54 protein-coding genes, 1 riboswitch and 1 other annotated feature (1 of these 56 running past the window's edge) are annotated in these 57,671 nt (G+C 36.5%); of the genes, 22 read left to right on the top strand and 32 right to left on the bottom strand.

Annotation, left to right across the window (positions count from 1 at the left end):
• Positions 1-1,385: the 5' portion of a putative polysaccharide biosynthesis protein gene (locus WAK64_RS17320; RefSeq protein ID WP_336588255.1), read on the bottom strand. The gene continues 238 nt to the left of window position 1, outside the view; only the first 1,385 of its 1,623 coding nucleotides appear in the window; the start codon lies at positions 1,383-1,385; its stop codon lies beyond the left edge, outside the window.
• 146 nt (positions 1,386-1,531) lie between these two features.
• Between WAK64_RS17320 and WAK64_RS17315 the strand changes: the two genes are divergently transcribed.
• Positions 1,532-2,788, top strand: coding sequence for a BaiN/RdsA family NAD(P)/FAD-dependent oxidoreductase (locus WAK64_RS17315; protein ID WP_336588254.1), 1,257 nt, complete (start codon positions 1,532-1,534; stop codon positions 2,786-2,788).
• A 26-nt stretch (positions 2,789-2,814) separates the two neighbouring features.
• Here the strand turns inward: WAK64_RS17315 and WAK64_RS17310 are convergent, their stop codons facing one another.
• Entirely contained in the window at positions 2,815-2,997 is a 183-nt protein-coding gene (locus tag WAK64_RS17310; protein WP_336588253.1) for a sporulation protein Cse60, read from the bottom strand.
• A gap of 137 nt (positions 2,998-3,134) precedes the next feature.
• Between WAK64_RS17310 and WAK64_RS17305 the strand changes: the two genes are divergently transcribed.
• Positions 3,135-3,314 carry an H-type small acid-soluble spore protein gene (locus tag WAK64_RS17305; protein ID WP_336588252.1) on the top strand — a complete coding sequence of 60 codons (180 nt, stop codon included), beginning with the start codon at positions 3,135-3,137 and terminating at the stop codon, positions 3,312-3,314.
• A 402-nt stretch (positions 3,315-3,716) separates the two neighbouring features.
• Here the strand turns inward: WAK64_RS17305 and WAK64_RS17300 are convergent, their stop codons facing one another.
• From WAK64_RS17300 to WAK64_RS17275, 6 genes are all read right to left on the bottom strand, one after another.
• Entirely contained in the window at positions 3,717-4,031 is a 315-nt protein-coding gene (locus tag WAK64_RS17300) for a rhodanese-like domain-containing protein (protein WP_336588251.1), read from the bottom strand.
• An 80-nt stretch (positions 4,032-4,111) separates the two neighbouring features.
• The gene (locus WAK64_RS17295) at positions 4,112-4,897 is read right to left on the bottom strand and encodes a GNAT family N-acetyltransferase (RefSeq protein ID WP_336588250.1); all 786 of its coding nucleotides are present in this window, start codon (positions 4,895-4,897) and stop codon (positions 4,112-4,114) included.
• A gap of 71 nt (positions 4,898-4,968) precedes the next feature.
• Positions 4,969-7,377: a leucine--tRNA ligase gene (leuS, locus tag WAK64_RS17290; protein ID WP_336588249.1), complete on the bottom strand. Its 2,409-nt coding sequence runs from the start codon at positions 7,375-7,377 to the stop codon at positions 4,969-4,971.
• A gap of 138 nt (positions 7,378-7,515) precedes the next feature.
• Positions 7,516-7,735: a binding site (T-box leader), on the bottom strand.
• Positions 7,736-7,838: 103 nt separating this feature from the next.
• Entirely contained in the window at positions 7,839-9,029 is a 1,191-nt protein-coding gene (locus WAK64_RS17285) for an MDR family MFS transporter (RefSeq protein ID WP_336588248.1), read from the bottom strand.
• Positions 9,030-9,352: 323 nt separating this feature from the next.
• Positions 9,353-9,526, bottom strand: coding sequence for a glycogen biosynthesis protein GlgD (locus tag WAK64_RS17280; protein WP_336588247.1), 174 nt, complete (start codon positions 9,524-9,526; stop codon positions 9,353-9,355).
• Between the two features lie 18 nt (positions 9,527-9,544).
• Positions 9,545-9,814: a YtzC family protein gene (locus tag WAK64_RS17275; protein WP_336588246.1), complete on the bottom strand. Its 270-nt coding sequence runs from the start codon at positions 9,812-9,814 to the stop codon at positions 9,545-9,547.
• Between the two features lie 196 nt (positions 9,815-10,010).
• On the opposite strand from WAK64_RS17275, the gene mnmL reads away from it, so the two are divergent.
• From mnmL to WAK64_RS17255, 4 genes are all read left to right on the top strand, one after another.
• Complete coding sequence (gene mnmL / locus WAK64_RS17270; RefSeq protein WP_336588245.1) at positions 10,011-10,976, top strand: tRNA modification radical SAM protein MnmL/YtqA; 966 nt, start codon at positions 10,011-10,013, stop codon at positions 10,974-10,976.
• Entirely contained in the window at positions 10,973-11,545 is a 573-nt protein-coding gene (mnmM, locus tag WAK64_RS17265; protein WP_336588244.1) for a tRNA 5-(aminomethyl)-2-thiouridylate-methyltransferase MnmM, read from the top strand. Before mnmL ends, mnmM begins: the two co-directional genes overlap by 4 nt.
• A 255-nt stretch (positions 11,546-11,800) precedes the next feature.
• Positions 11,801-12,103, top strand: coding sequence for an ArsR/SmtB family transcription factor (locus WAK64_RS17260; protein ID WP_336588243.1), 303 nt, complete (start codon positions 11,801-11,803; stop codon positions 12,101-12,103).
• A 56-nt stretch (positions 12,104-12,159) separates the two neighbouring features.
• Positions 12,160-12,930 carry an SDR family NAD(P)-dependent oxidoreductase gene (locus WAK64_RS17255; RefSeq protein WP_336588242.1) on the top strand — a complete coding sequence of 257 codons (771 nt, stop codon included), beginning with the start codon at positions 12,160-12,162 and terminating at the stop codon, positions 12,928-12,930.
• Between the two features lie 311 nt (positions 12,931-13,241).
• Here the strand turns inward: WAK64_RS17255 and WAK64_RS17250 are convergent, their stop codons facing one another.
• The 4 genes from WAK64_RS17250 to WAK64_RS17235 all read right to left on the bottom strand — a co-directional run bounded on the left by WAK64_RS17250 (position 13,242) and on the right by WAK64_RS17235 (position 21,097).
• Positions 13,242-14,246 carry an LLM class flavin-dependent oxidoreductase gene (locus WAK64_RS17250; RefSeq protein WP_336588241.1) on the bottom strand — a complete coding sequence of 335 codons (1,005 nt, stop codon included), beginning with the start codon at positions 14,244-14,246 and terminating at the stop codon, positions 13,242-13,244.
• A gap of 122 nt (positions 14,247-14,368) precedes the next feature.
• A complete protein-coding gene (locus WAK64_RS17245) occupies positions 14,369-16,777 on the bottom strand; it encodes an immune inhibitor A domain-containing protein (RefSeq protein WP_336588240.1) in 2,409 nt (802 codons plus the stop codon).
• A 413-nt stretch (positions 16,778-17,190) separates the two neighbouring features.
• Positions 17,191-18,255 carry a tetraprenyl-beta-curcumene synthase family protein gene (locus tag WAK64_RS17240; protein WP_336588239.1) on the bottom strand — a complete coding sequence of 355 codons (1,065 nt, stop codon included), beginning with the start codon at positions 18,253-18,255 and terminating at the stop codon, positions 17,191-17,193.
• Between the two features lie 451 nt (positions 18,256-18,706).
• Positions 18,707-21,097: an immune inhibitor A domain-containing protein gene (locus WAK64_RS17235; protein ID WP_336588238.1), complete on the bottom strand. Its 2,391-nt coding sequence runs from the start codon at positions 21,095-21,097 to the stop codon at positions 18,707-18,709.
• A 419-nt stretch (positions 21,098-21,516) separates the two neighbouring features.
• Here WAK64_RS17235 and WAK64_RS17230 point away from each other — a divergent pair, with 419 nt between their 5' ends.
• On the top strand, positions 21,517-22,029 hold the full coding sequence (locus WAK64_RS17230; RefSeq protein ID WP_336588237.1) for a gamma carbonic anhydrase: 513 nt from the start codon (positions 21,517-21,519) through the stop codon (positions 22,027-22,029).
• 86 nt (positions 22,030-22,115) lie between these two features.
• Here the strand turns inward: WAK64_RS17230 and metK are convergent, their stop codons facing one another.
• Entirely contained in the window at positions 22,116-23,315 is a 1,200-nt protein-coding gene (gene metK, locus WAK64_RS17225) for a methionine adenosyltransferase (RefSeq protein ID WP_336588236.1), read from the bottom strand.
• Positions 23,316-23,571: 256 nt separating this feature from the next.
• Positions 23,572-23,694: riboswitch (SAM riboswitch) on the bottom strand.
• Between the two features lie 411 nt (positions 23,695-24,105).
• Between metK and pckA the strand changes: the two genes are divergently transcribed.
• Together pckA and WAK64_RS17215 are read left to right on the top strand one after the other, a co-directional pair.
• Positions 24,106-25,692 (top strand): phosphoenolpyruvate carboxykinase (ATP), encoded by a 1,587-nt coding sequence (gene pckA, locus WAK64_RS17220; RefSeq protein WP_336588235.1) that lies wholly within the window; start codon positions 24,106-24,108, stop codon positions 25,690-25,692.
• 199 nt (positions 25,693-25,891) lie between these two features.
• Positions 25,892-26,425 carry a GNAT family N-acetyltransferase gene (locus tag WAK64_RS17215; protein ID WP_336588234.1) on the top strand — a complete coding sequence of 178 codons (534 nt, stop codon included), beginning with the start codon at positions 25,892-25,894 and terminating at the stop codon, positions 26,423-26,425.
• 113 nt (positions 26,426-26,538) lie between these two features.
• On the opposite strand, the gene WAK64_RS17210 is transcribed toward WAK64_RS17215, so the two are convergent.
• Together WAK64_RS17210 and WAK64_RS17205 are read right to left on the bottom strand one after the other, a co-directional pair.
• Positions 26,539-26,781, bottom strand: a complete 243-nt coding sequence (locus WAK64_RS17210) for a DUF2584 domain-containing protein (RefSeq protein WP_336588233.1) — start codon at positions 26,779-26,781, stop codon at positions 26,539-26,541.
• Positions 26,782-26,820: 39 nt separating this feature from the next.
• Positions 26,821-27,609: an alpha/beta hydrolase family protein gene (locus WAK64_RS17205; protein ID WP_336588232.1), complete on the bottom strand. Its 789-nt coding sequence runs from the start codon at positions 27,607-27,609 to the stop codon at positions 26,821-26,823.
• Between the two features lie 107 nt (positions 27,610-27,716).
• Between WAK64_RS17205 and WAK64_RS17200 the strand changes: the two genes are divergently transcribed.
• From WAK64_RS17200 to WAK64_RS17190, 3 genes are all read left to right on the top strand, one after another.
• A complete protein-coding gene (locus WAK64_RS17200) occupies positions 27,717-28,718 on the top strand; it encodes an ABC transporter substrate-binding protein (protein WP_419465965.1) in 1,002 nt (333 codons plus the stop codon).
• A gap of 68 nt (positions 28,719-28,786) precedes the next feature.
• Complete coding sequence (locus WAK64_RS17195) at positions 28,787-29,548, top strand: ABC transporter ATP-binding protein (RefSeq protein ID WP_336588231.1); 762 nt, start codon at positions 28,787-28,789, stop codon at positions 29,546-29,548.
• Entirely contained in the window at positions 29,535-30,341 is an 807-nt protein-coding gene (locus WAK64_RS17190) for an ABC transporter permease (protein WP_336588230.1), read from the top strand. The genes WAK64_RS17195 and WAK64_RS17190 overlap by 14 nt, the downstream gene beginning before the upstream one ends.
• Here the strand turns inward: WAK64_RS17190 and ytkD are convergent.
• A complete protein-coding gene (gene ytkD, locus WAK64_RS17185; protein WP_336588229.1) occupies positions 30,336-30,821 on the bottom strand; it encodes an RNA deprotection pyrophosphohydrolase in 486 nt (161 codons plus the stop codon). The two genes, WAK64_RS17190 and ytkD, sit on opposite strands and share 6 nt — an antisense overlap.
• 152 nt (positions 30,822-30,973) lie before the next feature.
• Between ytkD and WAK64_RS17180 the strand changes: the two genes are divergently transcribed.
• On the top strand, positions 30,974-31,831 hold the full coding sequence (locus WAK64_RS17180) for a DUF6612 family protein (RefSeq protein WP_336588228.1): 858 nt from the start codon (positions 30,974-30,976) through the stop codon (positions 31,829-31,831).
• A gap of 78 nt (positions 31,832-31,909) precedes the next feature.
• Here WAK64_RS17180 and WAK64_RS17175 read toward each other — a convergent pair whose 3' ends face one another.
• Both WAK64_RS17175 and WAK64_RS17170 read right to left on the bottom strand, forming a co-directional pair.
• A complete protein-coding gene (locus tag WAK64_RS17175; RefSeq protein ID WP_336588295.1) occupies positions 31,910-32,227 on the bottom strand; it encodes a hydrolase in 318 nt (105 codons plus the stop codon).
• Between the two features lie 45 nt (positions 32,228-32,272).
• The gene (locus WAK64_RS17170; protein ID WP_336588227.1) at positions 32,273-32,659 is read right to left on the bottom strand and encodes a phage holin family protein; all 387 of its coding nucleotides are present in this window, start codon (positions 32,657-32,659) and stop codon (positions 32,273-32,275) included.
• Positions 32,660-32,849: 190 nt separating this feature from the next.
• On the opposite strand from WAK64_RS17170, the gene WAK64_RS17165 reads away from it, so the two are divergent.
• Positions 32,850-33,101 carry a DUF6154 family protein gene (locus tag WAK64_RS17165; RefSeq protein WP_336588226.1) on the top strand — a complete coding sequence of 84 codons (252 nt, stop codon included), beginning with the start codon at positions 32,850-32,852 and terminating at the stop codon, positions 33,099-33,101.
• A 355-nt stretch (positions 33,102-33,456) separates the two neighbouring features.
• Complete coding sequence (gene ytzI / locus WAK64_RS17160) at positions 33,457-33,624, top strand: YtzI protein (protein ID WP_336588225.1); 168 nt, start codon at positions 33,457-33,459, stop codon at positions 33,622-33,624.
• A 146-nt stretch (positions 33,625-33,770) separates the two neighbouring features.
• Here ytzI and WAK64_RS17155 read toward each other — a convergent pair whose 3' ends face one another.
• On the bottom strand, positions 33,771-34,244 hold the full coding sequence (locus WAK64_RS17155) for an S-ribosylhomocysteine lyase (RefSeq protein WP_336588224.1): 474 nt from the start codon (positions 34,242-34,244) through the stop codon (positions 33,771-33,773).
• Positions 34,245-34,406: 162 nt separating this feature from the next.
• Between WAK64_RS17155 and yidD the strand changes: the two genes are divergently transcribed.
• The 3 genes from yidD (at position 34,407) to WAK64_RS17140 (ending at position 37,224) form a co-directional block, all read left to right on the top strand.
• Positions 34,407-34,646 carry a membrane protein insertion efficiency factor YidD gene (yidD, locus tag WAK64_RS17150; RefSeq protein WP_336588223.1) on the top strand — a complete coding sequence of 80 codons (240 nt, stop codon included), beginning with the start codon at positions 34,407-34,409 and terminating at the stop codon, positions 34,644-34,646.
• Between the two features lie 174 nt (positions 34,647-34,820).
• Entirely contained in the window at positions 34,821-36,173 is a 1,353-nt protein-coding gene (locus WAK64_RS17145) for a cytochrome ubiquinol oxidase subunit I (protein ID WP_336588222.1), read from the top strand.
• Positions 36,174-36,186: 13 nt separating this feature from the next.
• The gene (locus WAK64_RS17140) at positions 36,187-37,224 is read left to right on the top strand and encodes a cytochrome d ubiquinol oxidase subunit II (protein WP_336588221.1); all 1,038 of its coding nucleotides are present in this window, start codon (positions 36,187-36,189) and stop codon (positions 37,222-37,224) included.
• Between the two features lie 157 nt (positions 37,225-37,381).
• On the opposite strand, the gene menC is transcribed toward WAK64_RS17140, so the two are convergent.
• From menC to WAK64_RS17110, 6 genes are all read right to left on the bottom strand, one after another.
• Positions 37,382-38,494, bottom strand: a complete 1,113-nt coding sequence (gene menC / locus WAK64_RS17135) for an o-succinylbenzoate synthase (RefSeq protein ID WP_336588220.1) — start codon at positions 38,492-38,494, stop codon at positions 37,382-37,384.
• Between the two features lie 2 nt (positions 38,495-38,496).
• The gene (locus WAK64_RS17130) at positions 38,497-39,945 is read right to left on the bottom strand and encodes an o-succinylbenzoate--CoA ligase (RefSeq protein ID WP_336588219.1); all 1,449 of its coding nucleotides are present in this window, start codon (positions 39,943-39,945) and stop codon (positions 38,497-38,499) included.
• 68 nt (positions 39,946-40,013) lie between these two features.
• Positions 40,014-40,832, bottom strand: coding sequence for a 1,4-dihydroxy-2-naphthoyl-CoA synthase (gene menB / locus WAK64_RS17125; protein WP_336588218.1), 819 nt, complete (start codon positions 40,830-40,832; stop codon positions 40,014-40,016).
• Positions 40,833-41,672, bottom strand: a complete 840-nt coding sequence (gene menH / locus WAK64_RS17120) for a 2-succinyl-6-hydroxy-2,4-cyclohexadiene-1-carboxylate synthase (protein WP_336588217.1) — start codon at positions 41,670-41,672, stop codon at positions 40,833-40,835.
• Entirely contained in the window at positions 41,648-43,396 is a 1,749-nt protein-coding gene (gene menD / locus WAK64_RS17115) for a 2-succinyl-5-enolpyruvyl-6-hydroxy-3-cyclohexene-1-carboxylic-acid synthase (protein ID WP_336588216.1), read from the bottom strand. The genes menH and menD overlap by 25 nt, the downstream gene beginning before the upstream one ends.
• On the bottom strand, positions 43,393-44,793 hold the full coding sequence (locus WAK64_RS17110; RefSeq protein WP_336588215.1) for an isochorismate synthase: 1,401 nt from the start codon (positions 44,791-44,793) through the stop codon (positions 43,393-43,395). The genes menD and WAK64_RS17110 overlap by 4 nt, the downstream gene beginning before the upstream one ends.
• A 300-nt stretch (positions 44,794-45,093) precedes the next feature.
• On the opposite strand from WAK64_RS17110, the gene WAK64_RS17105 reads away from it, so the two are divergent.
• On the top strand, positions 45,094-46,011 hold the full coding sequence (locus WAK64_RS17105) for a 1,4-dihydroxy-2-naphthoate polyprenyltransferase (RefSeq protein ID WP_336588214.1): 918 nt from the start codon (positions 45,094-45,096) through the stop codon (positions 46,009-46,011).
• Positions 46,012-46,164: 153 nt separating this feature from the next.
• On the top strand, positions 46,165-46,917 hold the full coding sequence (locus tag WAK64_RS17100; RefSeq protein ID WP_336588213.1) for a TraR/DksA C4-type zinc finger protein: 753 nt from the start codon (positions 46,165-46,167) through the stop codon (positions 46,915-46,917).
• A gap of 495 nt (positions 46,918-47,412) precedes the next feature.
• Here WAK64_RS17100 and WAK64_RS17095 read toward each other — a convergent pair whose 3' ends face one another.
• Positions 47,413-47,799 (bottom strand): cupredoxin domain-containing protein, encoded by a 387-nt coding sequence (locus tag WAK64_RS17095; protein ID WP_336588212.1) that lies wholly within the window; start codon positions 47,797-47,799, stop codon positions 47,413-47,415.
• 432 nt (positions 47,800-48,231) lie between these two features.
• On the opposite strand from WAK64_RS17095, the gene WAK64_RS17090 reads away from it, so the two are divergent.
• On the top strand, positions 48,232-49,218 hold the full coding sequence (locus tag WAK64_RS17090) for a Gfo/Idh/MocA family protein (protein WP_336588211.1): 987 nt from the start codon (positions 48,232-48,234) through the stop codon (positions 49,216-49,218).
• 868 nt (positions 49,219-50,086) lie between these two features.
• On the opposite strand, the gene WAK64_RS17085 is transcribed toward WAK64_RS17090, so the two are convergent.
• From WAK64_RS17085 to WAK64_RS17070, 4 genes are all read right to left on the bottom strand, one after another.
• Entirely contained in the window at positions 50,087-50,884 is a 798-nt protein-coding gene (locus tag WAK64_RS17085; RefSeq protein ID WP_336588210.1) for an aminoglycoside phosphotransferase family protein, read from the bottom strand.
• A gap of 617 nt (positions 50,885-51,501) precedes the next feature.
• On the bottom strand, positions 51,502-52,512 hold the full coding sequence (locus WAK64_RS17080; RefSeq protein WP_336588209.1) for a DUF3231 family protein: 1,011 nt from the start codon (positions 52,510-52,512) through the stop codon (positions 51,502-51,504).
• A 167-nt stretch (positions 52,513-52,679) separates the two neighbouring features.
• Entirely contained in the window at positions 52,680-53,942 is a 1,263-nt protein-coding gene (locus WAK64_RS17075; RefSeq protein ID WP_336588208.1) for an MFS transporter, read from the bottom strand.
• A gap of 71 nt (positions 53,943-54,013) precedes the next feature.
• Positions 54,014-54,616 (bottom strand): TetR/AcrR family transcriptional regulator, encoded by a 603-nt coding sequence (locus WAK64_RS17070; RefSeq protein ID WP_336588207.1) that lies wholly within the window; start codon positions 54,614-54,616, stop codon positions 54,014-54,016.
• Positions 54,617-54,843: 227 nt separating this feature from the next.
• Here WAK64_RS17070 and hcp point away from each other — a divergent pair, with 227 nt between their 5' ends.
• On the top strand, positions 54,844-56,130 hold the full coding sequence (gene hcp / locus WAK64_RS17065) for a hydroxylamine reductase (protein WP_336588294.1): 1,287 nt from the start codon (positions 54,844-54,846) through the stop codon (positions 56,128-56,130).
• 154 nt (positions 56,131-56,284) lie between these two features.
• Here the strand turns inward: hcp and WAK64_RS17060 are convergent, their stop codons facing one another.
• Both WAK64_RS17060 and WAK64_RS17055 read right to left on the bottom strand, forming a co-directional pair.
• Positions 56,285-56,647 (bottom strand): cupin, encoded by a 363-nt coding sequence (locus WAK64_RS17060; RefSeq protein ID WP_336588206.1) that lies wholly within the window; start codon positions 56,645-56,647, stop codon positions 56,285-56,287.
• A gap of 90 nt (positions 56,648-56,737) precedes the next feature.
• Positions 56,738-57,262: a GrpB family protein gene (locus WAK64_RS17055; protein ID WP_336588205.1), complete on the bottom strand. Its 525-nt coding sequence runs from the start codon at positions 57,260-57,262 to the stop codon at positions 56,738-56,740.
• Positions 57,263-57,671 lie beyond the last annotated feature (409 nt).

Raw genomic sequence — 57,671 nt, 5'->3', positions numbered from 1 at the left:
CTTCTACTTACCATTTTAAAATTATATTTTGCATAATGCTTGATGACGAACAAATTAATGATAATGGCAATTAAATAGCCTAATGTTGTAGCGATAATTGCTCCATATATTTGAAACTTTTCAATGAGAGGGATATTAAGGACTAACTTCACTAGTAATCCAATTAATAGACTTAATATCGTATACTTCTGTTCATTAATTCCTTGTAAAATCGCTGCTGTCACAGCAAAAAGAGCAAATAGGATGGCTACAGGTGCATATGCCCTAAGAACCATTGTCCCATCGATGCTATGGTCGTAAAAAATTGTATAGGCTGGCTCTGCCAATATCGATATTCCAATAGCCGCTGGGATTGTTAAATACATCAACACTTGGAATGTTTGGTCAATCTGATGTTTTAATTCGGTTCGGCTTCCTTTTACAAACGATTCTGTCACTAATGGAATTAACGTCATGGAAAAGGCGGTAGCTAATGATACTGGGATAATAACAAGCTTATGGGAACTAAAGTTTAATATTCCAAAGAACCTGTCGGCATCTGCTGCCAATCCAATCGCTCCCATTGCTTTATTAACTGTGAATTGATCGATTACTTGAAAAAGGGGATTTGCTAAGCCAACGAATACAAATGGAACGGAATAAACCAATATCTCCTTGTACATGTCTCGATAGGAAATGGTGAGCGTACCAGGACTTTTACTTGGCAATGCATCTAGCTTCGGCTTTCGTTTTATCCAATACCACATTAAAACGGCTAAGGAAGCAACTCCTCCTACAAATGCAGCGAACGTTGCGAGCGCTATTGCCGTTGTTAAAGAGCCATTCATTACTTTTAAAACGAAGAATACCCCAGCTAGTAAAAAGACGATGCGAACGATTTGCTCGACAACTTGTGAGACAGCTGAAGGCCCCATTGATTGATGTCCTTGGAAAAACCCTCGAATTAAACTCATAAACGGAATAATAAGTAACGCAAAGCTAACGGCTCGAATCACGGTCGTGACATCTTCGACCTTCACCTTCTGTTCATCATTATAAGCTATCGTTATGTCTGCGAAATAAGGAGCAAAAGCATACATAACGATAAAGGAAGCGATACCTGTTAAAACCATAACAAGAAGTCCTGACTTAAAAAGCTTTCGTCCTACCTCATATTCGCCTAACGTATTATATTTTGAAATGAATTTCGATACAGCTAATGGTACACCCGCTGTCGCAATTGATAAAAATATCGTATATGGTGTGTAACCATATGAAAATAGGGCAGCATTATCCTCGCCACCAATAAGTGCATAAAATGGAATAACATAAAACAAGCCCAAAAATTTGGATATATATGTCCCTAACGATAAAATGAGAGTACCTCGAAATAATTTTGATGACATGTATTCTCCCTACAATCTTTGACAAAATGTTTATCTTTTTGTAGTTTACACCTCTATAGAGAGAATGACAATTTTTTTCGTAACATTTGCTTGACTTTACAAACCATTATAAAATAAGAAAAGCTTAAAAAAGTTGGTGAATACATATGTATGATGTTGTAGTAATTGGTGGGGGCCCTTCTGGTTTAATGGCTGCCATCGCAGCTGGAGAACAAGGTAAAAAAGTCCTCCTTATCGATAAAGGGAATAAATTAGGAAGAAAACTTGCCATATCTGGCGGTGGAAGATGTAACGTGACAAATCGCCTCCCAATAGAAGAGATCATTCGTCATATACCAGGAAATGGCCGATTCCTGTATAGTGCTTTTTCCGTATTTAATAATGAGGATATTATCACGTTTTTTGAAAATCTTGGCGTGAAATTAAAGGAGGAAGATCATGGTCGAATGTTCCCAGTTTCGGATAAAGCTCAATCGGTTGTGGATGCACTTTTAAATCGCTTAAAAGAGCTAAACGTAGTAGTGAAAACAAATACTCCTGTTAAGGATATCCTCTATAAAGAAGGTCGTACAGAAGGAATTTTACTTCAAGATAAAGAGAAAATCCCTTGTAAAGCAGTAGTCATAGCCGTTGGCGGAAAATCCGTGCCACATACTGGCTCTACTGGTGATGGCTATCCATGGGCAGAAAAAGCCGGACATACTATCACAGAATTATTCCCTACAGAAGTACCACTCACATCAAAGGAAGAATTTATAAAGGATAAAACACTGCAAGGACTTGCCCTTAGAGATGTCGGGGTAAGTGTCCTTAATAAGCGCGGAAAACCTGTCGTCACACATAGAATGGACATGCTTTTTACCCATTTTGGTCTATCTGGACCGGCTATTTTACGTTGTTCACAATACGTTGTAAAGGAATTGAAAAAAAGTAAAAATGATTTCGTCTACATGTCAATTGACGCACTACCCGACCAAAATGAACACAAAATAGCCGAAAAAATCCATCGCTTACTTGGTGACGAACCGAAAAAAGCGATAAAAAATAGTTTAAAAGGACTACTTCCTGAACGATATTTATTATTTTTACTTGAGCAATGTGAAATCAACCCATCAGAGCAGGGAGGGCATATTTCACTAGAAACTAAAAGAAGGATTGCCTCATTAAGTAAACAATTTAAAATTAAGATTCACGGAACGCTCCCACTCGATAAAGCCTTTGTAACCGGCGGAGGAATTTCAGTAAAGGAAATTGAACCGAAGACAATGGCTTCCAAAAAAGTGAATGGATTATATTTATGTGGAGAAGTTCTAGATATTCATGGCTATACGGGAGGATATAACATTACCTCAGCTCTAGTGACAGGGCGATTGGCTGGATTGAATGCTGCATTTTATTGCTAATAGCAGAATTACTTATTAGCTTGCTCTTATTTTGCTTGGTAGATTACCATAGCTGAAAAACAATAAATTTGTTCCTTATCCGTCGTGGCAGCGGAAACATTATATTTAATATCAATAATATCTCGAGAAGAAAAACCTGCTAAAAAAGCATTTAATTCTTTTTGTAAATCCTGTTCGTGCTCATAATCAAATAGTCTAACCTGTAGCACTCTTACACCTCCTTGTCCTGTTTTATACCATTCTATTTTACGAGTGAGTCATTATTCTTGTTTACTAAAAAAGAATAAGAAAGAAAAAAACACACATACTAGAATGGAAATTTTTATCTGAACAAGGAGGGATTTAAATGGATTTACATAGAGCCAAACAAATCTTCTCATCATCAGCTGAAATTGAAGTGAAATTCAATGGCGCTTCCGTATGGATTGATGAACTTCACGAAGATGGAAAAATGGCAACTGTTCACCTTAGAGGCCCATTAGAAGAACGTACACAAGTTTCCATCGCTGACTTAGAAGAAGCGTAAAAGCTGACACTTAAAAAGAACCCCCCTGAATAGCCATTTCAGAGGGTTTCTTTTATGTAATTTAATCTCAAAGAATAAGATCAAATGATTTTGAAACAATTCGAAACCATCGTATTTGAAAGAAAAAATAAACACCCCACTACAACGAGTCGGGTGTTTCAAAGGAGTAGTACTAAGCTTTTTGACACGGAGAAGCTTGTACACTAACTATCATATTAAGCTAGTATCAATTTGTGAGGGCTTCTTCCCCATTTTACATAAAATTCATAAAAAATAGGAAAATAACCCTTACACAAAACGTCTACTAAGAAAGATAGAAATTAAGTGCTCCATTTATAGAATTTTGCTAATTAATAACTTTTAAACAAGCTGAGGTTATTCTTTTCAGCAATAATTATGTAATTATGCTTTGCGTTGAGTTTCCCCAGCCCATTCTAGCATTCCGCCTTCCATATTCGCCACTTTGAAGCCTTGATCCTGCATAAAATAGCAAACATTTTCACTTCGACGACCTGAACGACAAATAAAAATATATTCCTTTTCTTTCTCGAATTGGTCTAATGACTCAGGAATTGTCCCCATCGGAATGTGCTTTGCTTCCTTCACCATTCCTTCTGCCACTTCTTCATCTTCTCTAACATCTACAAGATAAAGCTCTTCACCATTTTGAATTTTTCTTTGTAGCTCTTCAGGCGTAATTGTTTTAATTTGATCCACCACTCATCACCCTTTCTTGTTCACATGCCCTTATTATAGCAAAGCCGTTAGAAGGATTAAAACTCTAGGCTTTTAAGTGCTTAATAACGATAAATCACCCATTCATCTATCTCTTCAAAACCTAATCTTTTATATATTTTACCTGCATCAGGATTATCATAAAATAAGCAAAGTTCTTTCCCTTCTGCTAGCACATCAGCTGTCAACTTACTTATACATCTCGTTGCATAACCCTGTTTCTGATAGGCTGGCAGTGTACACACTCCTACGACCATAGCAGATAGTGTATTTTCTGCCGCAGTTGAAGCAGCCGCAATCATTTTACCGTCGCGCTCGATAAAATAAGTCCTGGATACCCCTTCAACCATATTACGCCTTTTCCTTTCTACACCTTCAGTACTTTCAAATTCGGGTATTTGATCATATAAGTCTACAATCTCCTCAATATGATCCACATTAGCTTTTTTCACGCTTTCCATGTCTTGAAGAATAAGCTTATCAGCTGTATAACACTTCGCATAAAATAATTCTCTTTTCTTTATAAGCTTCCTGTTAAGAAAAGGTTGAAACATACTTGTGATTCTTTTAAGCCCTGATAGCATCGTCCAGTATTGATCTTTGTTTATAATATTTGAAAATCCCTTGACATCAAACATTTCACTTGCATAAGGAATATAGTTCTCTTCATATTTTAGCAATACGCCTCTAAGATTCTCCTCAGAATCAAAATCCCCCCACAGCATCTGAAAATCTTGTTCGTAGCCATATGCTTCAATATCCCCAATAATAAATAGGTTTTCAGCTGACTTAGGCTGAAGCAAATTCATTACTTGACGGTGATCATCCCCATTTAGCCTTCTGATCATACTCCCCCTCCTAACAAAATTATTATCTATTGATAAACAATAATGAAGCAGGATACCCTGCTTCATTATGATTAATTCGCAACAATATTAACGAGTTTTCCAGGAACAGCAATCACTTTTCGAACCGTTTTTCCTTCAATTGTTTCTTGTACTTCTGCCAATGCTTGTTTCTCAAGCTCCTCACGAGTTGCTTCACGAGAAACCAATAGTTTTGCACGAACCTTACCATTAATTTGTACAACAATCTCAACTTCATTATCTACAAGTTTTCCCTCATCGAAAGTAGGCCAAGCTTCATAAGAAATCGTCCCTTCATTTCCTAGCTTGCTCCAAAGCTCTTCTGCAATATGAGGGGTAATTGGTGCGAGAAGCTTCACGAATCCTTCCATATATTCTTTTGGAAGTACATCGGTTTTATAAGCATCATTAATAAATACCATCAATTGAGATATCCCTGTATTAAAGCGAAGACCTTCATAATCCTCTGTAACTTTCTTAACGGTTTGATGGTACACTTTATCAAGCTTACCATTGCTCGTATCCTTGATTTTACTACTTAAGCTTCCGTTTTCTTCAACCATTAGACGCCAAACGCGGTCAATAAAACGACGAGCACCATCAAGACCTGTAGCAGACCAGGCAATTGAGGCATCTAGTGGTCCCATAAACATCTCATAAAGTCGAAGTGTATCAGCACCATGACTCTCTACAATTTCATCTGGGTTGACAACATTTCCTTTTGACTTACTCATTTTTTCATTATTTTCCCCTAAGATCATTCCTTGATTAAATAGCTTTTGGAATGGCTCTTTTGTAGGAACAACTCCAATATCATAGAGGAATTTATGCCAGAAACGAGCATAGAGCAAATGAAGAACAGCATGCTCAGCTCCCCCAATATACATATCCACAGGAAGCCATTTTTTCAGCTTTTCAGGGTCAGCTAGTTGTTCTGCATTATCCGGATCGATATAACGTAGATAATACCAGCAGCTACCCGCCCACTGAGGCATTGTATTTGTTTCACGACGACCTTTTTTCCCTGTTTCAGGATCGACAACATTTACCCATTCATCAATATTTGCAAGTGGTGATTCTCCTGTACCAGATGGCTTGATTTCCGTTGTTTTTGGAAGTACTAGTGGAAGATCTTCTTCTTTTACAACCGTACTTGTTCCATCCTCCCAGTGAATAACTGGAATCGGTTCACCCCAATAACGTTGACGACTAAATAGCCAATCACGAAGGCGGTAAGTCGTTTTCTTAGAACCGATTTCGTTTTCTTCAAGCCATACAAGTGCTTTTTTAATTGCCTCTTCTTTATCTAGACCATTCAGGAAATCAGAATTGATGTGCTTACCTTCACCCGTATATGCTTCTTTTGTAATGTCCCCACCTACTACTACTTCTTTAATTGGTAGATCAAATTTTTGAGCGAATTCAAAATCACGCTCATCATGGGCAGGTACGGCCATAATAGCACCAGAACCGTAACTCATAAGCACATAATCGGCAATCCAAATCGGCATTTTTTCCCCATTTGCTGGGTTAATCGTATAGGCACCTGTAAAAACACCTGTTTTGTCTTTCGCAAGATCTGTGCGTTCAAGGTCACTTTTTGATTTAATAGAATCAATATAAGTCTCAACCTCTACTTTTTGGTCGGAAGTTGTAATCTTTTCTACTAAAGGATGTTCAGGTGCTAGCACCGCGTATGTGGCTCCAAATATGGTATCAGGACGAGTCGTAAACACAGCCAATGTTTCGTTATGTCCATCAACCTTAAAGATGACTTCTCCACCCTCTGAACGTCCAATCCAGTTCCTCTGCATATCCTTAATGCTTTCTGGCCAATCCAACTCTTCAAGGTCTTCAAGTAAACGATCAGCATAGGCAGTAATTTTTAGCATCCATTGGCGCATAGGTCGACGCTCAACAGGATGCCCCCCGCGCTCACTTTTTCCATCAATGACTTCTTCATTCGCCAATACAGTTCCAAGCGCTGGACACCAGTTCACCGGAATTTCATCCACATATGCCAATCCTTTTTCATAAAGTTTGGTGAAAATCCATTGTGTCCATTTATAATAATTTTTGTCCGTCGTGTTCACTTCACGGTCCCAATCATAAGAAAAACCTAATGACTTTATCTGCCTACGAAAATTATCAATATTCACTTTTGTAAATTCGGCTGGATCATTTCCTGTATCAAGCGCATATTGTTCGGCAGGAAGACCAAATGCATCCCACCCCATTGGATGAAGAACATTATAGCCTTGCATACGCTTCATTCTTGAGAGAATATCCGTTGCAGTAAAGCCTTCTGGATGCCCTACATGTAGTCCAGCACCTGATGGATACGGGAACATGTCTAATGCATAAAATTTAGGCTTGTCAGCATCCTCACTTGTTTTATACGTGTTTTGTTCTTCCCAGTAGTGTTGCCACTTTTTTTCAATTTCACCATGTTTATAACTCATAGGTGACTCCTCCTTTTTTAAGTAAAAATAGCATCGAAGTTGAGTGTATGAACCAACTGCCCTAATACGACTGATAAGGCAACGAGAAATGTTATTTTGTTTTTAAATAAAACAAAAACCTCTCGCCCCATGTATCAAACATGGGACGAGAGGTTAACTTATACTCCCGCGGTACCACCCAAATTAGTGCAATAGATGCACTCGGCTCACAGTCCTTAACGCGGACAAACGGTAAACACTACTCATTTCATGTTTACAACTCCAAGGCGAGTTCATGACCCTTTCGGTTGACTTGCACCACCCGTCAACTCTCTAATAACGAAAGTCATTCATTACTACTCCTTTTCAATGCATTAAATATGATTTGTTTTTTATTGTATGCAATATTCAGTTGAGTTGCAAGTACCATTGGACCATTTGTAGATTTTTTTATTTTATCCACAATTTATAAAGAGTAAACATTATAGAAACTCCGATACCGTTACGTTTTCATTACGCTTTAACAGACGGTCATGGAAAACGGTCAGAAAAATTCCAATAATCAACAATCCGATTAATACATAAAATAAAATCGACATTCCATAAAGATCAACTAATATACCACCAAACAGAGGACCAATCATTCTCCCACCTGTCGCTGTTGAATTAACAATCCCTTGATAAAAACCTTCTCTTCCTTTTGGAGCTAATTGATTAGCAATTGTCGGTATAGCTGGCCATACGAGCATTTCACCAATTGTGATAATCACCATGGCTGCTACAAACCCTTTAAAGGCACCGGCATTTCCTGCAACAGCAAATGATACCATAAAGATGGATATACCTAAGATGATTTGTCCTTTTAAATTTTGATCAAATCGCTTTATAAGCGGACGAAGAAAAGGTTGTCCAAACACAATCATCAAACCGTTAATCGTCCACAAAATGCTATACTGCTTTAATGATATGTTAATTTCTTGTGTATAAGTGGCAATGGTTGACTGCCATTGTACATATCCAACCCAGCATAATAAGTAGGCTCCACATAGTATTAACAGTGCAGTGAACTTATTTTTATTAATAATTTTCTTATTTTCTTTTAACACATTCGTTTGTTGTACAGACTGATGAGCAATATTTCGATATCCAAAAAATGCAATAACGAAAAATACTAGATACATAGACAAGTTTGCTAAAAAGATATAATCAAAGGAATAGTCAGCAACCACTCCACCTAGTGCTGCTCCGATTGCTACTCCTGCATTTTGTGCTACATAAATAGCATTAAATGCCCTCCTACCTCCTTCTTTCCAAACAGATCCGGCCAACGCATAAATTGATGGAAAGACTATACCAGACCCAAAACCGATAAACAGAAGAAAAAATACATAGTACGGCCATTCATGCCAAAAATTTAGACCTGTTAAAGAAACTAACGTAATGGCTATCCCAGTCATGATCGAACGATACCCACCAAGTTTATCAAAAAGAATTCCACCGATCAGATTTCCAACGACACTAGCACCGGCATTCAGCATTAAAACAATCCCCGCAACGGTAAGAGACTTACCGAGATGCCCATTTATATAAATTGCATTTAACGGCCATAAAAAAGAGGATCCTGTAACGTTCACGACCATTCCGAGCACAAGCAACCACAACGCCCTTGGCATAAAAGCACCGTCCCTTCTAAAATATATTTCGATAATAGAAGTATTTTAATAGTTTTTAATACTATATGCAACACCGAAATGCGCAGTCGGGTCGCTCAGCAGCGACAGGCATTTGACGAAGCACGCAGGAAATCCTGATTTCCTGCGTGGGGTGGTAGTTGACCCCGAGCCCCAAGTCGACGAAGCTAGACATCATTAAGGAACGAAACCTAAGTACAGACGTCCAACCGTCACTACTCTCAAAAACGACAAGAGTTGTGAAGCACACTGAAAAATACGGATCAAAATTTAAATATAAAAAAGCAGGATTTCCCTGCTCATCGTTAATCCGGTATTTCTGTATGTTGTTTTGATGTTATTGGTTGACTTTGTTTTTCGTATTTTTTCTTTGCTGCTTTTACAGGATTATACTCCTTACCAAATTCAGTATCTAGACTCCGTTCGGCGGATCGTGTTTTTTGTTCTGGATTATTTTGCTTTGAACGTGATTTTACCAAATTTAACCTCTCCTTAATTTAATGATCATGGTCTAATAAAATCATTTCATTTTGTAATTGTTGCACTTGAAGGCGCATACGATGCAATTGCTCACGTTGCTGATGACTGGCGCTATCGGTCATTTTTAACAATTCATTAGCTGCATTTTCTAACCCTTGAAGAGCATTGGAGTAATCTTCATCGTGGTAATGCGCTTGTTTTGTTCCAGCTGTATATTGCTGCTGTGCAATTTGAATGGCATTCTCACATTGCTGTAAACAAGCCTCAACTGATTCTCTCGTAGCCATATTCACCCTCCCTTTCATCATTAATAATTGTGAAGGTAATCACTGGGATGTTTCGAACTTAGTTTTTCCGAGTTATTTTCCTTCATAAGTGGTAAAAGTCGCCTATTCCTCCATCTTAATTGGCCCCATTTCTCTATTCATGATAAAATTTCTTGTATGTATAAATGAATGACAATGATTATAGGAGGTGTCTGAAATGTCTCAGACAAACCCATTTCTATATGCATCAGACAACAAACGGTATCATACTTGGAATTATCATCTTCGCAACGAATTTGGACATAAAGTTTTTAAAATTGCATTAGATGGTGGATTTGATTGCCCGAATCGTGATGGTACGGTCGCACACGGTGGCTGTACGTTTTGTTCTGCTGCCGGGTCTGGTGATTTTGCTGGAAACCGTATTGATTCTCTCGAAGTTCAATTTAATGAAATTAAAAATAAAATGCACAAAAAGTGGAACAATGGAAAATATTTGGCGTATTTTCAAGCCTATACGAATACTCATGCCCCTGTCGATGTCCTCCGACAAAAATTCGAGACCGTGTTAAAACAAGAGGGCGTCGTTGGATTATCCATTGCCACCCGTCCCGATTGTTTACCAGATGATGTTGTAGAGTATTTAGCTGAGTTAAATGAACGAACTTATTTATGGGTCGAATTAGGACTTCAAACTGTACATGAACGAACTGCACTATTAATTAATCGTGCGCATGATTATAGTACTTATGTTGACGGTGTTCGTAAACTCAGAAAACATAACATTCGAATTTGTTCTCATATTATTAACGGACTTCCATTAGAAAGTCACGACATGATGATGGAAACAGCTAACACGGTTGCAAACCTTGATGTCCAAGGAATTAAAATTCACTTGCTTCACCTTCTAAAAGGAACACCAATGGTAAAGCAATACGAAAAAGGGATGCTAGATTTTCTATCATTTGAAGATTACATTCATTTAGTTTGTGACCAATTAGAAATTCTTCCACCTGAAATGATTGTCCACCGTATTACTGGAGATGGTCCAATCGATTTAATGATTGGTCCAATGTGGAGTGTCAATAAATGGCAAGTTCTGAACGCGATAGATGCGGAACTTAAGAAACGAAATAGCTGGCAAGGAAAATATTATGTTTCAGCAGAGGAGATAGTAAAATGAAACTTGACCGTATACTACCTTTTGGGCATCAACTATTAGAAAGGGCCGCTGGAAAAGGGGATATAGTCATCGATGCAACGATGGGGAATGGACATGATAGTGTTATGCTTGCAAAACTAGTGGGTGAGACTGGACATGTTTATAGCTTTGACATTCAAGAACAAGCATTACGCAATACTACCATTCGTTTAGAAAATGAAAACCTTGAAAAGCAAGTAACCCTTCACCCAATCGGACACGAGCATATTAAGTCATCTCTCCCAGCAGAAATACATGGAAAAGTAAGAGCAGCTATTTTTAACTTAGGCTATCTCCCAGGTGGAGACAAAAGTATCGTGACCAAAGGCAATACGACGATTAAAGCATTAGAAGACTTACTAGAGCTGTTAGCCCCTGAAGGAATAATTGTTCTGGTCATTTATCACGGTCATGACGAAGGAAAAATTGAGCGTGATGAAGTAATTACTTTTGTTAGTCAGCTAGATCAACAAAAAGCACATGTTCTTCAATATCAATTTATTAACGGACAGAACCACCCACCATTTATTATTGCGATTGAAAAAAAATAACTTACTCTTCTTCTACTGACATTATTGACATTGTTATATGAGCACAATCATCTAAAATAAAGAAGCAGGTTTCTTTTATACAGAAATGTGCTTCTTTATTTGTTCCTAATCTATTTCACTAATAATTGCAAAAAAGGTTTTTAACCCATTCTATGCTTTCTAAATAGTTGACAATTTGTAAAGAGGTGTTTATTATTAGTTTAAACTTTTAAACTAATAAACGTTATAAAAATATTTTAATAAAGGAGGATTTGAGTGTCAGAGGAAGCCTTAATTGTATTTCGTCAATGTAGGTCTTTATTACAAATCTTTAGTGACCCTGCAAGACAAGATATTATTTTATTACTCGCTCAACATGAACGATTATCCGTAAATGAGATAACCAGTCACTTGAGCTTGTCCAGACCAGCAATTTCTCATCATTTAAAAATGTTAAGAGACAATCGCTTAGTGAACATAGAGCAAAAAGGAACACAAAGATTCTATACCCTATCGCTAACTGAATCGATTCATCAATTGAAAAATTTACTAAATATTGTAGAAAAAGAGTGTACTTAATAATATTTCATTAAATGCTGAATTAAAAATATATTGAAAGTTGAAAGGGGAAAATTATGAAACAAACAGCGTTAATTACAGGAGCTTCTTCAGGTATAGGAAAAGAATTTTCTTATCAATTAGCAGAAAAAGGGATGGATGTAGTATTAGTAGCAAGAACAAAAACTGCACTTGATAAATTAGCTGAAGATATTACGAAAAAATACAAAGTGAAAGCAACGGTAATAACAGCTGATTTAAGCGTAGAGTATGCTGCAAAAGATATCAGTGAAACAATTAAAGAAAAAGGACTAGTTATTGATTATTTAGTAAACAATGCTGGTTTTGCAACATCAGGTGAATTTTTGAATAATGAAAAAGAAATCGATCATAAGCAAGTAACAGTGAATGTCCAGTCAATTGTTGATCTTACTCATGAATTTCTTCCATCAATGGTTAAAAGAGGGGCAGGAACAATTATCAATGTTGCTTCTCTAGTTGCTTTTCAACCTGTTCCATATATGGCGGTATATTCTGCTACGAAAGCATTTGTATTATCCTTTACTGAATCTTTAGCAGAAGAGTATCGATCGAAAGGAATTACCTTCTTTGCCATTTGTCCGGGAGCGACCAATACAAATTTCTTTGAAGCAGCTGGAGATAAGACTCCAAGTGTGACTAGAACACCAAAACAAGTTGTTCAAACTGCTTTACGAGGAATTGAAAATGGAAAGAGCTTTGCAGTTGATGGTAAGAAAAACTATTTTTTAGCACAATCTTCTAGATTGTTGTCTAGAAAAAGGGTTGTCAAACTATCTGCAAAAGTATCTTTAAAAAACTTGAAATAGAACATGTATACTTTCAATTCGTACTGAAATGAGAGACAAGACTAACGAAGAATTAAAAAATCACTTTATCGGTACCTCTGTTTATCTTGTAATGTCTTTATACAAGTTGGGTGACAGTGAAGTCCAACAATCCCGGACGTCTTCCCCCGACTATTTAAAGAATAGCATCCAGATAAAATTTCAACATGGGTGACCATAGGAGCAATTACGACATAACATAGGTAGAATAGTAGAAGAAGCCACTTTGAACTTGTTTGTTCAAAATGGCTTCTTTTTGTTTTTGTAATATCCAATCAAGCTTTATTCGAATCTTAATCTAGTAGCTCTTTCGCTAGCAACTCAAAGGATTTCAATTTATCTTCAAAATCATAGGTAATCGTTACGGCCATGATTTCATCTGTTTCATACAAAGAAGCTAAAGCGAGCAGCTGTTCCTTAACTTTTTTTGGACTGCCAATAACCATTCTTTTGCGATTTTCTTGTATACGAGCTAGTTCATAAGAAGAGTAAGAATAGGAGAGTGCTTTTTCGGGTGAAGGTGCCCCATTCGATTTTACTCCTTGTTCTGACATCAAAATGGCATAATCAACACTCGATACGATTCGTTCTGCTTCTTCATCTGTCTCTGCACAAATAACAAAGACCGCGACGATTCCCTTTGGCTCTTGGAAATACTTACTTGGACGAAACTGCTGTCGATAATGCTGCATATAGTGTGAGCCACCATTCCCGTTAATAAACTGAGCAAAGGTATATGGTAACCCTTTATTTGCAGCAAGCATTGCACTTGATGCACTTGAACCTAATAACCACATTTCGGGGACAGTAGGAATAAGTGGCGTTGCCTTCAATCCATAATAAGGATGATTTTCAGGAAGAGAATCATGTAAATAATACTGTAGCTCTTCAATTTGATCAGGAAATTCGTTAATATCACGATGCTTTCCACGGTTTAAAGCTAAAGTCGCTCGGGGCATCCCTCCTGGGGCTCTGCCAAGACCAAGGTCAATTCGTCCTGGATGTAACCCTTCTAGCACTTTAAAATTTTCAGCTACTTTAAACGGACTGTAATGTGGCAACATTACCCCTCCGGAACCTACTTTAATTTTTTCCGTATTTGCAGCTAAGTGAGCAATAAGTATTTCTGGTGAGGATCCTGCTAGCGTTGGCGTATTATGGTGTTCTGACACCCAAAAACGATGGAATCCTAGCTTTTCGACATGTTGAATGAGCTTTGTCGTTTGCTGAAGTGCTTCACTTGGAGAAATGCCTTCTGCAATCGGTGATTGATCTAATACACTCAGCTTTAAGGTCATTCGAGAACAACTCCTTTTATTTTGGATGACCATTATTATATCCAATGCTTGATGAGAAAAAAAATAATATGCTTTTAAAAAAACAAAAAAACGATCGCTCGAAAGCGATCGCTTACTCTGAATTATTTCTTGAATAATAATACTTTACCAACTTTACCATCAGCACTTTGTCCTGTTACACGGATGTTCAATCCGTAATTCGGAACATTACGTCCTGCATCTGGAAGGCCAGCATTTAAATAGTTCTTGCTATCATCAAATAATGGATTACGCTTAGTATAGTTGTCTGTAAGCGTGATGCCAAGAAGATCAGAATAGTCTAAGAACATTTTTTCTGACTTATCTAGGCTAAATGCTGCATCATGAACTTGGTAGCGAGTAGAAGCTACACTGTCATCACTCCAATATAAAGTCTTTTGGTCAGCATCTACTACTCCTAAGAATCCTTCACCAGGATGAGCGCCAGTCCAGTTGTTATCATAGCTATCATCAACATACCAAACAATTAATCCGTCATCAAAAGTCATTAAGCTATCGCCACGACGAATATGCTTAAGTCCTTCGTCAACGCCGTTATGTGTTCTCCACTCTAATAAATAGTAGTGGTCAGAGAAGAACTTACCATCTGTTTTTACGAAACCGTCTAGGTCAACTACTGCTTCCCCTTCAGCTCCATCAAATAATACCTCAGCACCATCAACAACTACTTGTACATCATCTACATATAGACCAGCCTCAGCTGCTGCAGGGTCAGTCCAATAGTTGATTTTCACTTGAACTTCTTTTCCAGCATATGCACTTAGATCAAAGCTAGCATCAACCCAACCATCTGAAGAACCGGTAATACCGTGTCCTGGATTTTGTCCATGAGGATCATCTGTTGTTGTAATATTACCCTGAATTGCTACCCAATCATCATTTCCGTCTTTTACTTGTACTGAACCAAAATCCCAACCTTGCTCGATTTGGTACCATGCTTTAAAGTTTAACGCACCACTTGTAGCGTTCGTTAAATCAACCGTTGTAACTAAGCTATTATCTAAGTCATGTCCACTTTGACTGTGGTATTCATAAGAACCAGTCGCCGGTGTGTTAATTACTTGTTCTTTTTGAGGAAGGTTCACTCTTAAAGCATCAAGATTTGTTCCTTTTGACACACCCTCGTCAAGAACCGCTTCAAGTCCTTTACCGTCTAGGTCTTCAATATTAATTTCTCCACCATGTAACCAGTTACCGCCCATTGACGCTTGTAATTCTTCCTTCGCCCATGCACTGAAGCCTGTTGGCTCTGTTCCTGGGATTATTCCTGCCCAGCTACCACTAGACATTAGTGACCAATAAGAAACAGGTTCACCTTGTCCTGTATACTGAGTGTCATATTCATCCGGTAATCCTAAATCATGAGCGTATTCGTGAGAGAAGACTCCCGCTGCTCCGTCTGCTGGCTGAACTGTGTAATCATACGCAGCCATCAAACCATCCCAATATGAAACATCTGTTTCTGTACCTTCAATTCCATACACTCCGCCTAAATTCCAGCGATGAGACCAAATCGCATCTTCACCTAATTGACCGCCACCTGCTTCTTGTCCAACAGAAGAGTGAACAATCATTAAATGGTCAACTAAACCGTCTGGCTCACGTAAATCTCCATCTCCATCAAGATCGTATCGATCTTCTTTATCAAAATCGGCTAAATCAATAGTTGGATCAGCTGCAGCTGCATCAAGCGCTTCTCTTACAAGTGAACGTGCATCCGTGTCATTGCTGTCACCATTTGCTGCACCGTAATAAGCAGCAGGATGTTCCGCTTCGTACCAACCAGCTACTGCGCCATCAACCGTATAAGCACCACCAGATTGCTGCTCATAGTATTGTTTCATGGATATTAAGTTCTCACCATTTGGACCTTCATATCCATTCTCACCAAATACTAAATCTTCGTAATGCTCTTTCGCATAATCCGCATAATACATATCTGTATCTTCAGGATTCATGTCATTTGCTTTAAAATCAGGGAACTCCACTAAAAGAACAAGAACTTCATCGGTACGTACTTCACCTTCGTAATTCTCTTCTACAAGATTGCCTGGTGCATTCTTTTTCGCTTTCCCTAATTTATTTCCATTTCCATTAGTAAAAGCATTTGTTTGAAGCTTTTCTTTTTCTTTGTTTAACTTATGCTCTTGCTCGCTTAATTCACCATCATTTTTCAGCTGTTTTTCAGCTTTTTTTGAAACTTCCTTCAAATAATCTTTTACAGCCTTTTCAGCTTCTTCACCCGTTGCATCTGTTGCCAATTTTCCACTTTTCTTAAGCATTTCTATTAAACGCTCTTCATTCGCAACACCTAAATCTATTGGACCTCCGACAGAATGATGAGATTGGTCATGAGATTCGGCTGTTTTTGCCTTAGCCGCTTCAATCTTTGTTGAAGTCAAATTCATTGCATTGGTAGATGCGGGAGCAACAAATGCCCCTAGTGACAAAGCCGCAGCCATTGCTACGCTTACAAATTTTCTACGCTTCATTCAGGTTCCCCCTTAAAATATACTAATAAACTACTAGATTAGTATAATATACATTATTAGAAGAGTCATTATTTTCAGTTATTTTTGATTATTTATTCCTATAACCTTTTAAAAAATTCCGACATTTATGAATCTTATGTACTATATATTTTACATATTTTTGTAAATATTCGTTACAAAATAAGGAAACGTATGACCTTTTAAATGACAATTTCTCATCCAACTTCAACCTAAGTACTGTCAATATGTAAATCTTTTTCCTATTAATCCGCATAAAAATACTTTTTTCTTAAATTATCATTCATTTTCATCGTACTGGTGACCCTCCTTTCTTTCATCATTCAACAAAAAAACATCACACAAAAAAAGCGACCAAAAAGTCGCTTTACTTATTTGCAATTGCTATTTTAGTATTAGGAATGTCTTTGAAATTTACGATATAAACGTCCATTGAAATAAAAGAATTGTGAGATGAATCCACTTTTTCGAATCATTTTCTTTGCTAGACGTTTTACCTCTTTCTGTTCTGCTACTTTTTCATCCGAAAGGTACACACCTAATAACCCTCTATTTATTAAGCGATGAAATTGACGGTGTGGAAGATGCTTCGTTTGTTCATCCGCCTGCTCAATAAAATATTGCAGTCGCTCAAATAATTCCTGATTATTTTGATAGTAGAAGCAAAAGTTCAGATCTCCTTCCTTTATATCTTCTTCTTGATCAATAAAATAATCGAGTAATATATGTAACCCTTGTATATAAGGAAAATATCCGTTGCGTACGATAGACCCGAATTTTGGCTCAAAGTGATGGGATAAGGCATAGGATATTAGACAAAAAATTCCTAAAGTTGACCCACTACAAGCTGAAAATTCATGCCAATCCATTTCTGGCAACGCTTGCTTATGCTGCTGAAACCATGATTGTAGCCTATCTTCCCTTTCCTCTACACGAACATGCTTATGTACCTGTAAGTCACAATAATATTGGCATAATTCAATTAAAAATGGCCGAATATGGTGATAAGGCTCCATTCCCTGTAGAACATTTTGGCAAGTTAAAACTAAATCTCTCAAATAATAATTATCACTTACATCCCCTCTAAATCGATAATAGTCTTTTGTTTCTTCATCAATTGATAAACAGTCAATCATTGATTCATGAAGGGCGGCAAAATCATTGGGGTCTAAGGAATTGCTTCTGTCACATAAATTATCAAGGTAGTCACTTATGGTTTGATAGGCAACAATAAATTTTACTGCTTCTTCTAGCCTGTCTCCTGCTAATAATGCTAATATTGATCCACCTTCACAGTGAAATGTTTTCGATTCGATACTTTGTAACGCTTGTGTCCTTAATTCAGGATCCGGAATTGACATCGCTCTTTTTTTCCAATAACGCAACTCCTTATGGACAAGCGGGAAAACCTTTCGATACACAGACGCCATTAAAGAGATTGGCCGAACGGGAATTGACATATATCCACCTCATCGTTATTAGTATATTGACCATTAACTCAAGATACCTAGCACATATCGCCACTATAAAATCTAATGGAACATTTTGTACGTAACACTTATAACCTTCAACATAATAAACCAACCTAAAAATAAGGCTGAAAGTTTATCACTATTTTGAGGAAAAACACTTTCTTAAACAATCGTACCAATTATTTAATTGCTATGGAAATTTCATGAAACAACTTTTTTCTCTATCTTATGGCATTCCCGCTAGTCTAGCAACTTTCATTCCCTTTATCATGATTCGTCCACTTCTTATAATACAGATTAACGACCAAGCAAAATACACAAGTCAAGCACTCTATGCCTTTTGAACATCTTAGAAAATAACGAAGAAATGTGACAAACCCCACTTTCACCAAGATGGAAGTGGGGTTTGTCTATGAACTAAAACGACCGCTAAATCTGTTTACTTTTTGGATAATTGTATTTTTGCAACTTTACCGTCATGACTTTGTCCCATTACACGAATTTTTAAGCCGAAATTCGGGATATTACGTCCTGCATCTGGCAGGCCTTCATTTAAGTAATTCCTCTTATCATCAAATAATGGTTTGCGAATTGTAAAGTAATCTTTTAATCTCAAATCACCAAAATCTAAGTTCAACCTATCTTGTCTTTTATTGTTAAACGCTGCATCATAAATTTGGAAAATCGTTGGAGCTACAGTTCCATCACTATATTTGAGCGTTCGTTGATCAGCATCTACTACCCCTAAGAATCCTTCACCAGGGTGTAAGCCAACCCAGTTGTCGTCATAGCTATCATCAACATACCAAACTACTAACCCTTCATTAAAGGCAAATTGTTTACCACTACGACGAATATGGCTAAGCCCTTCATCAACACCGTTATGTGTTCTCCACTCTAATAAATAATATTGGTCAGTGAATTTAATACCGTTCGATTTTTCAAATCCATTCAGTTGAACAACTGCTTCACCTTCAGCTCCATCAAACAATACTTCGTCTCCATCGACGACCACTTGTAGATCATCTACGTATAAGCCAGCCTCTGCTACAGCAGGATCCGTTTCATAATTAATGGCCACTTGAACTTCTTTCCCAGCATATGCACTTAAATCAAAGCTAGCATCAATCCATCCATTAGAAGAACCAGTAATACCATATCCTGGGTTTTGTCCGTTAGGATTTTCCGTTGTTGTAATATTCCCCGGGATTGATACCCAATCTGCATCTCCATCCTTCACTTTTACTGATCCATAATCCCAATCTTTTTCAATCTGATACCATGCTTTAAAATTTAATGCACCACTAGTAGCATTAGTTAAATCAACGGTTGTAATTATATCATTATTTAAGTAATCACCGCTTTGGCTATGGTATTCATATGAACCAGTTGCCGGTGTGTTAATGACCGTTTCCTTTTGAGGAAGATTCACTTTTAGTGCATCAAGATTGGTTCCTTTTGACGCTCCCTCGTCAAGAATAGCCTCTACTCCTTTACGATCTATTTCGTCAATATCTATCTCTTCATATTTAAGCCAGTTCCCACCTTGTGCTGCTTGTAAATATTCTCTCGCATATGGACTGAAGCCAGGAGGCTCTGTACCTGGAATCTCACCTGCCCAGCTACCGCTTGACATAACAGACCAGAAGGAAACAGGTTCTCCTTCGCCTGTATAATCTGTGTCATATTCATCAGGCAATCCTAAATCATGAGCATATTCATGAATAAAGACTCCCGCAGCCCCGTCAGCTGGTACCATCGTATAATCTAAGGCAGCCATCGAACCACCCCAGTATGGAATATCTGTTTGTGTACCATCAATTGGGTAAACATCATATAATTGTGAACGATGTGACCAAATTGCGTCTGTTCCTAATTGACCACCACCTGCTTCTTGTCCTACAGAAGAGTGAAGAACCATTAAATGATCGATCAACCCATCTGGCTCACGGTAGTTTCCATCACCATCAAGGTCATATCGGTCCTCTTGGTCAAATTCAGATAAATCAACATTTGGGTCCGCTGCAGCAGCATCCAAACCTTCCTTAATTAGGGAACGAGCATCAACATCATTGCTAGTTGCCGTTTCTGCTCCATAATATGCTGCCGGATTTTCCGCTTCATACCAGCCAGCTATTTCACCACTTACAGTATAAGAGCCACCAGATTGTTGCTCATAGTATTGTTTCATGGATATTAAGTTCTCACCATTTGGCCCTTCATATCCGTTTTCACCAAAGGCCATATCTTCGTAATGTTCCTTTACATAATCTTCGTAATACATATCCGTATCTTCAGGATTTATGTCATTTGCTTTAAAGTCAGGAAATTCCATTAATAGAATAAGTAGTTTGTCTTCACGTACATCACCATCATAAGACTCTTCTACTAGGTTTTCTGGATGTCGCTTTTTCCATTTACTAAGCTTGTCTTTTAACCAATCCTTGAAGGGCTTTTTATGTAGCTCCTCTTTAATTTTCTTACTAAGCTTATCATCTTTCTCATCTAATTCAGCGTCAAGCTTCATTTGTTTCTCAGCTTTATCTGAAGCTTTCTTCAAATAATCCTTTACAGCTTCTTCTGCTTCTACAACCGTTGCATCCTTGGATATTTTTCCACTTTCCTTAAGCATTTCAATTAACCGATCTTCATTCGCAATTCCTAAATCTATTGGACTTCCAACAGAATAGTAGGATTCAACTGTTGTTGCCTTCGCTGTTTCAACTTTTGTAGAGGTCATATTCATAGCATTCGTAGATGCAGGAGCGACAAATGCTCCCAAGGACAAAACAGCAGCCGTAGCTACACTTACAAATTGTCTACGCTTCATTTAATTTCCCCCTTAATATAAACTAATAAACTACTAAATTAGTATAGTAAAAATTGTTAGAAAAGTCATTATTTTCAGTTATTTTTGATTAGATTTTCCTAATTTTGCTAAATTTTTCTACATTTCATATGACTTTTTTACTATTTTTTACAATAAAACCATTATTTTTCTTGTACATCTATCATTCTTATACATACCTTTCGCAGGCTTTATATTGCTATTATTCTTTGACTATCACTTTTTATTTAATGAAAAATGTAAGAAGCTGATTTTTATCATAATATTTCTTCAAACCCGTCTGTCTCTTGAAACGCTTACTTTATATGTATGGCTTTCAAATGAAAAATCTTCAAATTCCCTTTAAGGTTCTAGACAATTTTTGTTACACTATTTTTATTACTATACAAAGGAGACATACAATGATCTATCCTTACCATGATTCATATCCTACTATCTCCTCCTCTTCCTTTATTGCTGATTATGTGACCATATCAGGGGATGTAACCATTGGAGAAGAATCTAGCATTTGGTTTAATACCGTTATTCGCGGGGATGTCGCCCCAACAATTATTGGGCAAAAAGTAAATGTACAAGATAATTGCGTCCTTCATCAAAGTCCCAATAACCCTCTTATTTTAGAAGATGAAGTTACAGTAGGACATTCTGTCATTCTTCACAGTTGTAAAATTAGAAAGAAAGCACTCATCGGCATGGGTTCAATTATATTAGATAATGCTGAAATAGGTGAAGGAGCATTCATTGGGGCAGGAAGCCTGGTTCCACAAGGTAAAGTAATCCCACCAAACACACTAGCATTTGGAAGACCTGCTAAAGTCATTCGTGAACTGACAAATGATGATATTGAAGACATGAAAAGAATTTCACGTGAATACGCAGAAAAAGCTCAATACTATAAAAAGCTACAAAAATAAAAAAGAGCGAAAAAAAATAAACTGCCCCCCAATTGTTAGACACATACTCTAATAATTGGAGGTGCAGTTCAAAATCGCTTTTTTTATTAATTTAACGCTTGGTCCTTTAATGTACTTGCTTTATCTGTACGCTCCCAAGGTAAATCAAGGTCATTTCGGCCAAAGTGACCATATGCTGCCGTTTGTTTATATATAGGACGACGTAAATCAAGCATTTTAATAATGCCTGCTGGTCGTAAATCAAAATTATGACGGACAACTTCAATTAATTTATCTTCATTCACTTTACCTGTGCCAAATGTATCGATTGAAATAGAAACTGGCTGTGCAACACCAATCGCATAAGCAAGCTGCACTTCGCATTTATCTGCTAAACCAGCTGCCACTATATTTTTGGCAACGTAACGGGCAGCATAAGCAGCTGAACGGTCTACTTTTGTGGCATCCTTACCTGAAAATGCACCGCCGCCGTGACGTGCATACCCACCATAAGTATCTACAATAATTTTTCTTCCAGTTAATCCTGCATCTCCTTGAGGACCACCGATAACGAAACGTCCAGTTGGGTTAATAAAATACTTTGTTTCATCATCAATTAGCTCTTTTGGAACAATCGGATTAATAACATACTCTTTTAGATTACGTTGAATTTGCTCCAAACTTACTTCTGGGTGATGTTGAGTAGAAATAACAATCGTATCAATACGAACAGGTTGATTGTTCTCATCATACTCTACCGTTACTTGTGTTTTTCCATCTGGACGTAGGTATGGTAAAATCTCTTCCTTACGAACCTCTGTTAATCGACGGGCTAATTTATGAGCTAAAGAAACTGGTAAAGGCATAAGTTCATTTGTTTCATTACATGCAAAACCAAACATTAAACCTTGGTCACCTGCACCAATTGCCTCAATTTCTTCATCTGTCATTTGTCCTTCACGTGCTTCTAATGCTTTGTCGACACCCATCGCAATATCAGCAGACTGCTCATCAATTGATGTTAAAACAGCACATGTTTCTGCATCGAATCCATATTTAGCACGTGTATAACCAATCCCTTTCACGGTTTCACGAACAATTTTAGGAATATCAACGTAAGTATTTGTTGTAATTTCACCTGATACTAGTACAAGTCCAGTCGTGACAGATGTCTCACACGCCACACGTGCATTTGGGTCCTTTGCTAAAATGGCGTCTAGAATAGAATCCGAAATTTGATCACAAATTTTATCTGGATGTCCTTCTGTTACAGATTCTGAAGTAAATAAATGGCGTTTCTCAGTCAATCTATATTCCTCCCTTAAAGTTAATTACAGTACTTAAAACGAAATCACTCTTTTGTTCTCTCGTCCTCAGACTGCAAAATTAATCTTCACGGTACTCATTCCCCTAATAGTATGAAATAAAGGTTAGGTTTTTAGTCGCAGACCTCAATAAAATAGCTCTGCTGAAGGGCTCAAATGAATCGTTTACATTCATAAGAAAAAACCTTTCCAAATTTAAAAATGAGGAAAGGTTTTGAATTCTACATCGAGCCTTTCACTCTTATCGATCAAGGGTTACCTTGCAGGTTAGCACCTTTCTCAGTAAGGACGTAGAAATACATTCCTTGAGTAGGTTGCTGGGTTTCATTGGGCCCGTCCCTCCACCAGCTCGGAATAAGAGTATCCGTTCAAATTTCAATAATATCTAATCCATATCATAGTGTCAACTACTTTATCATTATTTTATGTCTTTTCATCGTTAACGGACTATAATAAAAAATTATCTTTACACAAAATGAAGGATAGACTGAAGAAATCTCGGAAGACTCACCACTTTCACTCATGATAAATGGCTGCCATATACTCTTTTCTACGATTCATTTATACATCATATTTATCCAATTTACCTTTAACGCAAACTTCCCTTCTACATAATTTATATAGTAATTCATCTATTTTATTGACAATTCCATGACAAATTGGAAAAGATTAAGAAAATAAAGTCAATAGTATAGACTAATAAGTTGAATGTGTTATACTAATTAAAGAGGAACAAAGGGGTATTAAAATAAAGACAAAGGAAGGGTTAAATATGAATTCAGTGAGCATGTCTAGTGAATTAACAGAATTATTATTAGGTGAAAATATACAAACACAACTATCTGTACCAACTCTAGTTGAAAAAGTACTTCACCGCAATGAAGGGGTACTAACAGCTTCAGGCGCTGTACGTGCAGAAACAGGGAAGTACACTGGACGCTCTCCGAAAGATAAATACATCGTTGAAGAAGGTTCGTCAAGTAACAAAATTGATTGGGGTTCAGTTAACCAGCCGATTTCCCCAGAAAAATTTGATCAATTATATCATAAAGTCATCAAGCACCTCGAAGAAAGAAATGAAGTGTTTGTATTCAAAGGTTTCGCAGGCGCAGACCATAAACATAGAATGCCCATTCAAGTAATTAACGAATATGCATGGCATAATTTATTTGCTCAACAACTTTTCATTCGTCCTAATGAGGAAGAGCTAAAGCAGCATCAAGCAGAGTTCACCGTCATTTCTGCTCCGAATTTTAAAGCAAACCCAGACGTTGATGGTACAAATTCTGAAACCTTTATCATTATTTCCTTTGAAAAGCGAACTGTATTAATTGGAGGCACAGAATATGCTGGAGAAATGAAAAAATCTATTTTTTCTGTCATGAATTATCTGCTTCCAGAGCAAGATATCCTTTCAATGCACTGCTCAGCCAATGTCGGTTTTGAAGGGGATGTCGCCTTGTTCTTCGGATTATCTGGAACTGGAAAAACGACCCTTTCTGCTGATCCAAATCGTCGCTTAATAGGGGATGATGAGCATGGATGGTCTCCAAATGGCGTTTTTAATATAGAAGGGGGCTGTTATGCAAAATGTATCGGACTTTCCCGCGATAAAGAACCACAAATCTTTGATGCAATTCGCTTTGGCTCCGTATTAGAAAATGTCGTACTAGATGAAACTACTCGAGAGCCTGATTACGATAATAATTCCTTAACAGAGAATACACGTGCTGCGTACTCGATCGACGCTGTCGATAATATCGTTGTTCCTAGTATTGCGGGCCATCCAAATACAATCATCTTTCTAACAGCAGATGCTTTTGGGGTATTACCTCCTATTAGTAAACTAACAAAAGAGCAAGCCATGTATCATTTCCTTAGTGGTTATACATCTAAACTGGCAGGCACAGAACGAGGTATTACATCACCTCAAGCTACTTTCTCAACTTGCTTTGGTTCACCGTTCTTACCACTCCCAGCTCAAAGATATGCTGAAATGCTTGGGAAGAAAATTGATGAGCACAATGCAAATGTTTATTTAGTTAATACCGGTTGGACTGGTGGAGAATACGGGGTTGGAAACCGTATGAAATTAAACTTTACAAGAGCGATGGTTCAAGCAGCTCTTGAAGGTGAATTAGATAATGTTGAAACTGTTAAAGGAGAAATTTTCGGTCTGTCTATTCCATTGCATGTTCCAGGTGTACCTGATGAAGTTTTACAACCTGCTAAAACTTGGTCTGACCCTGATGCTTACGAGAAAAAAGCAAAGGACTTAGCAAATAAATTCCGACAGAACTTTAAAAAGTTCTCCAATATTTCAATGGATATTGAAAAGCTTGGAGGACCAATCGCTTAGGTTATCTGTTCAAAAAACCTTACTATATTAAGTAATCGTAAAAACACCTGATTATTTTGCAGGTGTTTTTCGTATTTCTCATGTACTTTCTTAGAACGTGAAGTGGAGACTCCATTTCTATAATATGGAAGATTGATAGAAAGTGAAATACTTCAATGGTAAAATGGGGTTATACGTTTTGATTTAGGAGGAAAACAGTATGTTTTGTGAATCTGAAAACTTATATTTAAGAAGTGTTCAATTATCAGACAGCTCTACCATTACCGAATGGAAAAACGACCATTACATGAAAGAAATGTCCATTGGATTACATACAACGGTCACGCTTGAAACTCAACAGTTAGACATTAAAAAAAGTTTAGAGGGTCATCACCCTTATTACATAATCTGTAAAAAAGAATCAAATAAGCCCATTGGATATATAAGATTTAATTGGATGGACCATACAGAAAGAGTTGGCTGGCTACGCTTCGGTTTAGGAGAAGATAGAGGAAAGGGTTATGCAAGACAAGCCTTACAAGCTTGTTTCCGCACAATGTTTGAAACAAACGCTCATCGAATAGATGCAGAGGTTTTTGAATTTAATGTAGTTAGTTTTTCATTACTCAAGTCACTTGGATTTAAACACGAAGGTACGAGGAGAAAAGCTTATTACACTAATGGACAAGATTATGATGTATTGACGTTAGGCTTATTAAAAAATGATTTTACCAACCGTACTGAACGATTATAATAACTAGCCAATTCAATCATTCGAGCATCGAACATGCTATACCCCATTGAATTGGCTAGAGTTATGTATAAAAGCAGCTCTCGGAATGTAAAATCGATACGACTATCCAACAACTAATTAGAAGAATTTAGTGAAGTTAGCTCATAAACAATTTGTGTATGATTTTCTTCCCAAATGAGCTTTTGAATGACTGCCATTCCACTTAATTCGCCTGTTTTGACCTTTCTTACTTCGACTGGAATTGATAATGGGTAAACGCGATATCCTTCCTTTATTAATGAGAATAAATTCTTTTCTAGACGCTCTTCTTTTCCTTTGGTAACAATCATGGTATTAAGTTCTAAAGGCATCCCCATGGTAAATTCACCTCCTCATCTTTAAGTCTATTAACCCTATCATACCGTAACCTGCTTCTTCATCCAAGTACAGAAATCTGTTACAATTTGACGATTTACTTTTGGCGGAAAATAGTGCGTATATTCATCAAACAACCAAGTTTCAACTTGCTTGTTGGCTCTCTTGAGTGCCCCCTCCAATCTGTGTGCATGGTGAACTGTCACATTTTGATCATTTTGGCCATGTATAATTAAAACAGGGGACTGAATGTGATCAATATCATATATTGGTGTTCGAAATCGATAAAGCTCTGGAACTTTTGTTGGACTACCTCCAATGACTCTCTTCATCATTCTACGAAGGTCCTTTCTTTCTGAATACGTTAAGACCATATCAGATACACCGCCCCACGTGACAATAGAAGCGACTTCCGGACATTCAATCCCAGTAAATAATGCCATAACACCTCCTCTAGAAAAACCAAAAACATGAATTTTTTCAGGGTCGACGTTGGGATCTTGTTTCAATAATTGAAAGCCTGACACTGCATCTGCGCGATCCTCTCCAGCAAAATCTTCATTACCTTCCCCTCCTTGATTTCCACGATAGAAAGGAGCAAATACTACAAAACCATGTGACGCCATTTGCGTGATTCTCGCAGGACGAACTTTCCCTACATTTTTTATTCCTCCACGCAAATATAAAAAACCATCTAAAACTCCCGTTATTTTCGGCTTAGCTAATAGCCCCTTCACTTTTAGCCCCTCAGATAGATACGTGACAAGCCACAGGTCCACATCTGGATGAGGTGATGGAAACGCTTGTTTATTTAGAATTTTTCCGTTCATCTTTTTTATCTCTCCCTCTCCGTTTCATAGGCATTCACACATTTTTTTATACCACATAGTATATGGTTGTAACATAGAAATTTACTCATGTAAGGAGGGAGACTTCCGTGAAAAGGCTCATAAAGCTGTTTTCATTGAGTTTCTTCATCGTAATCATATTGAGCGGTTGTAATGAAGGTTCCACTACACTAAAAAAAGTTAAAGTAGCTGAAGTAACAAGGTCAATCTTTTATGCTCCACAATACGTCGCCTTAGAAAAAGGATTCTTCGAAGAAGAAGGCTTAGCTATCGAACTTACAACTACTTGGGGTGGGGATAAAACAATGACTACCCTGTTATCTAATGGTGCAGACATTGCCCTGATTGGGTCTGAGACAACCATTTACGTATATTCTCAAGGAACCACTGATCCAGTTATTAATTTTGCTCAGCTCACCCAAACCGATGGTACATTTTTAGTTTCTAGAGAGAATGTGGAAGAATTTAATTGGGAGCAGGTAAAACAATCGACGTTTCTAGGGCAAAGAAAAGGCGGGATGCCCCAAATGGTCGGGGAATATGTCTTAAAACAGAATGGCATTGATCCTCATAAAGACTTGGATTTAATTCAAAATATTGATTTTGCTAATATAGCCAACGCCTTTGCCTCTGGAACAGGTGACTATGTACAGTTATTTGAACCAACAGCCTCCATTTTTGAAGCAGAAGGAAAAGGACATATTGTGGCCTCCTTTGGGGAGCATTCGGGTTCTGTACCTTATACAACATTTATGGCGAAAGAAAGCTTTATGGGGGAACAAGAGGATACGATTGAAAAATTTACTGCTGCTTTATTCAAAGCGCAGGTTTGGGTAGAGGAGCATTCGGCTAAACAAATCGCAGACGTCATTCATCCTTACTTTGAAGATACAGACTTGTCCCTGATTGAAACGGTCGTTGAACGCTATAAAAGCCAAGGCTCTTATGCGACAACCCCTCTATTAGATGAGAATGAATGGGATAATCTTCAAAATATAATGGATGAAGCAGGGGAATTACCACAGACTGTTGATCATGAAACGCTCGTTAATACGTCCATAGCAAATACCGTAATGAATAAAGGAAACTAATATGAGAATGTATTTCGTCCATCTACAACATCACAAATTGACTCCTAGACAAAAAAGAGGCGGCATAAATGAATATTCTTCAAGTTGATTCTATTTCACATTTGTATTTCACTGAACAATCTGTTGTGAAAGCGTTAGAAAATGTTTCTTTAACGGTGAAAAACGGCGAATTTATATCATTTCTAGGACCGAGTGGTTGTGGCAAAACAACGTTACTTTCCATTATTGCTGGTTTACTACAGCCAACAAAGGGAAACATTTGGCATAATGAAGACGGTAGTAACCATTCAGTAGGCTACATGTTACAGCATGATTATCTCTTTCCTTGGAAAACCATAGAGGAAAACATATTATTAGGGTTAAAAATAAATAAAAAAAATAATACAGAAAATAGAAACTATGCTTTATCCTTATTAGAGGAAATGGGACTAAAAGGAACTCGTCAGCAATTTCCCCGTCAATTATCAGGAGGTATGAGGCAGAGAGCAGCGTTAGTTAGAACTTTAGCCGTGTCTCCTCAGTTACTTTTATTAGATGAGCCTTTCTCTTCATTGGATTATCAAACGAAGTTGAAACTTGAAAACCTTATCGTACTCACATTAAAACAACTTAATAAAAGTGCTATTCTCGTCACCCATGACATTGGTGAGGCGATTGCCATGAGCAATCGAATTTTATTATTTTCCCCCCGTCCGGGAAGATTGTTTAAAGAATGGACAGTGCCTTCCTCACTTCAAACTCTCACTCCACTGGAAACTCGAAATGAGAAGGAGTACAGAGAACTCTTCCAAATAATTTGGAAGGAGATGGAACAATTTGAAAGAAAATAATGAACTGAAGCATTTGCACACTCAATATATTCGTACTAAAAAGAAAGAAAAGCGTCACATTTTATACGTTCAACTATTTATCTTTCTAATGTTTTTTTTCATTTGGCAAATCTCTAGTATGTATGCATGGATTGATCCATTAATTTTTAGCTCACCCTCAAAGATTTTTACACTCTTATTAAGTAAAGCACAAGATGGTTCGCTTTTTCTTCACGCTAGTGTAACATTAACCGAAACCATTGCAGGCTTTATCCTTGGGACCTTCGCTGGAACATTGTTAGCCGCTGTTCTTTGGTGGTCGCCCTTTTTATCAAAAGTTCTAGACCCTTATTTAGTCATCTTGAACGCTATGCCAAAGGTTGCCCTAGGTCCAATTCTAATTGTTGCCTTAGGACCCGGGTTTTCGTCTATTATTGCAATGGGTATGATTATCTCGGTTATTATCACGACTATTGTCGTTTACACTGCCTTCAAAGAAGTTGATGAAAACTATATGAAAGTGCTACATTCCTTTCATGCTTCTAAACTTCAAATATTTAAAGAATGTATACTCCCCGCTTCTTTTCCAAGTATTATTTCTACTTTAAAAGTGAATGTTGGTTTATCGTGGGTAGGAGTGATTGTTGGAGAATTTCTCGTTTCCCAGAAAGGTCTTGGCTATCTAATTATTTATGGATTTCAAGTATTTAATTTTACATTAGTACTTTTAGCACTACTTTTAATTGCTTTCTTTGCTACTATTATGTACCAATTAGTTGAACTATTGGAAAAAAAATTAATTCAGGACTCATAAGCTGCTTTTCAGCAGTTTTTTTTGTTTAATAATTTCTATTGCAATTGGTAAAATTTCATCTTTCATTATAAAGCTGTACTCAGGCTCTTGAACCATATCAAGAATATTTTCCGCCACTTTTACAGGTCCATTTGTTTCGAAATAACATTCTTTTTCGTGAAGAGTTTGAATATCTGCGTAATATACTCGTTTAACAAAAGGATGATGTTGATCATGCACCATGTACTCTCCAATTTCGGTAAGCTCACCAACGATTCCACCTGTTTCTTCGTACACCTCTCGTTTAGCTGCCTCTGCTAACGTTTCAAAATCTTCTACTTTACCGCCCGGGAATTCTAAGCCTCGTTTTTTATGTGATGTTAGTAGCCATTGTTCTTTGTATGTAGTAATCACAAACACATGCTTCGCCTTCATTTGAAAAGAGTTAACAGAAGATGAAAACTCGACAAATTGTTTTTGTTGGTCAATAAACTGCTGCATATCATCCCTCCTATGTATATTATAACGACTTTTCATTTTATTTTCCCCACAAAGCATAAATTTATAGTAAAATATACATTGCTTATTACATGATCTTGAATCTCTCTCAAGGGTCAGGTTAATGATGAAATTATTATTTAGGAGTGAAATTAATGGGAAAAATTTCTAAAATACAACTATCAGTATTTATATCAATTATATTCTTGTTAGGAGCCTGTTCATCTACAGCTTCACCTAAAGGCGATGTAAAAAAAGAGAGTGACTTAACTTTAGAGGAAGTATTCGAAAAATCACAGGAGGCAGGAAATTCATTAACAAGTGTTCACGTTGAAACAAGCATGAAGCAAACCTTTTCTGACAACGAATTAACAGGAAGCATGGAGATGGAAACATCCTCATCTTCAGATATGATTCTAGATCCACTGACAATGCACCAAACAACGTCTGTAAACATCACTGGTGAAGAAGATACATCTGAGATGTTTGAACTTATGGAGACAGAACTTTATTATTCAAATCAAGGGATGTTTATGAAAGATCCACTTCAAAACGAATGGTCCGAAATCCCAGCCGATTTCATTGGAGAACTTGAGGACGTATTAGCGACAGAATCGTTACCACAAAACCAATTGGAGCAATATGCCTCTCGCATCAATGATTTTACGTTTGAACAAGATGAGGAGTCCTATATTTTATCATTACAATTAAAAGACGAGAAGGCAAATGAAGTATTGGAAGAGGGATTATCGGTTTTACCTGATGAATTGCAAAATTCAATGGGCGATGAAAGGGATAGCATTTCTTTAAATGAAATAAAGATAAATGTACTAATTGATAAGGAAACATTCAACACTACAACATTGGATATGGAAATGGATATGACGATGTCTGTTGAAGGTGAAGAACTTCAAGTAAAACAACAAGTAAATAGCACATTTTCTAAATTTAATGAGCTTGAAGAAATTATCATTCCTGAAGATGTGTTAAATTCTGCAACTACCGTTGAATAAGACCTCTTATTAAAAAGCAAATTTTAATTCAACTGACAGATAAACAAAGAGACGATGAATGAATCATCGTCTCTTTGTTTAAGGTAGAATTCCTATTTTCTCTATATGGTTTTTAGCTTCCTCGTCCCCTAATCGATAAATACATTCATAAATTTTTTGAAGATTCTTATCATAGGTATCATTTTCACGATCAAAATGATATTGAAGATAAGGTACATGAGCTCGGTAGAACCCTTGCCAATCGGCAGAATAGTTTGCATCAAATAAACCACGTAAATACGTTATTTCTTCTTCATTAGCTGCAATTTGGAAGTCCCATGGAGAATCTGTGGATGAACGAGAAATTTCACCTGTACTAATAGAAATATAATACGTCTCTTTGTTTTCATCATGCATTTTCATCACCTCGTATATCCTTCTTTTCCCCTTTGGACTGAATCTTTATTCTTGATCTTTAAATAATTTTAACGCTTTTCGTATAACATTGGGGATTGGGATCCCGGCTCGTCCAGCATTTTCAACTACAGAAATTAATTCATTACAAATATAAAATAAGATTGTCGCGTTACGTATAAAATAAGATGTACCTAATATAGTGTCCAATATATGAGCGACTGCAACAAGAACAAAGATTAATACTTTTTTCATAATACCTCGGTAACCTAACGAACTAGAAAGTTCTTTTTTTATTATTGCCACTGCTATACCTGCCATATAATCTAGAAACACTGCGATAATTAATACCATCAACAACATGTTCCACGTACCAAATAATAAGAAAACGCCACTACCAAGGATGGAGAAAATAGGTATAACCTCTTTAGTCATACCCTCACAACCTTCTTTTTCACTATTTGAATTCCTTTCCCTATACCTCTTTTCTACGACTTTTCAATCTAGTCTCTCGTGTATACTTAAGAGAAAAAGGGGACCTATAATACTTTATGTTACTAGTCCCTTAGTTGTTCATTCTTTTTTAACGACAAGGTCATACTATAAAAAGAAAGGGGTGATAAATTTGAAATTGGTCGATGAATTATACGAGCTATATCGTGGGAGAATTAGAGGAACAGAGGAAGATCTTGATATGATTACGCTGACTGTGCTAGAGCATTTATCAAGGAAAGAGCTCATCAATATGATTAATGATATGGAGAATCATGAACTCGAATATTTTATCCGTTTATACATATTTGAGTCTTTAAAACAAAAGATTATGAAAGATGAAGAAAATGATCTATCTACTCCACCTTTCAAACATTTACACTGACCTCTCCCTCTTCATCTTATCGTTATGTAACATAATAAAAACAAGGCGTAAAGGAACGCCTTGTTTTTATGTTTATTATAAGAGGTCAATTTTCATTCAATTTCGGGTTGAAGAATGAAAATACACAATAAAATCCTATCAAAAAAATATGAAAACATAAATAGGCCATTAGTTACCTTCCAAATAAAGGTCTTTTTTCCTAAATTATCTCCCTTTACTCAATTCAGTATTTTCGGTTCATCTCCTTTCTATCAGGTCCCTATCTCTAAATATTAATTCTTTATTTCCCCATAAAAAAACATGATACAATAAAATAAGTATCAATTACGATTGAAAAGTAATCGAGGAGGAGAATATGGGATACACACTTTTAATCATTATATCCGTGATTATTATCTTTTTAGTCATTGGCGTTAGTGTGCTAACGACAAGTAAAGCCTATACTTACAAACATACAGTGGATCCACTCCCTGGAAATAACGGTACGAATGATGACCAGGTAGAGAATCATGAAGAAAAATAAGAAAACCCTATATCGAGGCTTACATAGAGACAAAGCCATTTCCAATAAGGGAAAGTGTTTCTTCTTCTTGACACACATCCTATATTGATTAGCTAGCTATCAAAAAAAGGCTGTCGACTTTGTCGACAGCCTCTCCTTACGATTAATTAAGCAAATACTTGCTTCAATTCTTCTTTGCTATGAGACAACCAAAATTTCATTAATTTTTTTGCTCCTTCTAAATCATGGAGCTTAGCTTGCCCACATTGTTTCTCATTAGCAGCAGGGATATCCTCAATTTGAACCGCTTCTTTTAAAGTACTTTCAAGAAGATCAATGATTTCTTCTACCTTTGGTTCACCACTCACGACTAAATAATAACCTGTTTGGCACCCCATAGGAGATATATCAATAATATCAAAATGATCGTATTGATCAGCATATTTACGAATAGTAAATGCAAGTAAATGTTCTAGCGTATGAATAGCATCTGGTTTCATCGCTTGCTTATTTGGCTGACAAAAGCGAATATCATATTTATTTACAACACCATCTGTTCCAACTTGATGTACTCCACAATGTCTAACATAGGGAGCCTTTACAGCATTATGATCTAATTCAAAGCTTTCTACTGAAGGCATACATCTTTCACTCCTCGTATCTAATCTAATTTAACTATACCTCTATTGTACATTAAATTCCGAGTAAATTCATCAATTTAATCTTAATTGAAAGAAGGTACTGTTTTCCACTTTTAATGTATTCATGGTATAGTTGTAGATATGACTAAAGGAGTAATAACTATGAAAAAAATAATGATTTTTCTTATAAAAATATATCAAAAATTTATTTCTCCAATAAAACCTCCCACTTGCCGTTATTATCCTACCTGTTCCCATTATGGAGTAGAGTCTATTAGCCGGTTTGGTGCACTAAAGGGTGGATGGCTTACACTAAAAAGAATCTTACGTTGTCACCCTTTTCATCCAGGTGGCATTGATCCAGTTCCTGAAAAGTACCCTACTTCAAAAAAACATATATAAGTGAGCATACTATCGTATACTCCCTCTTCTATATAATTCTTCTTTCCTTATTCTCAAATGACCTTTTATTCATAAACACTACTTTTTTAAAGTAGTGTTTTTTTATAATTTCTGTATACAAAAAAGGGAAATACAGACAATAACTAGGAATGATTTGGAAAAGGAGTAATTAAGATGGATGACTTAGTTTTAGCACGGGCCTTATTTGGAACAACGATGGGCTTTCACATTATTTTTGCTACTCTTGGAGTCGGAATACCTTTAATGGTTTTAATCGTGGAATTACTGTATCAAAAAACAAAAGATAGAGATTATGCCTTAATGGGGAAACGTTGGACAAAGGCATTTGCTGTATTACTTGGTGTGGGAATACCTACTGGAACGATTGCCGGTGTTCAGCTTTCTCTCCTATGGCCTGGCTTTATGGAAGTCATCGGTCGCGTTATGGCTCTCCCATTTCAAATTGAGATTTATGCTTTTTTCGTAGAAGCCTTATTTATGTCCATTTATGTATACGCAGCTGACAGAATACGTCCATGGATGCGAATCGTTAGTGTAAGCCTTGTCGCACTAGGAGCGATGGCATCAGCTATCCTAATTACGAATGTCCATGCCTTTGAGGGTACACCTGCTGGCTTTCGGATGGAAGCTGGGAAAATTGTCGATGTTGACCCTTGGACGGCCTTTTTTAACCCAAGCTTTTTTGTCACAGCAGGGCATGTTGTATTATCAGCGTATATGACGGGTGCCTTTGTCATTGCCTCTGTTGCTGCCTATAAATTACTGAAAGAACCTTTTGGAACAAAAGTGTATCAATTTCATAAAAAAGCATTAATGGTGTGTCTTATCGTTGGTGGGATGTTTTCCTTACTAACCTCAATCAATGGTCATGAATCTGCTCAATTATTGCATGAATATCAACCTGAGAAGTTAGCTGCTGCTGAAGGACTTTTTGAAACAACAACTTATGCCCCTTTAGCAATTGGTGGTTTTACAGACCGTGAGACGGAAGAAGTAAAATGGGGAATTGAAATTCCGTGGGCTCTTAGTTTTCTAGCAGGAAATAGTTTTGAAACTGAGGTCATAGGATTAAATGATTTTCCTGAAGAATATTGGCCTCCTCTTTTCGTTCATACCCTCTTTAACGCAATGGTTGGCATCGGATCATTTCTTATTTTATTATCACTCATTGCCTTCATATGGAACAAGCTACTTAAAAAAGATCGCTTTCCAAAATGGCTTATGTGGCTATTTGTAACAGGAGGCCCCCTCTCCCTACTAGGTATAGAATTTGGATGGATCTTTGCTTGTACAGGACGTCAACCTTGGACTATTTATCGAATGTTAAGTACAGAAGATTCTGTTACCACAACTGGTAATATCGGAATCCTATTCATCATGTTCATTGGTGTTTACATTATTTTAGGTATCTCTGTTGTACTTGTTTTACTATATTATTTCCGCCGGCATACTGTTAGAGATGATTTAGCAAAAGAAGAAAAGGCAAATATCGACCTACAAACCTAAAGGAGAGTTCAACATGTCTGACGCATTAATTGCTATTACAGTGCTTTGGGGGTTTATATTTATTTATTCTGTTATGGCAACAATGGATTTTGGTGCTGGTTTTTGGTCTATGATTTATATTAACCGTAAACAGACAAATGCCACCAATATTGCCAATCGATATTTATCACCCACATGGGAAGTTACAAATACATTTATCGTTGCCATTGTAGTCGCCATTTACAGCTTCTTTCCTGGTGCAGCCTACACCTTCGGAACGGTATTGTTAGTACCTGGTTCATTAATTTTATTATTATTGGCAATTCGAAGTGCTTTTATGGTATTTTCTCATATTGCGGATGACTATAGAATTGCGCTTACCTATATATCTGGAATTTCAGGCATTTTGATACCAGGTCTACTTATTAGTGTTTTACCTGTTTCCCATGGGGGATTTGTAAACTTTGAACAGGGTCAAACATTAGATTTAATTGCCCTGTTTACAAGCCCTCACGAATATGCCTTCGTTGGATTTGCCATTTCTTCTACCCTTTTTCTATCATCTTTACTATTGGCAGACTATTCAAAAGCTAGTGAGGAAATGGAGGCATACTATGTTTATCGAAGAGATGCGTTAATTACGGGACCCCTCTCTTTATTAATGGCCTTTCTCATTATGATAACGCTTAAAACGGAAGCAGTTTGGTTATATGACAAAATGGTGGATCAGTTACCATTACTATTCGTCTCTTTACTTTTCTTTTTAGTTGCAGGAATAGCTCTCTTATTAAGAGATAGAAGAGGAACAATTGGCATGCCAAGATTAGCCGTTATCTCCATTACAATCCAATATATGTTAGCTAGCTATGTATATGGGAAAGCACACCTACCGTATATTCTATACCCTGAGGTGACAATAACTTCAGGCTTTACTGATCCAGCATCCTTTAAAGCCGTCTTTGCCACTTATATAGTCGGATTCTTAATTTTATTTCCTGGTTTTATTTATTTTTGGAGCTTATTTATGAATGATAAACGCTACCTTCGTCAAAAAGAAAAAACGAGTAAATAATCTTAGCAGGGCTATGTTGCACTTGTCATATATGAATTTCAATCCTTTGCTATAGGCATTCTTGTTTCAATTTAATGGAACGGGAAAGATTATCATTCGCGGTATTTTACAAAATGAGATTGAAAATCTATTCATTTCAATCTCATTTTACTGTACGTCATTTTAATAGAGAGATTTCTTCTTCATTTATCGTAACTTCTGACAATCGTTTTGTATTCATCACAACTCCAATTCCAGGCTCACATGACAGAGAAACACTTCCATTTTTCACCACTATTTCTGGAAGAATAATATCTTCGTCCCAATATCGAGATGAGGAAGATATATCACCTGGAATGGTAAAGCCAGGCAGGGAGGACAAGGCAAGATTATGAGCACGTGAAATACCAAATTCAAGCATTCCACCGCACCATACCTTCATCCCGTTTCCTACACAATAATCATGAATCGCAATCGATTCTTGCAATCCACCAACTCGACCAATCTTTACATTAATAATCGAACAGCTTCCTAATTCATGAGCATTTTTGACGTCTTTAAGTGAACCAATGCTTTCATCTAAGCAAATTGGCGTTTTTAGTTGTTGCTGTAACAGACGATGTTGGACAATATCATCAACATCTAGCGGCTGCTCAATCATCAGCAAATCAAGATCATCTAATCTTTTTAATGCCTGAACCTCCTCTAGATCATAGGATGAATTGGCATCCGCAATAAGCTCTAGCTTAGGAAAGTTCTCTCTTATCTTTTTTAAAATCTCGTAATCTTGAACGGGCGAAATTTTTACTTTTACTCGCTGATATCCCTCGTTCACAAATTCATTAATTTGTGCTAACGCCTGTTCAACAGAGGACGTTCCGACAACCACGCCTGCCGGGACCTTTTGATTGACTCCACCAATTACCTTCCATAATGGTTGATTCATTTGTTTAGCATACAAATCCCAAATACTCGTTTCAATTGCTGCTTTGGCCATTCTATTCCTTCTTACTGAAGAAAAAAGCGGTAAAACTTGCTTTGGATGCTGGATGACATGTTTTTGAAGGATCGGAATTAAATGTTCCTTTAGAATATGATAGCAAGTTGCTACCGTTTCTTCCGTATACCATGGGGTGGAAAAGGCAACACATTCACCATACCCTACTCTCCCCTCTTTATCTTTCACAGCTATAATAATTGCTTGCCTTTTAGAAATAACTCCTAGAGCGTTTTCGAATGGCTTTTTTAAGTTCATCTCAATTAAATTTAATTGAATTGAAGCAAGGTTCATACTTACCTCCGTGGCAATTTTTTTACTAGATCTCTTCTTACAATTTTATTCGAAGCATTACGAGGTAAACGATCTAAGATAAGAACATCGTGAGGTAGTTTATATTTTGCCAAATGCTGTTCACACCATTTTAATAGATCTTGCTTATTAACATCATACCTAACTGACACAAAGGCAAACGGTACTTCTCCCCATTTCTCATGGTCTATCCCAATCACTCCTGCGTCTTCGACTGCTGGATGAGAGTGGAGAATATTTTCTATTTCAGCAGGATATATGTTTTCTCCTCCAGAAATAATAAGATCTGCCCTGCGATCAATCACATACAAAAAACCCTCTTCGTCTAAATAGCCAATATCTCCCGTTAAGAACCAACCATCATGATATGCTTTTTTATTTGCCTCTTGTTGCTTAAAGTAGCCTGGACTTACATTAGGACCCTTTACCGCAATTTCTCCCTCACCATGTTCATTGGAATTGATGATCATTAATTGACAAGGAAATAATGGCTTACCAGATGATCCTAGCTTTGACAAGCTATATTCTGGGGGAAGAGTAACAATTTGAGAACACGTTTCTGTCATGCCATAGGTCTGGTATACAGGGATACCGTAAGTTTTACATTGCTCTAGTAAAGAAATGGGAGCTGGACCTCCTCCTAATAAAAAACAACGAAAAAGAGGTGAGTAAGAACGATTCTCCAATTGAGCAAGCAACCTAGAAGCCATCGTCGCTACGACAGAAATGATGGTCCCCTTTCCTACTTCTAAATCTTCATTTATCTTTTCCTCTTCAAACTCACGATAAATTTTCATTGCAATTCCATAAATCACACTTCTCATTACAATAGAATACCCACTAATATGATATAAAGGAACAGCACAAAGCCAACAATCTTTGTCACTTAATCCAAGATTCAGTACGGAACCTATTGCACTCCACCAGTGATTTTCATATGTTTGTAAAACGCCTTTAGGACGACCAGTAGTCCCCGAAGTATACATAATAGAACAAGTTTGAGTTAATTCAAATTCTGTTCTTGGGTTCAAAGAATTTTGTTCTGAGCCATTAAATAGCTCCTGCAACATAAGAATAGCCTCTACATCAGCTGAAGGGCAATATGTTAAAAAACTCTCTTCCGTACATATATAACGGATGTCGGCATTTTGTATTTGAAAGGACAACTCATTTACTGTTAAACGAGTATTCAGCAACACACACACACAACCAAGCTGTTGAAGACTATGAATGAGCACAACCATTTGTTCACTATTTGACATTAAGACACCGATATGATCGCCAGGTCGCACACCTTTATCTCGTAATTGTCCACCCACAGTTAATGACTCATTAAGAAGCTCTCTGAACGTATAATTTCTCTCTAGTCCTACCACCGCAGTCCTATCAGGAGTCTGACTAGCTCTTTGTACTAACCAATTTGGTACCTTCATTCATTCTTCTCCTTTAAAGAAAGGTTTGAAAAAAGCTTGATGGGTAAATCCATCAAGCTTAAAGTTTATTAAGGAAAACGAGGGAATTGACCAAAGTCCGGTTTACGCTTTTCCTTGAAAGCATCTCTACCTTCTTTTGCCTCTTCAGTTGTGTAATACAGCAACGTTGCGTCTCCACCCATTTGTTGAAGTCCCGCTAAACCATCCGTATCAGCATTCAAAGATGCTTTTAAGAATCGAAGTGCAGTAGGACTCTTCTCTAACATTTCTTCGCACCACTGGACTGTTTCAGCCTCCAGTTGTTCTAATGGAACGACTGTATTTACTAACCCCATATCTAATGCTTCTTCAGCATTATATTGGCGACATAGGTACCAAATTTCACGGGCTTTCTTATGTCCAACAATACGAGCTAAATATCCTGCACCATAGCCCGCGTCAAAGCTTCCTACTTTCGGACCTGTTTGACCAAAAATAGCGTTATCTGCTGCAATCGTTAAGTCACAAACAACGTGCAGAACATGTCCACCACCAATGGCATAACCTGACACCATTGCAATAACAGGTTTTGGTATAACACGAATTAATCGTTGAAGGTCGAGTACATTCAACCGAGGGATATGATCATCTCCAACATAGCCACCATGACCACGCACTTTTTGATCTCCACCAGAACAGAACGCATCGTCTCCAGCACCTGCTAAAACGATTACTCCAATATTCGAATCGTCACGAGCAAAAGCAAAAGCATCAATTAGCTCTGTAACCGTTTTCGGACGAAAGGCGTTTCTCACCTCAGGTCGATTAATGGTAATTTTAGCAATTCCATTTAATGTTTCATATAAAATATCTTCATACTGTCTTTCATTTACCCATTCAAAGGCCATTTAAGAACCCCCCTTATGTAATAAAAACTCCTTTACTATTGTACCAAATTTTTTCGATTGTTCCACATGAATTGCATGACCTGCATTTTCAACTTGAATGTATTGAACATTAGGCAGAATCTTTTCCATTTCCAATGCAATACAATTAAATTTTTCATCTAAACTTCCCGTTAGTAAAAGTACACCACATTGAACCTCATGAAGCTTTTCCCAATAAGAAGGCTGTTGACCAGTTCCCATACCTAATAAACTATTGATTAATCCTTTCTCACTATTCTTCAACCGTTGCTTTCGAATTCTTTCTTGCATATGTGTTGGCAACCTTTTTTGGGTTCGAAATAGGGGGATGTTTTCCCAGTAATCAACAAAAGCTGCTACCCCTTCCTGTTTAATTCTCCTTGCTAGAGCAGCATCCGCCTCTCGTCTCTTTTCCCTTTCTTTAACCAGCTTTAACCCTGGTGAAGCACTTTCGAGTATTAACGTTTTCACTAAAGAAGGATGGAGAATGGTAAAGCCAAGGGCTAACCTGCCACCCATGGAATAGCCAATAAGATGAGCTTTATCAATGTTTAGTTTCTTCAAAATGAGTACAATGTCACTCGCACTTTTTTCCATCGTATAATCATCAGGTTGGCTTAACGTAGTCGTTTGACCGTGTCCTAATAAATCAATCGTGATGCATTGAAAAGAGTTACTCAAGAATGGAATAATCTCACCCCACGTTGAATGATCACCGGTAAAGCCGTGTAGAAAAACGATAGGCTCCCCTTTACCTGTCATCTTAATAGTATATTCTGTATTATTGACAATAATCTTCATGATTCTTCTGTTTCCAACCAATTTCGTATTTCCTGGGAAACGGCGTCGAAGAAGGAACGGTGAATATCTACGCTCTCTTGTCTGTTCGTAACAACTTCAATAACTGCTAATCCTCGATGCTCCTGTGCATCATCTATACTTGTCAACCAATCCGCCCATGTACGTACACGCTCGAATTTCCCACCGTATTCTTCCACAATGCTTTGAAAATCAATATCAGTAGGTGTGCCAAATAATTCTTCAAAATGAGTGGGGTGTTTAGACTGAGGAAGGTAAGAGAAAATACCTCCTCCATTATTATTGATAACAATGATCGTTAAATTTAATTTGTACATTTTAGCAGCTAATAGTCCATTTAAGTCATGAAAAAAAGAAATATCCCCGATAAGGAGAAACGTATCTCTCTTTAGTGCGCTAATACCTAATGCTGTAGAAACCACTCCATCAATTCCATTAGCCCCTCGATTAGCCATCACGGTCATCTGATGATCAGACTGGTGAAAAAATGTATCCATATCTCGAATAGGCATACTATTCCCCACTAAAATGGTAGATGATGGTGGTAGAGAGGTTTTTAATGTAGAGAAAAGATTCACTTCATTTATTGTTGTATGGGAAAGTAGTTTATTTTCATTTTCTAGGACTAGCTTTACTTTTTCATTAGCTTTTTTCCAATTTATTAGCCATTTTGACGATGTTCGCTTCTGTAGGAAGTTCATTATATCAATACAAAAACTTGATTCATCCACATAAAGTGTATGAGTTCCACGACTAATCGGATCTCTCCATCCCCTTCCTGGATCAATAATCCAATGAGGAATCTCCTCATGCTGTTGGATATATTGTGTTAGGGTTTTAGATACAGGCATCGCCCCGAAGCGAATCAAGCAATCAGGCTTAAATTTTTGCTGAAAGTCTTGCACTTTTAAAAATGAATCATAGCACTCAATCACTTCATTATGTAAACCACTTCTCATATAAGAAAGCGGATCAGCTAAAATAGGGAATTGAAGTTTCTTAGCCAAGTTTAAAATGGCTTTAACGTGATCGCCATTTTCCATTGGTCCACAAATAATCAACCCTTTTTCTTTATCATCTAATTGGTGAGCAAGTTCCTCCAACGAATGTGATGATAATCTTTTTGTTCCTATTTCAAAATCTTGTACAGTAGACTGGAAATAAGAATGGGCCTTCACTAAATCTGGGATCAATGGCTCCCTAAACGGAACATTAAAATGAACAGGTCCCGCTGGCGATTCTAATGCCGTCATGACTCCCCTTTTCATGGACGATTGGACAAAACGTATAACGGAATCATCGTTTTCTGGTATAGGTAAATCCACGAACCATTTTACGTGATTTCCGTATAACTGAATTTGATCAATTGCTTGTGGAGCTCCAACTTCTCTCAATTCATGAGGACGGTCAGCAGTAATAACAATCAATGGGATTCTACTGTATTTTGCTTCAATAATTGCGGGATAATAATTAGCTGCTGCAGTACCAGAAGTACAAAGCAAGGCGACTGGCTTATTGGCTGCCTTCGCCATCCCTAAAGCAAAAAATGCTGCTGATCGTTCATCAATATTGATGTGCATATCAATATTGGGATGTTCTGCAAACATTAATGCCAAAGGTGTCGATCTAGAACCCGGGCTTATTACTACATTCTCTACTCCAGATTGATATAATTGTTGCACCATTCCAGCCGTAAATGCTGTTAACGTATCTGGATGATTTGTCATTGAACATTTCCTCCTACTGCACGTAACATGGGACGGAATTTTATACTCGTTTCCTCATATTCACTCTCTGGTGTAGAATCAGCTACTACACCACAGCCTGAATATAAATAGGCTTCATTTTTATATAAGAGACCCGATCGAATTGCTACTGTAAACTCACCATTACCTTGCGCATCTACCCACCCGATAGGAGCTGCATAAAATCCGCGATCCATTTCCTCAGCCTCTCGTATTACTTTCAATGCTTTACTGCGTGGTACACCACCAAGAGCTGGTGTGGGGTGGAAGGTTTTCAACAGTTGAAAAAGAGAGGTATTCTTTTCATCTTTTCCGATAACAGGTGTGTATAAGTGCTGAATATCTCTCATTTTTAACAATGAAGGATATGCCGGAACTTGAACGTTATGGCAATAAGCTTCCATCGATTGTTCAATCATTTCTACGACAAGCTGATGCTCATGGCGATTTTTTTCATCAAGGAGTAACTCTTCTCCAAGAGAATCATCCTCTTCTTTCGTTTTTCCCCGTCCAATGGATCCTGCTAAACATGTCGAATAAATCATTGCATCCTTTTTCTTTACTAACCGTTCTGGGCTAGCCCCTATAAAACAACTATTCATTACTTCTAAGCTAAACACAAAGCTCTCTTTTTGTTCTTTATATAATTGGTCTAAACAGAAGTCTGAAGAAACTTCCTCTTTAAAGACTAGGCGCATTTTACGTGCTAATACTACTTTTTCCATTTCTTTCTGTTGCAGACGAGTAACAACATCCGCTAAGGATTTCTTCCATTCGTTCGGACGGATTTCTTCAGATTTAGATAATAATGGAGCTACTATAGAAAAATTCGAATCATCGAGTAGTAATTTTACCTGTTCTTGAAGACGAACAATACTCCCCTCACTCTCATGACCTGTGCAGATCATATTGATGGTCAAGTACTTTTCGCCGTGATGTTCTGTTAATAAGAATGTTGGCAACTGAAAAACGGCTTGTGAAAACTGTGCCCATTCTTGTTCTTGTTCTTTTAGCGGATCAAACGTAAACCCACCAAAAATCAAGGGTCCTGTTCCTCTTACTTCATATGGATTAAAGGATACAGCTTCTTCCATAATCACATTCCATTGTTCCTCTATATCATAAAACCGTTCGTCTTTTTCGCCACTCATTAAACTACTTGCACTACCTAACCCGACTAAATAGATTGAACTATTTGGATCCTTAAAGAAGAACCTCTCTCCCTTAAATACTTTATTACCTGTATGGTAAAAGGAAAGGGGATCAGCATATTGTAGCTTTTGTACATAGCTGAGTAAAATTGGTCGGTTAAGTTGTTGTGCTTTCATTACTGCTTGTTCAAATAAAGAATGTATATTTGATTTTTGGACAGTCGTCAAGTAAATCCCCCCAAACAAACCGAATGCTGCGTCCTAAAACCTATTTAAAGATACACCTGTGACTATATGGTGTCAATGTACTACCTACCTTTTATCTATTATTATCCTTATTATATACTAAACCCATTTTTGTTTGAATGAAAACGGGTTCAGAGATGAAAAAGGGAAAATATCCTTCGAGAAATTGTGAAAAATCATTGACACTTTCTCCCCCTTTTCCTACACTTAAGTCTGTAAAGTAAGTGTATATTTACTATGCCCTTTTTACTTTTTAATTGACGTTAAAGGGAGAGACTATATATGGAATTAACGAACATTCAATCAGAACAAGGCTGGCGTATATGGTGGAAGTTAACAAGACCACATACATTAACTGCTGCATTTGTTCCAGTTGCATTAGGAACCGCATTATCTTTGAAATACTCATCGTTACATTGGGGATTATTTTTCTCAATGTTAATTGCAAGCCTCTTAATACAGGCAGCCACAAATATGTTTAACGAATATTATGATTATAAACGCGGGTTAGATCATGAAAATTCAGTTGGTATTGGCGGTGCCATTGTACGAAATGGAGTAAAACCAAAAACCGTTAAGTACCTTGGGTTCATATTGTTTGGTATTGCTTTATTATTTGGTTTGTATATTTGTTATCAAACCACTTGGTGGATTGCTGTCGTTGGATTAATTTGTATGGCAGCAGGATATTTTTATACCGGTGGTCCAATACCGATTGCTTATACTCCTTTCGGGGAAATTACTGCTGGATTTTTTATGGGTGTTGTCATTATCTTACTTTCATTTTATATACAAACAGGATTCATAAATGCATTAAGTTGGGCAATCTCCGTCCCGATTGCTATACTTGTAGGAGCTATTTTATTAGCCAATAACATTCGTGACTTAGACGGCGACAAAGAGAATGGTCGAAAGACGATCGCCATCTTATTAGGAAGAGAAAGAGCTATTTTTCTTTTAGCATGTATGTTTATTGTTTCCTATGGTTGGGTAGCTTTACTAGTCATTTTTCAGCTTCTATCCCCTTGGGCACTTATTGTATTCTTTAGTGCTCCTAAAGCAATTGCCGCAACAAAAGGGTTTATTGGAAAAACAATTCCCATTCAAATGATGCCAGCAATGAAGGCAACGGCACAAACTAACACTATTTTTGGCTTCTTACTTTCAATTGGATTATTTATAAGTTACATGAGTCAATAATTTATCCTTATACATGAGGCGAGCAGAACTGCTCGTCTTTTTTCATTGATAAATATAACTGGAAAAGAGAGAAGAATTACGGAAAATCCTATAGTAAATTACACATTAAAAGTAAATACTAATTTACAACGTCCTATATAAGGAAGTGAAAACATGTTAACTGAGCAACAATTACACTTATTGAAGCAGGAACTACTAAAACAAAAGGAAAATCTGCAACACCATCTACAACGTGATGCTACTAATATGAAAGAAAACAATGAAAGGGACAACGTTGGAGAACTTTCACTTTATGATAACCATCCTGCAGATATGGGTACTGAATTATACGAGAGGGAAAAGGACTTTGCCTTAAATAATCATGCCGAAGTTGAACTAACGAAAGTGGAGCACGCATTAGAAGCAATTGAAAATGGAACATATGGAAAGTGCCTCACTTGTCATACAGAAATTCCATTTGACAGGCTTCAGGTACTCCCAACCACTTTGTACTGCAAAGAGCATAGTAAAGAGCAGTCAATTGCTGGTGATCGTCCTGTTGAAGAACAAGTGTTAGAACCTCCTCACAACAATAGTTTTATGAAGCGAAGACAAAATGAAACTCGTGATTATCAAGATAGTTTCCAGGAAGTTGCTCGGTTCGGAACTTCTGAAACGCCTGCAGATTTTACAGGAGACTACGAAGATTATGATGAAATATACCAAACAGGTGACCTTGATAGGGAAGGCTTCACCGAGAATTACGAAACCTTTACGGCAACGAATATTAAAGGGGAGGACCTATCCGTTTTTCCTTCAAAAAAACACTCGCAATATGAACAAATGTTAGATGATGAAGGAATTGAATCATCTATAGGTGACATCCCCTATCACCGTAAAGACAGCTATATTGACGATGATCATTGAAGTGGATTTACTGAAAAAGATGGTCGTACCTCACAGGTTAGAAAAGATTTTTTTCTAGACATAAAAGTATAACTTTATACGAATGAACTAATTTGGAAAATACGCAATTAATTGATTGTAGGCTGAAGAAAAAAATCACCACTTCTGAATAAAGTGGTGATTTAACTTTAACTGTTTGATTAGAATACAGTTATGAAAAGATTAATCAAAATGACTTCTTCTGAAGGTAAAATGTATTTTTATATAAAAAGTTATTATAATTAGCAATAACGGAAGTCAAGATAGCTTGTTTCTTATTAAATATACCTCCCCTTTAACAGTATATAGTGAAAGCTGGAGTATATTTTACCGATTTTCAGCTATTGTGCGACTAATCTATTTCGTTCTCTTATTCTAGAAATGCGTCTGTTTGGTGAAGTAATCTAAATGATATTGCTATTTAAATATATACCTTCTTTAATAACAAAAAATCAAAGACTAAATATTAGTGTTCAATTATTCTACAACTAATTTAGATCTCATTTCTTTGTGACCTCCATCACCACAAAATGTTAAACAACGGATTTCATACGTCCCTGGTTCTAAGTTAATAGTAGCACTTTCTCCATCCATTACTTCTGCAATGATGTTATCCTTATCGTCATATGGTCTTAATTTGACCCCATGAACACCTTCATCATCTTTATAATTAAATGTTACATCCACATTCGCAGGAATTGTATATGTTTCTTGATCAAATTCCCAATTCGAACCAATTACAGTTAATTGTTGACTCTTTTCTTGGTCTGAAGAAGCAGAACCTTCATCACTTGTTGTCCCACATGCTGATAAAACTAAAATCAATATCATTAATGATGCCATAGTAGCTAGATATCTTTTCATTATTAAAACCCTCCAATGAGAATTTTACAATTAACACTATTAACTTTGATGTTAGTTGTAATATATTAATCGCATTTGTGAAAATAATCACAAATAAAACGTAATTTAATTATACTGTGTAAAAGAATGAATGGTAGGAAATTAAAATGTCATTTTTGTGAAATATTGAGCATAAATTTCAAAGCGTTATTACAACCTTCAATAATTTCAAGAAATATTACTCACTACCAACATACTTATTTCACTTATATTGAATTCAAGTCTTCAGAACATGTAGAAAATATTGAGTCTTTTTTATATCAAATTGTGTAATACTTCACCCAAATAGAAACCATTTTGATTATTTGAAGAGGACAGAAAAAAGACAGAGCATGTATGATTTGACATTCTATATCGAAACATGTAAGGTTTAAAAAATTGGAGGTTATAAATATGATTAGATTTGGAACAATCGGAACAAATTTTATTGTAGACAGATTTATTAATGCAGCAAAACAGCACCCAGAATTCTCTTTAACAGCTGTTTATTCAAGGTCGGAAGATCAAGCGAAAGAGTTTTCACAGAAACACGATGCAGATCAAATTTTTACTGATTTAGAAGAAATGGCAAGTAGTGAGAACATCGATACCATTTATATAGCAAGTCCTAATTCCTTACACGCACAGCAAGCGATTACTTTTATGAATAAAGGAAAGCATGTATTATGTGAAAAGCCGTTTGCCTCGAATTTAGCAGAAGTGGATGAAATGATAGAGGTAGCAAAAAAAAATAACGTTTTATTAATGGAAGCATTAAAATCTACGTTCATGCCTGGTTTTCAAGCGATAAAAGAAAACATACATAAAATTGGTAATGTTCGTCGTTTCTATGCGACGTATTCTAGTTACTCATCAAGGTATGACGCTTATAGAAATGGAAATATTTTAAATGCATTTAATCCAAATTTTTCTAATGGGTCATTAATGGATCTTGGGGTATATGGTATTTATCCAACAGTTGTTTTATTTGGTCAACCTGAGAACCTGAAGGCTAATGCCTATATGTTAGAGTCAGGAGTTGATGGCGAGGGAAGCTTGCTATTTCAATATGAAGGGATGGAAGCAGTCATTCTTCATTCCAAAATTTCCAATTCCTATCATGATGCAGAAATACAAGGAGAGGACGGAACGATTATATTTGATAGCGTATCTTCTCCTAGTAAAGCAGAGATTCGCTACAGAGATGGATCAGTAGAAGCAATTGAAATTATTCAAGACAAACCTGAGATGTATTACGAGGTAGAAGAGTTTATTCAATTGTTAGGAGAAGGCAAAATAGAGTCTTCTGTGAACTCACATGAAAATTCACGAATAACAGCTTCCATTATGCAAGAAGCAAGAGAACAAATTGGACTTGTTTTTCCAGCAGACAATCGTTGAGTCTCAGTCTAAGAAATGCAGGGGTACCCTCATATAGTGGCTCCTAGGAACGTTATCATAAGTCCGTGACTGAGCTTATGATAGTCGTTCCTGGGCAAGTCACCTTGCTTTTAACATAATCCTAGGTTTAACTAACCCAATCGTTGAAGATAAAAAAAATGTAACTATACAAGTGATCTTCATAAGAGAATTGCTAGATCAAGTAGCTGATTTTCAGTTATTGCGCCAATTAACACAGACTTGAATTCTAGATAAATTGTATAATACCACTGTGCGAAATATTGAAATACCATTAACTAACATATTAGTTTAAGAAATTCACAAGAATTCAAATAAATTTTTGATTATAAATTTTAATGTAACACCTACAATGACAAAAAATATACCCAACGTCGCCAATAAAAATCCCACTATACCGTTGATTTCAAAAACCATAACAATGGTCATAAGGACTGCTCCTAAAGCAAGAAATAACATATTCGATATTAATCCTTTCATTATATCACCAACTTCGTTCAATTTTACCTTATAACATACTAATTTTTTCTAATAGTAATTTACGTTTTTCTTTTTTTAAAAGTTTCAACTCAATTTGAAGAAAATGGTCAGCTATTAACAATCATGCAATGAAAGTCAGCCCAATAAATTATTCACCCTTTAAACCTTCAGAAATATTTCGTTCTTAATGTAGTAGACCTTTTTCGCAAACCTTTCCGCCCGGATTCAATGAATAGATATTTAGACCTCTTTTAAATAAAATAAAAGCGCGAAGTTAGATCATCGCGCTCTTTAGTCAATAAACTTTTAGAGGCGAGTAAAATTGTTAGTGGACGAGCACCCCTGCTAATAAAGAAACACTTCGTAACTCTTAAACCCACTCTTCTCCATGTTTAAGTATAAATTTTATTTCATTCTGATAATGTTCATAATGTCCTTCATCTATCATTTTCTGAAAAGCTATATCACCTTCACTTGCTTCTCTTTTCATGGTCATACATAACCCTTCTAATCGGTCCAATACCATCTTCAGATAGTTTTCTTCAATGCCTTCCATACCATAAGAATCAAAAAACAACTTCACTCTCTGCTTTATACGATTGGCATCATTTGATGAATTATAATGAACAGGCTCGCCTGTTTCAGTATGATAAAGTCTACTTAGAGGAATACAAGTGTAAAGAGTATAAGCTATATCCCAAAGCCTTGGACCAGGACCAGCAAGGTCAAAATCAATAATACCTACAGGTTTTTCATAATTAAAGATAATATTGTAAATAGCAAAATCATTGTGGCATACAACCTCAAAATGATTTGGCGTGTTATCTATGGGTTTCCATTGATCTGTTATAGGAAAGTCAATCACGGCTTCATGATAACTACGTAATATCTTAGCTATTTCAATTAAAGCCTCATTAGACCACATGTATCTTCTTAGAGGATAATTGCCAGCTTCACCTTCGATAAATGACAGTACCTCTCTACCTTTGTTATCTATTCCAAGAAATTTGGGTGCATAGCTAAATCCTTTGTGTTCTAAATGCTTTAAAAGCTGATGAATTTTTTTGCTATCAGCCTTTACCTCTCGTCGAACCGTATTTCCCGCACGATATACCTTCGACACATTTCCACCTGATAGCATTTCCTCGTTTTCGTATTGATGCTTCATAAAAAAATCCCCCTATTGGGGACACTATAATTAGGTCAATAGAGATGTAAATTTCCCCAGAATATAAGCAGATACTCGAAAGGTATCTACTTGGATATAGGAATTGATTGTCCACACCATGTGTCCCTTAAATGATTTATAAGAAGACAAATAAAGAAATCCTGTAAAAGAAGACCGCAATTGTCTCTATCCAATTACATAATCACTTCAAGGTTATTCCACATACGTAATCTAGATTCCCCTTTCTTTACGTCTCCACCATTACCCTACCATATATTACTAACTATAAAAAGAAGAATAGAAAAGATAAATAACATTAAAATACATTTTTACCTCTGGAGAAATGATTGTCAAACTAATCATCATTCTCGGGAATTTTAACCTTGTTCTTTTACAATTTCAACTACATTGTTCAAAAGTTTACTCCCTAAGCTAGAAACATTATTCAAAACATCGTGACTTATTTCAAATCTACTTTAACCTCTTCTCTCGTTATTTGAGTTACCTATCTATAAAATATTTATCCCTATTTTTTTCCTAAAAAATAAAAACGCTCTCAAATGAAATGAAAGCGTTCTAATTTCCTTATCAATAAAATTGGATGCTTTCCCATCCCTCTATTTTCCCGTTAGTTCTTTTCGATCCTCAATTTGAGGTGGTTTTTCCATCCAGCCATGTTTGATCATAATTTTTCCACCTTGCTTTGCAAAATCATATATATTTTTCGCTAATAAAGTCATCTTAGTAGGTAAATCACTCCTTAGACTAAAGGCACCACCAAGGGCATTACTTCCAAGGCCAAAAGTAGTTAATAAGCTGGTATTATACATCATCAGCTTATCGGAAAATGGGGGGATGGTTGAATTAGAGGCTTTCCCCGCGTATGTTGCTGGGGGCTCAATATAATCTTGTCGTAAAAATTCGCCTAATGATGTTTCTATTTTCTTTGAAAGATCCATTCCTTTAATAAAATGCTTTCGGACATCTTGAGCCTGTGCTACTTGTGCAAACCCTATCATTAATTGCATCCCTGTAAGATTTGTCTCGATTGCATGATAAATGAGAGAAATCTCAATAGTGTTTAAAGATCGATCACTACTAAACCAATTCATCCCATCTAAATACTGTTTATCATGTACAAATGTTACTTCTTTTGGCATCGACACAAATGGAGGACGAGAAAGGACGCCTGTTTCTAATAGGAAGTTTGTCGCTTGGTCGTATGCCTCTTGTGCTTCAGATGTTAATTGTTTGAAGAACTGTCGAATATCTTGACGGTAAGACATGGTCGAATAGAGTGCGTAAAGACCGATTCCTATTTTAGTCATCATGTGCAAATACATGACATCATACGTACTATCAAATAGCTTCGGAGCTCCTTTATTAACATCGTTAACAGAAAATCCTTCCGGAATTACCGCTCCCTCCGCTTTAAAAATCTTTTTGACAAACTCAACATTTTCAATAGACCGATCGTAATAAGATTGCAATATCTTTCGTGATGGCTCATTTTCTGCATTTTCTAGAAAGTATTCAAGAAATCTCATAAGCATGGTTTTATCTTGATATGTCATCCATAAGTTCCCTAATTCTGAAGAGGTAATTGGTTGCCGAATTGAATTACTCACTAACAAGCCTCCTAAATCAATTATTTTCTTAACTTTCCCTACAAAATAACGTTTTATTACTAAAGGGTACTTTAGTGAAATAATTCTATCCTTGAGAAATTAGAGGTAGAACAGCTTATGAAGGAAGCTAGAAGAAACTCCTTATAATTGCATTTATCTGACAATTTTTATGCTATCGTTTTAACTTGTTTTGTTTTTTCTTGTTCCAACTGAAATAGAACAAAATAGATAATCAAGCTAGTTAAGACCATCATGATAAAGATTGATGTAATGACTCCAGCTGGAAGCACAGCACTAGCCATTACAAACATAGCAGCAACGATTCCAGAAAACTGAAATGATAACCCATAAACAGCCATATAAGTACCTCGTGCATCGTCCGGAACTAGGGAGGCGACATAGGCTTGTTTTGCAGGGATATGTGCCACCTCTCCAACAGTAGCGATAAACATAGCAATAATTAGGACTAACGGAACACTACTATAACTAATAACAATATAGCCAAGCCCATAACAAAAACTTCCGGCAAGCATTAATAAGTTATCTTGATACCGTTTTAGCAAGCTTGCAACTACTAGGCTAATCGTTACCACTAAAATTGTGTTTTCTGCTTTAAGCAAACCGATTAATTGAAAACCATCCACTTCAAAAAATTGACTAAAAGGCAGCAATGGAATTGAGTTTGGTATCTCTTCATCGAGCTTAATTCCTATATAGGTTGTCAAACTCTCTTCTAAGGAAAGTAGGAACAACCCTGCTACAGTAAATAATACAAATCGTTTATTCGTTAAAATTTCTTTATACTGTTGAATTCCTGATTTTTCACTTGGAGCACTCGACGAAGCTTTCGTTGAACTTTGATAAGTATCCTCAAGCAAAAATTTCGTTACAATCCAAGAAACAAAAACGACAATTGAAATGCCAATAAAAAGCTCATAGGAATAGTTTTTAAAAAGAACAGCTCCCATTAACCCTCCAGCAGCCATGCCCAAATTACTAAGCCAATACGAAAACGTATATACCGCTTTTCTGTTTTCTTTCGAACTTGCATCAATAATAACTGCAGCATATGCTGGACCAACCATTCCAGTAAAAAATAATATGACGATAAAGATCAGAAAGTTTGCGTAAGGAGATAAAGAGACTATAAGATTACTAATTCCTGCGACAAAGTAACCCGTACTAATCATTCCTTCGCATAACAAGATTGTCCTTTTCCTTCCTACACGATCCGTTCTTCTCCCACCTATCAAAGCACCAGCTATGCCGGATAGTATAACACCGATATACATCAGTCCTGTTACAACCGCCCCTACCTGAGTTGAGAAGAAAATAACTAAATATGGAACAACCGCTGAGGTGGCAAATGTTGTGAAAAACTGAAGGGCTAGACGTAATTGGATATTGGGGTGAAATGAAAAAAAATTCATATAATGTCCTCCTTAATTACGATTGATTAATCAATCAATTATATGTAAAAATTTAACCCGAAACGTCTAAATTAATGTTTCGGATTTAATAAACGAAGAGCTGGAATTTTAAGCTGGTCCCATAAACCTGACATTGCAAAATCAGTAAATGTTAATCTCATTCCTAATAAAAAACTCATGTAAGCTTCTGCCGTTATGACAGGATCAGAATCCTCAAGTACTCCATGTTTTTGACCATTTTGGATGGCCTGATTAATTTTTTGAGTAAACTCTGCACTAAATTCATCAAGTACTTTAAAGGGCTCTGGAAATTTAGTATGCTGTCCAATCACTTGAACAACTAATTGTAAATACGTATGCATTTCAGTGAATATATGGATATGTTTGTCTATCATACGCTTAATTTCATTCAAGGAATCCTCAGCATCAGGGTCAAAATCTAAAAGCTCCGATTTATATACTTTCTCTAAAGGCTCTGTAACCGCATGAAAAAAAAGCTGGTCTTTGTTTTCGAAATACGTAAAAACACTTCCAAAGCTTACTCCTGATGCTTTTGCTACCTTTGCGATTGTTGTACTTTCGTAGCCTTGTTCAGCAAATAAGATGATTGCTTGCTGCAGGATTTTTTCACGCTTTTGTTCCATCATTTTTATTTGTTTATCTGATAATGGCAAAAAAACAACTCCTTCTCACAAATGATTAATTAATCAATCGTTATTATATACTATTTGTTAAAGGAAGTAAACGAAATTAATGAAGCATTTCAAATTCTATGTATTGATCAGCTAGCTTCTTTTTATTTTGTTTATTTAATTTTGGTGTGATAAATTTCACAGCCTTTCTTCCAAAACTGGATTATTCTGAGAACAATAAGACTCAAAGGTAAAAAGGGGGAATAATGATGTTTTGTTATCAATGTGAGCAAACTCCAAAAGGGGGCTGCAAAATAATAGGTGTTTGTGGAAAAGATGAAACCATCGCTAGCTTACAAGATACAATTATTTTTGGCTTAAAAGGGATTGCTGCCTATCGAACACATGCCAATCAATTAGGGTATACTGATCCATTCGTTGATGCCACAACTCATGAAGCATTATATTTGACGCTTACAAATTCCAATTTTAATGTACAGGAACATATTGATATGGCAATGAAGGTAGGAAAAGCAGCTATTCGTGTGATGGAGCTATTAGACAAAGCTCATTTAGATCGGTTAGGTATTCCTGAACCAATTAAAATATCACAAAATAAAATTGAAGGAAGATCGATTGTTGTAACTGGACACAATTTGTTTGCTCTAGAACTATTGTTAAAGCAAACTGAAGGAAAAGGAATCAATATATATACTCACTCTGAGATGCTACCGGCACATGGATATCCAAAGCTAAAAAAGTATCCACATCTAAAAGGAAATATCGGAAAAGCTTGGTATGATCAGCGACGTTTATTTGAAAAGTTCTCAGGCGCCATATTAGCTACTACAAACTGTGTAATGCCAATTAAAGGAACCTATGCAGACAGAATGTTCTCCTATGAAGTCGCAGGCTTAGAAAACGTACAAAAAATTGAAAATGATGATTTTACTCCATTAATTAATCGAGCATTGGAGCTTCCGGAAGAAAATATTGAATCTGATGAAACATTAATGACGGGCTTTCATCATCAAACCGTAATCGGTCTAGCTCCAGAAATCATTCAAGCGGTAAAAGAGGGTAAAATTAAACGATTCTTTGTCATTGCAGGCTGTGACGCTCCTGGAAAAGGTGGAGAATATTATCGTTCATTAGCAACATCTCTACCACCAGAAACGGTCATTTTAACAACATCTTGCGGCAAATTCCGTTTCAACGATATTGATTACGGAACTGTTCCAGGAACAGACATCCCACGTTACATTGATCTAGGTCAATGCAATAACTCGGTATCAACAGTCAAGATTGCATTAGCACTTGCAGATGCATTTGAATGTGAGGTAAACGAACTTCCTGTTAGCATTGTTCTCTCTTGGTTTGAACAGAAAGCTGTAGCCATTCTACTTGGTTTATTCAGTCTTGGTATACAGGATATTCGTATTGGGCCGAAACCGCCAGAATTTATCTCACCTGGAGTTATGCAAGTATTACAAGAAACATTTAACTTGAAGCTCATAGGAGACGTAGAAGAAGATATAGACGTTATGCTTTCATAAACTTCTTCTAGCACTAACCCGTCAACTCATGAAAAAAATACTTTTACTCTAAACATCCGGTTTGATTCATAAAGAAAGGGGCTTTCCTATTATAGGAAAGCCCCCCTATTTGGAAGATATGATTCCGATTTCACCATTGGTCTTAACTGTTACTTTACTTGTTTTTTTCCGAAGACTTTAAAAATGAAGTGGTTAACTCTTCGCTTTCGATTACAATGGCCGTTAAACCAGTAGCAGTTTTCGTTTCGTGCCATTCACCTTTCTCCCAAAATACTGCATCACCACATTGAACTTTACTAAATTCAGCCGTTTCCCCACTAACATAACCTTCTCCGTTTACAATTAAAAGAAACTGAGGTACAACTGCTTGGTGATATCCAATTACTCCATTCTTATCTAAGTGCATACACCCTATATGAGCTGCTTTATGGGTCTCGGTAATACGTGACATAATAAAATCTGAATCGAATTTCGTAATTTTCTTACCAGTCTCTTTTGTAAATTGATAAATTTCCATTTAATCCTCCTAAAGTACATACCTTTTTGTTCGGTTTTCCTAGTACAGTACACTCTTATAATGTTGACTCGACGATTGTCTAAGAAAATATTATTGTTTACTTAGTATCTCATCTACAAACCGCTTCTTCTTATCCGTATATGTACGCTCATCATGAGGATATTTTAAAGCTAAAGAAAGTTTTAATTCTTCGTATTCTCTTGCTGCTTCAGAATTTTCTCTAAGATAGTTTCTAAAAGAAATATGTTTATTCCACCAATCTCCATTATATTCCACAATGTGTAAAATATGTGTTTTAGTAAGGTTTTCTAAATCCATAAACTTTGCAAAAACTACTTTTCCATTCATTCTAACTCGCTGTAAATGAAAATATCCATGCGTTTTTAATAGGTTTTGATCAAACATTTCAATGTCAGCTATTGATTGAACACCAATCATTATATCAATTATAGGCTTTGCATAAATACCACTTATAGCAGTACTACCAATATGTTGAATCTCTATCGTATGTTTACCTATCAATGAATATAATAAGTTTTTTTCTTTATCAAATAATTTACCCCACTTTTTAGAATGTGGTACTAATGTGACATCACCTTTGTTGACACCTATCATTTTATCTCCCCTATAATATTTGTCGTTTTATAATCATAATATTCAAAAACTTAAAATCATAGTCTGCAAATGAAGCTAACAATTTGGTATAATAGATATAGAAAGAGGTGAACAATATTGTTCACCTCTTTTACTTTTACTCATCAATGCTCCCGAATTTTGCCTTTGTTGGTACTACGGACTATAATTTTAAAATAGTAAAGTAAGTCATATATTTAGCTTCAGCTCTTGGAGACGGATTCTCGTTTTTCACTCCCTTACTAGATTTACTATACCAATAAAATTTTGGTTCATCACCAAATTTTGTGATTTATCCATAAAAATAGGAAAGCATCTATAAAATCCTGGTCATAATGTTAGCGACTAAACAAACACTAGGAGGATTTATAAATGCTTTCCCTATCACTAG

Source organism: Bacillus spongiae (genome assembly GCF_037120725.1).
Lineage (GTDB): Bacteria > Bacillota > Bacilli > Bacillales > Bacillaceae_K > Bacillus_CI > Bacillus_CI spongiae.
Note: the sequence above shows the minus strand (reverse complement) of the source record. Positions and strands in the feature narration are given on the sequence as shown.

What these genes read in the sequence shown, in the direction of transcription:
- WAK64_RS17085 (WP_336588210.1), bottom strand. Translation starts at nt 50,884, where the DNA reads ATGAAGCATCAATACGAAAACGAGGAAATGCTATCAGGTGGAAATGTG.
- WAK64_RS17215 (WP_336588234.1), top strand. Translation starts at nt 25,892, where the DNA reads ATGTTTTGTGAATCTGAAAACTTATATTTAAGAAGTGTTCAATTATCA.
- WAK64_RS17155 (WP_336588224.1), bottom strand. Translation starts at nt 34,244, where the DNA reads ATGCCTTCAGTAGAAAGCTTTGAATTAGATCATAATGCTGTAAAGGCT.
- WAK64_RS17105 (WP_336588214.1), top strand. Translation starts at nt 45,094, where the DNA reads ATGGAATTAACGAACATTCAATCAGAACAAGGCTGGCGTATATGGTGG.
- WAK64_RS17230 (WP_336588237.1), top strand. Translation starts at nt 21,517, where the DNA reads ATGATCTATCCTTACCATGATTCATATCCTACTATCTCCTCCTCTTCC.
- WAK64_RS17180 (WP_336588228.1), top strand. Translation starts at nt 30,974, where the DNA reads ATGGGAAAAATTTCTAAAATACAACTATCAGTATTTATATCAATTATA.
- yidD (WP_336588223.1), top strand. Translation starts at nt 34,407, where the DNA reads ATGAAAAAAATAATGATTTTTCTTATAAAAATATATCAAAAATTTATT.
- menD (WP_336588216.1), bottom strand. Translation starts at nt 43,396, where the DNA reads ATGACAAATCATCCAGATACGTTAACAGCATTTACGGCTGGAATGGTG.
- pckA (WP_336588235.1), top strand. Translation starts at nt 24,106, where the DNA reads ATGAATTCAGTGAGCATGTCTAGTGAATTAACAGAATTATTATTAGGT.
- WAK64_RS17090 (WP_336588211.1), top strand. Translation starts at nt 48,232, where the DNA reads ATGATTAGATTTGGAACAATCGGAACAAATTTTATTGTAGACAGATTT.
- mnmM (WP_336588244.1), top strand. Translation starts at nt 10,973, where the DNA reads ATGAAACTTGACCGTATACTACCTTTTGGGCATCAACTATTAGAAAGG.
- WAK64_RS17145 (WP_336588222.1), top strand. Translation starts at nt 34,821, where the DNA reads ATGGATGACTTAGTTTTAGCACGGGCCTTATTTGGAACAACGATGGGC.
- hcp (WP_336588294.1), top strand. Translation starts at nt 54,844, where the DNA reads ATGTTTTGTTATCAATGTGAGCAAACTCCAAAAGGGGGCTGCAAAATA.
- WAK64_RS17255 (WP_336588242.1), top strand. Translation starts at nt 12,160, where the DNA reads ATGAAACAAACAGCGTTAATTACAGGAGCTTCTTCAGGTATAGGAAAA.
- menC (WP_336588220.1), bottom strand. Translation starts at nt 38,494, where the DNA reads ATGAACCTTGCTTCAATTCAATTAAATTTAATTGAGATGAACTTAAAA.
- WAK64_RS17140 (WP_336588221.1), top strand. Translation starts at nt 36,187, where the DNA reads ATGTCTGACGCATTAATTGCTATTACAGTGCTTTGGGGGTTTATATTT.
- ytzI (WP_336588225.1), top strand. Translation starts at nt 33,457, where the DNA reads ATGGGATACACACTTTTAATCATTATATCCGTGATTATTATCTTTTTA.
- WAK64_RS17075 (WP_336588208.1), bottom strand. Translation starts at nt 53,942, where the DNA reads ATGAATTTTTTTTCATTTCACCCCAATATCCAATTACGTCTAGCCCTT.
- ytkD (WP_336588229.1), bottom strand. Translation starts at nt 30,821, where the DNA reads ATGCAGCAGTTTATTGACCAACAAAAACAATTTGTCGAGTTTTCATCT.
- menB (WP_336588218.1), bottom strand. Translation starts at nt 40,832, where the DNA reads ATGGCCTTTGAATGGGTAAATGAAAGACAGTATGAAGATATTTTATAT.
- WAK64_RS17055 (WP_336588205.1), bottom strand. Translation starts at nt 57,262, where the DNA reads ATGATAGGTGTCAACAAAGGTGATGTCACATTAGTACCACATTCTAAA.
- WAK64_RS17285 (WP_336588248.1), bottom strand. Translation starts at nt 9,029, where the DNA reads ATGCCAAGGGCGTTGTGGTTGCTTGTGCTCGGAATGGTCGTGAACGTT.
- WAK64_RS17295 (WP_336588250.1), bottom strand. Translation starts at nt 4,897, where the DNA reads ATGATCAGAAGGCTAAATGGGGATGATCACCGTCAAGTAATGAATTTG.
- WAK64_RS17130 (WP_336588219.1), bottom strand. Translation starts at nt 39,945, where the DNA reads ATGAAGGTACCAAATTGGTTAGTACAAAGAGCTAGTCAGACTCCTGAT.
- WAK64_RS17175 (WP_336588295.1), bottom strand. Translation starts at nt 32,227, where the DNA reads ATGCATGATGAAAACAAAGAGACGTATTATATTTCTATTAGTACAGGT.
- WAK64_RS17195 (WP_336588231.1), top strand. Translation starts at nt 28,787, where the DNA reads ATGAATATTCTTCAAGTTGATTCTATTTCACATTTGTATTTCACTGAA.
- WAK64_RS17095 (WP_336588212.1), bottom strand. Translation starts at nt 47,799, where the DNA reads ATGAAAAGATATCTAGCTACTATGGCATCATTAATGATATTGATTTTA.
- WAK64_RS17305 (WP_336588252.1), top strand. Translation starts at nt 3,135, where the DNA reads ATGGATTTACATAGAGCCAAACAAATCTTCTCATCATCAGCTGAAATT.
- leuS (WP_336588249.1), bottom strand. Translation starts at nt 7,377, where the DNA reads ATGAGTTATAAACATGGTGAAATTGAAAAAAAGTGGCAACACTACTGG.
- WAK64_RS17235 (WP_336588238.1), bottom strand. Translation starts at nt 21,097, where the DNA reads ATGAAGCGTAGACAATTTGTAAGTGTAGCTACGGCTGCTGTTTTGTCC.
- WAK64_RS17205 (WP_336588232.1), bottom strand. Translation starts at nt 27,609, where the DNA reads ATGAACGGAAAAATTCTAAATAAACAAGCGTTTCCATCACCTCATCCA.
- mnmL (WP_336588245.1), top strand. Translation starts at nt 10,011, where the DNA reads ATGTCTCAGACAAACCCATTTCTATATGCATCAGACAACAAACGGTAT.
- WAK64_RS17210 (WP_336588233.1), bottom strand. Translation starts at nt 26,781, where the DNA reads ATGGGGATGCCTTTAGAACTTAATACCATGATTGTTACCAAAGGAAAA.
- WAK64_RS17240 (WP_336588239.1), bottom strand. Translation starts at nt 18,255, where the DNA reads ATGTCAATTCCCGTTCGGCCAATCTCTTTAATGGCGTCTGTGTATCGA.
- WAK64_RS17250 (WP_336588241.1), bottom strand. Translation starts at nt 14,246, where the DNA reads ATGACCTTAAAGCTGAGTGTATTAGATCAATCACCGATTGCAGAAGGC.
- WAK64_RS17060 (WP_336588206.1), bottom strand. Translation starts at nt 56,647, where the DNA reads ATGGAAATTTATCAATTTACAAAAGAGACTGGTAAGAAAATTACGAAA.
- WAK64_RS17275 (WP_336588246.1), bottom strand. Translation starts at nt 9,814, where the DNA reads ATGGCTACGAGAGAATCAGTTGAGGCTTGTTTACAGCAATGTGAGAAT.
- WAK64_RS17100 (WP_336588213.1), top strand. Translation starts at nt 46,165, where the DNA reads ATGTTAACTGAGCAACAATTACACTTATTGAAGCAGGAACTACTAAAA.
- WAK64_RS17315 (WP_336588254.1), top strand. Translation starts at nt 1,532, where the DNA reads ATGTATGATGTTGTAGTAATTGGTGGGGGCCCTTCTGGTTTAATGGCT.
- WAK64_RS17245 (WP_336588240.1), bottom strand. Translation starts at nt 16,777, where the DNA reads ATGAAGCGTAGAAAATTTGTAAGCGTAGCAATGGCTGCGGCTTTGTCA.
- WAK64_RS17170 (WP_336588227.1), bottom strand. Translation starts at nt 32,659, where the DNA reads ATGACTAAAGAGGTTATACCTATTTTCTCCATCCTTGGTAGTGGCGTT.